At 66.9% G+C, this 55183-nt stretch carries 57 protein-coding genes, 1 tRNA gene and 6 pseudogenes (2 of these 64 only partly in view); 38 read left to right on the forward strand and 26 right to left on the reverse strand.

Annotation, left to right across the window (positions count from 1 at the left end):
• A protein-coding gene (locus tag AC3RJ9_RS11490) for a hypothetical protein (protein WP_101966203.1) crosses the window boundary here: on the forward strand, positions 1 to 396 show its final stretch. It extends 543 nt beyond the left edge of the window; 396 of the gene's 939 nt are visible here — the last part of the coding sequence; its start codon lies beyond the left edge, outside the window; it ends in the stop codon at positions 394 to 396.
• Between the two features lie 235 nt (positions 397 to 631).
• On the forward strand, positions 632 to 871 hold the full coding sequence (locus AC3RJ9_RS11495; protein ID WP_061873209.1) for a hypothetical protein: 240 nt from the start codon (positions 632 to 634) through the stop codon (positions 869 to 871).
• A 147-nt stretch (positions 872 to 1018) separates the two neighbouring features.
• On the opposite strand, the gene AC3RJ9_RS11500 is transcribed toward AC3RJ9_RS11495, so the two are convergent.
• The 6 genes from AC3RJ9_RS11500 to AC3RJ9_RS11525 all read right to left on the reverse strand — a co-directional run bounded on the left by AC3RJ9_RS11500 (position 1019) and on the right by AC3RJ9_RS11525 (position 7148).
• Complete coding sequence (locus AC3RJ9_RS11500; RefSeq protein ID WP_145993080.1) at positions 1019 to 1975, reverse strand: AbiTii domain-containing protein; 957 nt, start codon at positions 1973 to 1975, stop codon at positions 1019 to 1021.
• A gap of 342 nt (positions 1976 to 2317) precedes the next feature.
• Positions 2318 to 2548 (reverse strand): hypothetical protein, encoded by a 231-nt coding sequence (locus tag AC3RJ9_RS11505; RefSeq protein WP_101966201.1) that lies wholly within the window; start codon positions 2546 to 2548, stop codon positions 2318 to 2320.
• Between the two features lie 203 nt (positions 2549 to 2751).
• A complete protein-coding gene (locus AC3RJ9_RS11510; RefSeq protein ID WP_049159949.1) occupies positions 2752 to 3147 on the reverse strand; it encodes a hypothetical protein in 396 nt (131 codons plus the stop codon).
• 33 nt (positions 3148 to 3180) lie between these two features.
• Positions 3181 to 4524 (reverse strand): hypothetical protein, encoded by a 1344-nt coding sequence (locus AC3RJ9_RS11515; protein WP_206495998.1) that lies wholly within the window; start codon positions 4522 to 4524, stop codon positions 3181 to 3183.
• Between the two features lie 103 nt (positions 4525 to 4627).
• On the reverse strand, positions 4628 to 4933 hold the full coding sequence (locus AC3RJ9_RS11520; RefSeq protein WP_101966199.1) for a hypothetical protein: 306 nt from the start codon (positions 4931 to 4933) through the stop codon (positions 4628 to 4630).
• A 1-nt stretch (position 4934) separates the two neighbouring features.
• Entirely contained in the window at positions 4935 to 7148 is a 2214-nt protein-coding gene (locus AC3RJ9_RS11525; protein ID WP_101966198.1) for a type IV secretory system conjugative DNA transfer family protein, read from the reverse strand.
• A gap of 512 nt (positions 7149 to 7660) precedes the next feature.
• Here AC3RJ9_RS11525 and AC3RJ9_RS11530 point away from each other — a divergent pair.
• Positions 7661 to 8194: a GNAT family N-acetyltransferase gene (locus AC3RJ9_RS11530; protein ID WP_101966197.1), complete on the forward strand. Its 534-nt coding sequence runs from the start codon at positions 7661 to 7663 to the stop codon at positions 8192 to 8194.
• Positions 8191 to 8808, forward strand: a complete 618-nt coding sequence (locus AC3RJ9_RS11535; protein WP_257963042.1) for a class I SAM-dependent methyltransferase — start codon at positions 8191 to 8193, stop codon at positions 8806 to 8808. The genes AC3RJ9_RS11530 and AC3RJ9_RS11535 overlap by 4 nt, the downstream gene beginning before the upstream one ends.
• Positions 8809 to 9051: 243 nt before the next feature.
• Here the strand turns inward: AC3RJ9_RS11535 and AC3RJ9_RS11540 are convergent, their stop codons facing one another.
• Positions 9052 to 9573: a DUF4188 domain-containing protein gene (locus AC3RJ9_RS11540; protein WP_257963041.1), complete on the reverse strand. Its 522-nt coding sequence runs from the start codon at positions 9571 to 9573 to the stop codon at positions 9052 to 9054.
• A 187-nt stretch (positions 9574 to 9760) separates the two neighbouring features.
• Positions 9761 to 9955, reverse strand: coding sequence for an integrase core domain-containing protein (locus tag AC3RJ9_RS11545; RefSeq protein ID WP_101966207.1), 195 nt, complete (start codon positions 9953 to 9955; stop codon positions 9761 to 9763).
• 127 nt (positions 9956 to 10082) lie between these two features.
• Between AC3RJ9_RS11545 and AC3RJ9_RS11550 the strand changes: the two genes are divergently transcribed.
• A complete protein-coding gene (locus AC3RJ9_RS11550) occupies positions 10083 to 10811 on the forward strand; it encodes a formylglycine-generating enzyme family protein (protein WP_223246359.1) in 729 nt (242 codons plus the stop codon).
• An 18-nt stretch (positions 10812 to 10829) separates the two neighbouring features.
• Here AC3RJ9_RS11550 and AC3RJ9_RS11555 read toward each other — a convergent pair whose 3' ends face one another.
• Positions 10830 to 11186: a hypothetical protein gene (locus tag AC3RJ9_RS11555; protein WP_061873204.1), complete on the reverse strand. Its 357-nt coding sequence runs from the start codon at positions 11184 to 11186 to the stop codon at positions 10830 to 10832.
• Positions 11187 to 11811: 625 nt separating this feature from the next.
• Here AC3RJ9_RS11555 and AC3RJ9_RS11560 point away from each other — a divergent pair.
• The 21 genes from AC3RJ9_RS11560 to AC3RJ9_RS11660 all read left to right on the forward strand — a co-directional run bounded on the left by AC3RJ9_RS11560 (position 11812) and on the right by AC3RJ9_RS11660 (position 28496).
• Complete coding sequence (locus AC3RJ9_RS11560) at positions 11812 to 12021, forward strand: heavy-metal-associated domain-containing protein (protein ID WP_006213359.1); 210 nt, start codon at positions 11812 to 11814, stop codon at positions 12019 to 12021.
• On the forward strand, positions 12021 to 12962 hold the full coding sequence (locus AC3RJ9_RS11565) for a DUF8832 domain-containing protein (RefSeq protein WP_180951262.1): 942 nt from the start codon (positions 12021 to 12023) through the stop codon (positions 12960 to 12962). Before AC3RJ9_RS11560 ends, AC3RJ9_RS11565 begins: the two co-directional genes overlap by 1 nt.
• 46 nt (positions 12963 to 13008) lie before the next feature.
• Positions 13009 to 15279 (forward strand): heavy metal translocating P-type ATPase, encoded by a 2271-nt coding sequence (locus AC3RJ9_RS11570; protein ID WP_040560307.1) that lies wholly within the window; start codon positions 13009 to 13011, stop codon positions 15277 to 15279.
• A 53-nt stretch (positions 15280 to 15332) separates the two neighbouring features.
• Positions 15333 to 15584, forward strand: a complete 252-nt coding sequence (locus AC3RJ9_RS11575) for a YHS domain-containing protein (RefSeq protein ID WP_006213356.1) — start codon at positions 15333 to 15335, stop codon at positions 15582 to 15584.
• Positions 15585 to 15650: 66 nt separating this feature from the next.
• A complete protein-coding gene (locus tag AC3RJ9_RS11580; RefSeq protein WP_006214162.1) occupies positions 15651 to 16004 on the forward strand; it encodes a metal-sensitive transcriptional regulator in 354 nt (117 codons plus the stop codon).
• Positions 16005 to 16050: 46 nt separating this feature from the next.
• Entirely contained in the window at positions 16051 to 17196 is a 1146-nt protein-coding gene (locus AC3RJ9_RS11585; protein WP_101966194.1) for an FAD-dependent oxidoreductase, read from the forward strand.
• 45 nt (positions 17197 to 17241) lie between these two features.
• A complete protein-coding gene (locus tag AC3RJ9_RS11590; RefSeq protein ID WP_101966206.1) occupies positions 17242 to 18477 on the forward strand; it encodes an MFS transporter in 1236 nt (411 codons plus the stop codon).
• Positions 18474 to 18803: a ferredoxin gene (gene fdxA / locus AC3RJ9_RS11595; RefSeq protein WP_088477532.1), complete on the forward strand. Its 330-nt coding sequence runs from the start codon at positions 18474 to 18476 to the stop codon at positions 18801 to 18803. Before AC3RJ9_RS11590 ends, fdxA begins: the two co-directional genes overlap by 4 nt.
• A gap of 97 nt (positions 18804 to 18900) precedes the next feature.
• Positions 18901 to 19500: a YdhK family protein gene (locus tag AC3RJ9_RS11600; RefSeq protein WP_101966193.1), complete on the forward strand. Its 600-nt coding sequence runs from the start codon at positions 18901 to 18903 to the stop codon at positions 19498 to 19500.
• Between the two features lie 70 nt (positions 19501 to 19570).
• Positions 19571 to 21808, forward strand: a complete 2238-nt coding sequence (locus AC3RJ9_RS11605) for a heavy metal translocating P-type ATPase (RefSeq protein ID WP_101966192.1) — start codon at positions 19571 to 19573, stop codon at positions 21806 to 21808.
• Positions 21809 to 21818: 10 nt separating this feature from the next.
• On the forward strand, positions 21819 to 22124 hold the full coding sequence (locus tag AC3RJ9_RS11610; protein ID WP_006214168.1) for a metal-sensitive transcriptional regulator: 306 nt from the start codon (positions 21819 to 21821) through the stop codon (positions 22122 to 22124).
• Between the two features lie 64 nt (positions 22125 to 22188).
• Positions 22189 to 22866: a DUF8185 domain-containing protein gene (locus AC3RJ9_RS11615; protein WP_225984161.1), complete on the forward strand. Its 678-nt coding sequence runs from the start codon at positions 22189 to 22191 to the stop codon at positions 22864 to 22866.
• Between the two features lie 41 nt (positions 22867 to 22907).
• Positions 22908 to 23273 carry an ArsR/SmtB family transcription factor gene (locus AC3RJ9_RS11620; protein WP_061873197.1) on the forward strand — a complete coding sequence of 122 codons (366 nt, stop codon included), beginning with the start codon at positions 22908 to 22910 and terminating at the stop codon, positions 23271 to 23273.
• 13 nt (positions 23274 to 23286) lie between these two features.
• A complete protein-coding gene (locus tag AC3RJ9_RS11625; protein WP_040560569.1) occupies positions 23287 to 23805 on the forward strand; it encodes a carboxymuconolactone decarboxylase family protein in 519 nt (172 codons plus the stop codon).
• A gap of 15 nt (positions 23806 to 23820) precedes the next feature.
• Positions 23821 to 23894, forward strand: a tRNA-Cys gene (locus AC3RJ9_RS11630).
• Positions 23895 to 23938: 44 nt separating this feature from the next.
• Positions 23939 to 24085, forward strand: coding sequence for a hypothetical protein (locus tag AC3RJ9_RS11635; protein WP_156491183.1), 147 nt, complete (start codon positions 23939 to 23941; stop codon positions 24083 to 24085).
• Positions 24086 to 24407: 322 nt separating this feature from the next.
• Positions 24408 to 24812: a type 2 periplasmic-binding domain-containing protein gene (locus AC3RJ9_RS11640; RefSeq protein WP_206496053.1), complete on the forward strand. Its 405-nt coding sequence runs from the start codon at positions 24408 to 24410 to the stop codon at positions 24810 to 24812.
• A gap of 48 nt (positions 24813 to 24860) precedes the next feature.
• Positions 24861 to 26120 carry an IS21 family transposase gene (gene istA / locus AC3RJ9_RS11645; protein ID WP_135040290.1) on the forward strand — a complete coding sequence of 420 codons (1260 nt, stop codon included), beginning with the start codon at positions 24861 to 24863 and terminating at the stop codon, positions 26118 to 26120.
• Positions 26120 to 26899 carry an IS21-like element helper ATPase IstB gene (gene istB, locus AC3RJ9_RS11650; protein ID WP_146314595.1) on the forward strand — a complete coding sequence of 260 codons (780 nt, stop codon included), beginning with the start codon at positions 26120 to 26122 and terminating at the stop codon, positions 26897 to 26899. The genes istA (AC3RJ9_RS11645) and istB (AC3RJ9_RS11650) overlap by 1 nt, the downstream gene beginning before the upstream one ends.
• A 177-nt stretch (positions 26900 to 27076) precedes the next feature.
• Positions 27077 to 27913, forward strand: a complete 837-nt coding sequence (locus AC3RJ9_RS11655; RefSeq protein ID WP_095347764.1) for an alpha/beta fold hydrolase — start codon at positions 27077 to 27079, stop codon at positions 27911 to 27913.
• Positions 27914 to 28010: 97 nt separating this feature from the next.
• Positions 28011 to 28496 carry a hypothetical protein gene (locus AC3RJ9_RS11660; protein WP_135040288.1) on the forward strand — a complete coding sequence of 162 codons (486 nt, stop codon included), beginning with the start codon at positions 28011 to 28013 and terminating at the stop codon, positions 28494 to 28496.
• 354 nt (positions 28497 to 28850) lie between these two features.
• Here the strand turns inward: AC3RJ9_RS11660 and AC3RJ9_RS11665 are convergent, their stop codons facing one another.
• Both AC3RJ9_RS11665 and AC3RJ9_RS11670 read right to left on the reverse strand, forming a co-directional pair.
• On the reverse strand, positions 28851 to 29018 hold the full coding sequence (locus AC3RJ9_RS11665; protein ID WP_158185006.1) for a hypothetical protein: 168 nt from the start codon (positions 29016 to 29018) through the stop codon (positions 28851 to 28853).
• A gap of 113 nt (positions 29019 to 29131) precedes the next feature.
• Positions 29132 to 29869: an aquaporin gene (locus AC3RJ9_RS11670; protein WP_095347762.1), complete on the reverse strand. Its 738-nt coding sequence runs from the start codon at positions 29867 to 29869 to the stop codon at positions 29132 to 29134.
• 105 nt (positions 29870 to 29974) lie between these two features.
• Here AC3RJ9_RS11670 and istA (AC3RJ9_RS11675) point away from each other — a divergent pair, with 105 nt between their 5' ends.
• From istA (AC3RJ9_RS11675) to AC3RJ9_RS11700, 6 genes and pseudogenes are all read left to right on the forward strand, one after another.
• On the forward strand, positions 29975 to 31234 hold the full coding sequence (gene istA / locus AC3RJ9_RS11675; protein WP_135040290.1) for an IS21 family transposase: 1260 nt from the start codon (positions 29975 to 29977) through the stop codon (positions 31232 to 31234).
• A pseudogene (istB, locus tag AC3RJ9_RS11680) lies at positions 31234 to 32013 on the forward strand (IS21-like element helper ATPase IstB). Before istA (AC3RJ9_RS11675) ends, istB (AC3RJ9_RS11680) begins: the two are co-directional and overlap by 1 nt.
• A 418-nt stretch (positions 32014 to 32431) precedes the next feature.
• Entirely contained in the window at positions 32432 to 32821 is a 390-nt protein-coding gene (locus AC3RJ9_RS11685; protein WP_040560570.1) for an ArsR/SmtB family transcription factor, read from the forward strand.
• A gap of 2 nt (positions 32822 to 32823) precedes the next feature.
• Entirely contained in the window at positions 32824 to 33765 is a 942-nt protein-coding gene (locus AC3RJ9_RS11690) for a cation diffusion facilitator family transporter (protein WP_101966191.1), read from the forward strand.
• 946 nt (positions 33766 to 34711) lie between these two features.
• A complete protein-coding gene (locus tag AC3RJ9_RS11695; protein WP_180951269.1) occupies positions 34712 to 35548 on the forward strand; it encodes an alpha/beta hydrolase family protein in 837 nt (278 codons plus the stop codon).
• Between the two features lie 21 nt (positions 35549 to 35569).
• Positions 35570 to 36043 (forward strand): MerR family transcriptional regulator, encoded by a 474-nt coding sequence (locus AC3RJ9_RS11700; RefSeq protein WP_206496054.1) that lies wholly within the window; start codon positions 35570 to 35572, stop codon positions 36041 to 36043.
• On the opposite strand, the gene AC3RJ9_RS11705 is transcribed toward AC3RJ9_RS11700, so the two are convergent.
• The 4 genes and pseudogenes from AC3RJ9_RS11705 to AC3RJ9_RS11720 all read right to left on the reverse strand — a co-directional run.
• A protein-coding gene (locus tag AC3RJ9_RS11705) for an IS3 family transposase (protein ID WP_136941138.1) occupies positions 35950 to 37124 on the reverse strand; the annotation gives its coding sequence in 2 pieces (ribosomal slippage) (positions 35950 to 36837 and positions 36840 to 37124; 1173 coding nt in all). The two genes, AC3RJ9_RS11700 and AC3RJ9_RS11705, sit on opposite strands and share 94 nt — an antisense overlap.
• Before the next feature lie 150 nt (positions 37125 to 37274).
• Positions 37275 to 37592 (reverse strand): annotated as a pseudogene (locus tag AC3RJ9_RS11710) (transposase); the annotation flags it as partial.
• A 1-nt stretch (position 37593) separates the two neighbouring features.
• The gene (locus tag AC3RJ9_RS11715; RefSeq protein ID WP_442864345.1) at positions 37594 to 38943 is read right to left on the reverse strand and encodes an IS30 family transposase; all 1350 of its coding nucleotides are present in this window, start codon (positions 38941 to 38943) and stop codon (positions 37594 to 37596) included.
• Positions 38944 to 39080: 137 nt separating this feature from the next.
• Positions 39081 to 39731 (reverse strand): annotated as a pseudogene (locus AC3RJ9_RS11720) (IS3 family transposase); the annotation flags it as partial.
• Positions 39732 to 39777: 46 nt separating this feature from the next.
• Here AC3RJ9_RS11720 and AC3RJ9_RS11725 point away from each other — a divergent pair.
• Positions 39778 to 41121: an IS256-like element ISMlu11 family transposase gene (locus AC3RJ9_RS11725; RefSeq protein ID WP_012750929.1), complete on the forward strand. Its 1344-nt coding sequence runs from the start codon at positions 39778 to 39780 to the stop codon at positions 41119 to 41121.
• A gap of 9 nt (positions 41122 to 41130) precedes the next feature.
• Here AC3RJ9_RS11725 and AC3RJ9_RS11730 read toward each other — a convergent pair whose 3' ends face one another.
• Together AC3RJ9_RS11730 and AC3RJ9_RS11735 are read right to left on the reverse strand one after the other, a co-directional pair.
• Positions 41131 to 41460, reverse strand: coding sequence for a transposase (locus tag AC3RJ9_RS11730; RefSeq protein WP_206495883.1), 330 nt, complete (start codon positions 41458 to 41460; stop codon positions 41131 to 41133).
• Between the two features lie 286 nt (positions 41461 to 41746).
• Positions 41747 to 42520 (reverse strand): class I SAM-dependent methyltransferase, encoded by a 774-nt coding sequence (locus tag AC3RJ9_RS11735; protein WP_031943889.1) that lies wholly within the window; start codon positions 42518 to 42520, stop codon positions 41747 to 41749.
• A gap of 176 nt (positions 42521 to 42696) precedes the next feature.
• Between AC3RJ9_RS11735 and AC3RJ9_RS11740 the strand changes: the two genes are divergently transcribed.
• Positions 42697 to 43554 carry a DUF4062 domain-containing protein gene (locus AC3RJ9_RS11740; protein WP_036316260.1) on the forward strand — a complete coding sequence of 286 codons (858 nt, stop codon included), beginning with the start codon at positions 42697 to 42699 and terminating at the stop codon, positions 43552 to 43554.
• Positions 43555 to 43616: 62 nt separating this feature from the next.
• Here the strand turns inward: AC3RJ9_RS11740 and AC3RJ9_RS11745 are convergent.
• The 4 genes and pseudogenes from AC3RJ9_RS11745 to AC3RJ9_RS11760 all read right to left on the reverse strand — a co-directional run.
• Positions 43617 to 44265: pseudogene (locus tag AC3RJ9_RS11745) on the reverse strand (IS5 family transposase); the annotation flags it as partial.
• Between the two features lie 45 nt (positions 44266 to 44310).
• Entirely contained in the window at positions 44311 to 45564 is a 1254-nt protein-coding gene (locus AC3RJ9_RS11750; RefSeq protein ID WP_095694973.1) for an IS256 family transposase, read from the reverse strand.
• 119 nt (positions 45565 to 45683) lie between these two features.
• Positions 45684 to 45941: pseudogene (locus tag AC3RJ9_RS11755) on the reverse strand (transposase); the annotation flags it as partial.
• A gap of 554 nt (positions 45942 to 46495) precedes the next feature.
• The gene (locus tag AC3RJ9_RS11760; RefSeq protein ID WP_145993087.1) at positions 46496 to 46828 is read right to left on the reverse strand and encodes a hypothetical protein; all 333 of its coding nucleotides are present in this window, start codon (positions 46826 to 46828) and stop codon (positions 46496 to 46498) included.
• Positions 46829 to 47060: 232 nt separating this feature from the next.
• Between AC3RJ9_RS11760 and AC3RJ9_RS11765 the strand changes: the two genes are divergently transcribed.
• Together AC3RJ9_RS11765 and AC3RJ9_RS11770 are read left to right on the forward strand one after the other, a co-directional pair.
• Positions 47061 to 47483 carry a hypothetical protein gene (locus tag AC3RJ9_RS11765; RefSeq protein WP_036316258.1) on the forward strand — a complete coding sequence of 141 codons (423 nt, stop codon included), beginning with the start codon at positions 47061 to 47063 and terminating at the stop codon, positions 47481 to 47483.
• 226 nt (positions 47484 to 47709) lie between these two features.
• Positions 47710 to 48884, forward strand: a protein-coding gene (locus tag AC3RJ9_RS11770) for an IS3 family transposase (protein ID WP_136941138.1) whose coding sequence is annotated in 2 segments (ribosomal slippage) — positions 47710 to 47994 and positions 47997 to 48884 — 1173 coding nt in all. Because the reading frame shifts where the segments join, the coding sequence is not laid out codon by codon here.
• Positions 48885 to 48992: 108 nt separating this feature from the next.
• Here AC3RJ9_RS11770 and AC3RJ9_RS11775 read toward each other — a convergent pair.
• Entirely contained in the window at positions 48993 to 49358 is a 366-nt protein-coding gene (locus AC3RJ9_RS11775) for an HNH endonuclease (RefSeq protein ID WP_080695891.1), read from the reverse strand.
• Between the two features lie 52 nt (positions 49359 to 49410).
• Here AC3RJ9_RS11775 and AC3RJ9_RS11780 point away from each other — a divergent pair, with 52 nt between their 5' ends.
• Entirely contained in the window at positions 49411 to 49749 is a 339-nt protein-coding gene (locus AC3RJ9_RS11780; RefSeq protein WP_031943884.1) for a histone-like nucleoid-structuring protein Lsr2, read from the forward strand.
• Positions 49750 to 50052: 303 nt separating this feature from the next.
• Positions 50053 to 50964: pseudogene (locus AC3RJ9_RS11785) on the forward strand (IS5 family transposase).
• A 59-nt stretch (positions 50965 to 51023) separates the two neighbouring features.
• On the opposite strand, the gene AC3RJ9_RS11790 reads toward AC3RJ9_RS11785, so the two are convergent.
• The 4 genes from AC3RJ9_RS11790 to AC3RJ9_RS11805 all read right to left on the reverse strand — a co-directional run.
• Positions 51024 to 51890, reverse strand: a complete 867-nt coding sequence (locus AC3RJ9_RS11790) for an alpha/beta fold hydrolase (protein ID WP_206495795.1) — start codon at positions 51888 to 51890, stop codon at positions 51024 to 51026.
• 734 nt (positions 51891 to 52624) lie between these two features.
• A complete protein-coding gene (locus AC3RJ9_RS11795) occupies positions 52625 to 53410 on the reverse strand; it encodes a hypothetical protein (protein WP_101966125.1) in 786 nt (261 codons plus the stop codon).
• On the reverse strand, positions 53407 to 55173 hold the full coding sequence (locus tag AC3RJ9_RS11800; RefSeq protein ID WP_101966126.1) for a peptidoglycan DD-metalloendopeptidase family protein: 1767 nt from the start codon (positions 55171 to 55173) through the stop codon (positions 53407 to 53409). The genes AC3RJ9_RS11795 and AC3RJ9_RS11800 overlap by 4 nt, the downstream gene beginning before the upstream one ends.
• On the reverse strand, positions 55170 to 55183 hold the 3' end of the coding sequence (locus tag AC3RJ9_RS11805) for a hypothetical protein (protein WP_145993073.1). Its footprint extends 1933 nt past the window's final position; 14 of the gene's 1947 nt are visible here — the last part of the coding sequence; its start codon lies off the right edge, out of view; the stop codon is at positions 55170 to 55172. The genes AC3RJ9_RS11800 and AC3RJ9_RS11805 overlap by 4 nt, the downstream gene beginning before the upstream one ends.

Below are 55183 nucleotides of genomic sequence, written 5' to 3' on the forward strand. Positions count from 1 at the left end.
TTCGCTCTGGCCAACTTCCCGGCCTGGGATCGCATCGTGGAAGCCGGCAAGATCGACAAGGAGAAGGGCTCCATGGCGAGACTCCTCTTCCTCACGTTTGGGATCCTCGCCCCTTTCGCATTGCTGGTTCGGAGCCTCGGTGCTCTTGGAGAGAACCCGGTTCGGACTCCGGGGGAACTTGAGAAGGTCGTGCTTCTCCTCGTCTTCGGCGCAGTCATCGTCGTGCGTGCCTCAATCAGCCAGGCCCCGGCTGCGGAAGCGACCACGAACCCCACCGCCACAGTTGCCGACCAGGACCCCGCGCCGCAGAGCAAGCGCACGCGGGTGACGATGCGGGACACCGCATTGGCGGGGCTCGTGGTTGGTGCGTTCATCCGGGAACGCCTCCGGCGGTGAGCCGCCCGCCGGCCCCCGGGACGCCACCGCACTCACGCTCCATGTCGCCAACTCGAGTCGCGTTTCCCCGCGGCCGAGCTCAGCCGGCGCCGCGGTTGGCTGCTGCAGCTGGCTCTCGGCGACACGTCCCCGCCCTGCCCGCGCTCGCGGGTTGGACACCACCCCATCGTGAGTGTATGGTTTGACACAGCGGGAGGCATTCGGCCACCTGCACCCCTACCGGAGGAGGCAGCTCATGGAGCAGCAGACCACCACCCCCACCTACGCCGACGGCTACAAGGCCGGGTACCAGGACGCCAAGGCCTTCTACACCCGCCGCGACAACCACGCGCGCACCGTAGCCCGCCACTGGCGCGCCGTCGCCGACCACCCCAAGGGCGCCCGCTCCATCGAGGTGCTGACCATGCTCTTCCCCGAGCTGGTCCGCACCCTGGACGCCATGGCCGCTCACGAGCTGGATCACCCCCAGCCCTGAGCCGCCACCTCCCCCGACGGGCGCGGACCGCACGGTCCGCGCCCGTCGGCGTCCCCGGCCCGCTCTCGCGGATCGGGGGCCTGAGATCCTGGCGCACGCCGGCGGGGCGACGTCGCCCGCCCTCGGCGGCACGCGGCCCCCGGGCCCTCAGCCGAAGACGCCGCCGAAGGCCATGGCGGTGGCGCTCTCCACCACCCCCGTGACGGCGGACCCCAGGGCCGCGCTCCCCACGTTGGCGGCGAGACGACGCAGGCGACCGGCTCCCTCAGCCACAGGGCCGACGGCGGGCTGGTCTTCCTGGAGCGCCTGCTGGAGTTCGTCGATGGCCTCGGTCAGCTCCTCCTCCCCCTCCTTCTCCGCCATCACACGCAGGTCTGCAAGCGCGCGAGAGAGGTCTTCGACCGTGCCCTGAGCATGGGCGCCCTCGCCGACAGCCACAGGGCCAGACGGCGCGTGGAGGTGGGTGATGTACTGCGCGCCCAGGCGGTCGCTCAGGGCAGCATCGACCGCGGCGCGGCTGGGCAACTCACCGAGGGGGGTGTCGGCGGTGAGGTCGGCGACGAGCTCGACCAGGCTGGTGCGGATCCCGTCAACGATGCCGGCGAGCGTCGCGCCCGGCACGGAGTAGGCCAACTCATGGGCCTCCTGACCGAAGGGCAGGGTGCTGTTGAGGATCTGCAGGGCTGCGCTCAGCCTTCCGCTGCCGAACTGGACAGCCTCCTGGGTGGCCATTTGCTCAAGCTCTGCCAGCGGGGACCGCAGGGTCAGCTGTTCAGGGACGATCTCCCGAGCCTCGGCAGGCAAGTTGAGCCAAGACCACGACTGCCCACTCACCACGTTGTACCCGCTGACGTAGGAGATGGTCATCCCCGCGTGGATACTCCGGTACGCGGGCACCTCGGCCCCGTCGGGGTAGCCCTTGAGCTCGAACCGGGCCCACTCCCGCAGCCCCTGCGAGCCGGTCTCCGCGCCGAGCAGCAGGCACTTGCGCAGGAGGCCGGACAACGGCTCCGCCTCGTCGATGACGAGTTCTCGGAGGTCGGTGAGCAGTGAACTGGCCATGGTGTCCTTCCGCGGATCCGGTGGGGTGCTGATCGTATCCATCCCCCGGCTGAACAGGCCTCGCTCTCCCCCGCCCCGCGCGGCTCCGCGCCGGCCCCGCAGCCGTGCCGGGGACATGCCCCCGGACCTCCAGCTCCCGCAGCCGCGGCAGCCCGGCCGGCCGTGCTGAAGCAGCCGGCCGCCCATCTCCACGACACGTCCCCGCCCGCGAGCGCGGCCAGCGCCTCTGGCGCCGACGCTGCGACCATGGGTGGCCCTGGCGGTGTTGCCCCCGTGTGCGCGACCCCCGGCTCCGCAGGTGTCTTGCCGGCCCGGGGCTGGAGCGTTGGCGCATGAGACGACGGCGGCCCCCCTCCAGTGAGGGGGGCCGCCGTGGCGGGGAGGTCAGCAGAGGTTTGCCTGGCAGTCGGGGCAGATCTGGGAGATGATCCGCTCCCGCTCCACCTTGGTGCGGTGGGGCAGGACCTCGTGGACGGGCTGGCCGGCGTCCAGGGCGTCCGCCTCGTCCTGGGTGATGGAGACGTAGTCGGCCTTGCCGCAGAGGGAGCAGAGGCAGTCGATGTCGGCGCTGTCCGGGCCGTAGACGTTGTAGATGCGGTGGGCGATGCGTCCCATGGGGCGCTCCTTCGGTGAGGGGTGCAGGCCCCCTGATGCGGCCCGCTACGTGTCTAACCATACACGTCCCCCGCCTACCGCACAAGCGTCTTTCGCGGTCGGTTCAGCAGCAGCTCATGCTGCATCTCCGCGACACGTCCCCGTCCGGCCCGCGGGCCCAAGCTGCGACCGCGAGCTCATCCGCACGCGATCGCCGAGGCCGGTCATGCCGGCTCGGCCGCGGCCTCCTTGGCTGCGGAGCTGCCCGCGATGAGCTGCGCGATGAGCTCGGCGTCACCGGGGGAGCTGGCGGCCGGCGCCTGCGGCTGCTCCAGCAGCTGCTCGACCCAGTCCGGCGTCTGGTCATGACGCTGGGCGAGCACGTAGGGCCCGCGGAGCAGGGCAGGCAGGTTGTAGGCCCACACGACCGGGTCCTGGGCGTAGGTGGCGCGCCGGCGCTCGCCGCGGCCGAGGTCGTCGACGGTGGGGGTGGGCAGCTCGAGGTCGAGGTGCCCCTCGGGGTCATGGATCTGGACGTCCTCCCCGTCAACGTGCACGTATCCGACGTGCCGCTGGAGGCCGGAGGGGCCGTCCAGGTGGTGGATGGTGATGGTGAACATCAGATCTCCTTATGTTGATCTTGTATCAGTTTATCAGCGCTCGTAGAGATTCGACAGGCTCAGGATCCGGCCCTTGCTCTGCATCAGGCGTGCCCGCCGGCGCACCTCGTGGAAGCGGCCTTCCTCGATCGTGCCGCGCAGGCCCAGGCCGTCTTCGGAGTCCAGGAAGCGGGCCAGGATGGCCTTCTCCTCCCGAGTGGTCGCGCGGGCCTGCGGGTGCTGGGAGCGCGCGGCGACGAACATCGAGGCGTTCACGCCGCCGACGCCGTCGGTGAAGGCGAATCCGTTGTCGATCGCCGAGAGGCCGCGGCGATCCATCAGGACGTTGCTGCCGTGGCGGTCGACCTGCCCGATCAGGCAGTCGAAGAAGGCCAGATCACTGGCCTGATCGGAGTGGTGCGCCGCCATTTGCATCACGTTCGCCTCTGCCCGCATCGGCCCCCCGGGGACTCCATAGGAGATGGAGCCCCACTGGCCGTCGTACTTGACCAGGGCCACCGGAGGCACCAAAGCCGCGTACTTCGGGCCCAGCGCCTGGGCGAACTGCGAGGCCGCGGCCTCATGGGTGGGCTGGAGCCGGCCGTCGTGGCCATAGGCCTCGGCGGTGTCCATGTCCAGCTCGTCGTAGGGCTTGAAGTAGCCGCACGCGCCGTCGTCCCACACCAGACGCTTGATGTCGTTGACGCCCCTGCCCGCGACCGGCGCGCCCTCACGCGCCGAGTCCATCCGCATCAGCTGCCGCTCTTCGGCGGTGCGCCCCTGCCGCTCCACCAGCAACGCCACGCGCGCAGCCTCTTCCTCGCCGCACTGGTACTCCCACTCCGACCACTCAGGTCCGCGAGCGCCCGTCGAGGCTGAGCCGGGAGCCGGGGTCGGGGTGCGGTGGTCGCGGCCAGCGCCTGCGCCTGCGCCGCCGCCCGCACCGGCGACCGCGACGCCGCCGCCGGCTCCGCCGCCACCGGCCACTCCGGCGCCGCCAGCGCCCCCACCGCCGCCGACGCCTCCTGCTCCGCCGGCAGCTGCGGCGGCCGACGCTCCCCCGCGGGCCGGGGCACGGCGGGCTGGGGCCTTGGGGTCGTTGCGCAGCTCGGTCTTGGCCGCCTCCCATCCCTTCTTGGCCGGGCCCGCGGCGCGGGCGAAGACGCTTTCCGGAGCGCCGGCCTGACCGGCCCACTCCTTGATCTCGTTGACGGGCTTGCGCTGCCTCTTCAGCTCGGCCAGCTCGTCAGCCTTGCCCTCGGCCTTGGCCCACCGGGCGATCTGCTGTCCGATCGCCCGGTTCTCCCGTCGACGCTTCAGCGCGGCCTCCCGTGCCGTTGCGTTCGGGGGGCATCGACGTCCGTGGGGACACCCCGCCTCGCCCTGAGCCCTGCACATGCCAACCTCCTGGTCCGATCCATCCGCCCTGCACGGGCGCCTTCACTGACCACAAGGCCGGGCTCTCCGCGACATGTCCCTAGCTGCTGACGAGTCCGTCAGGTCAGTCGTCCAGGCCGCGGGCCCGGCGTCTGGCGGACCGATAGGCGGCGATCATGACGATGGCCACTAGCACGGCGGCGGCCCCCAAGACGAGGGGGAGGCTGACGCCGACGCCGGTGTCTGCGAGCTCGAAGGCGGCCTGGTCTGCGGGGACGAGCAGGCCGATCTCCAGCAGGCTCTGGCGCACGGAGTTCATGGCGCTGGCGGCCCAGGCGGTGAAGGCGCCGGTGCCCAGGAAGAACATGCCGGCCAGGGTGATCCAGATGATGTCGGTGCCGTCGCTGGTGCCGTTGGTGTTCGCGCTCATCTCAGTTCTCCTCGTGTTCGATGTGGCGGGTGGGCAGCATCTCGGTGGCGGCCACGGAGATGCCGCCGGCCTCCCCGGTGTCGCGCTCGATGTACTCCAGGTAGATCCCGGCCTCGTCCTCCTGGGGGTCCTCGGCGAGCACCGCCCAGGTCTCGGCGTCGGGGTCGATCTGGATCAGGTCGCCGGCCTGCAACTCCTCGGCCGGAGACTCGACGGGCTCGCCGTAGCCCTCGAAGAGGTCCTGTTCGTCGTCGGGCACGTAGGGCATGTGCTTGCGCTCGGCGATCACGGGGCGGCTGGGGTCGGCCAGCACAGCCGGAGAGGGGCGCCCGGTCGGGCGTTCCTCGACCGCGGCAGTGGCGGGAGCAGTGTTCAGGGACTGCAAGGCCGCGAGCGCGCCGGCCGGGACGGCCGACCGGGCGGCGGGCGCGGTGGCCGGCTGCACCTGGGGCTGGTCGGGGGCCTCGTAGACGCGGGCGTCCATGTAGTCGGCGTAGCTGGTGGGGTTCTCGTTGCCGTCCAGGTCCACCGTGACCGGCTCGAGGATCTCCACCAGCATCTTCTTGTGCACGACTTCGCGGGGGCGCACCGTGGCGACGCGCTGGGGGTCGTAGTCGTCGGATCCCGGGTCGGGGTTGGGGGCGTAGATGGTCTGGATCATGACGGGCACGCCGGCGGAGTTCAGGGCCATGCCGCGGCCCTTGATGTGCCGGGGGATGGTGGTGCCGACCACGTAGGAGTCCCACATCATCTTGGCGCCGTCGGGGCTGAGGCGGGACATGGCCACGCGCATGCCGAGGTTGTCGCGGAACTCACCGGAGATGAAGCGGGTGTCCGCGCGCTGGAGGCCGATGAGCATGTGGATCTTCGCCGAGCGGCCCAGGCGGCCGATGTTGCCCAGGCGCTTGAGCACCGCGGACTTGGAGGATCCGCCCTTGGGCTTGACCTCGGCCCACCAGTCGTCGGCGGCCTCGAGCAGCGTGGTGGCCTCGTCGACGATCAGGGCCACGGGCTCGAAGTCGGCGGAGGTCGCCTTGCCGGCCTCGATCAGCGCGTAGCGCTCGTTCATCAGGTCGTGGGCGTCCTCGATCAGCTTCACCTGGTGCTCGATGCGCGAGGCCAGCCGTTCCACGTTCGGCCAGTCCCGCAGGCCGATGAACTCGATCCGCTTGCCGTCGATCACCCAGACCTTCCAGCCGGCCTGGGTCAGGCGCTGGACGACGTTCTGCTCCACGACGGTCTTGCCCGAGCCGGTGGTGCCGACCACCACCATGTGGGGCTGCTTGCGGGGGTGCCAGGAGAGCTGCTCGCCGTCCTCGTCCACACCCAGGGGGATCTGGAAATCTCGGTAGTCGGCGTGGGTGCGCACCAGCGGGGAGTGCTCCGGCGGGGGCAGGACCAGGGAGGGCATCGGCTCGCGGGCGGAGAACACGACGGTGTCCTCGACCAGGTTCCACTCCGGGACCCAGTCTCCGGGCACGCGGGTGGCCAGGACCCGCTCCACGCGCAGCCGCTTGGAGGCCATGGCCATGTTGCTGCCCTGCTCGTGGGCGACCTCGATGCGGGTCGCGTCGCCGTCGTCGTTGAGCTCGACCTTCACGCGGGCGGACTCGCCCAGCAGGTCCCGCACCACCCGGGATGCGCGGTCCACGGTCGGGTCGGTCTTCTCCACCTGCTCGGCCCCCACGGCACCGAGCACCACGCGTCGCTTGCGCGGCAGGTGGGCCTCCACCTTGTACTTGGCCCCGAGGCTGACCGAGGCGACCTCGGCCAGGGACTTCAGCCACTCCGGGTCCGGCACCACCCTCGCGTGGTAGGTCAGCTGCACCTGCTGGGGCAGGCCGATGAACCCCCCACGCCAGCGGGAGAGCTTCACCGCGGCCCGGGACGGCCGCGGGCGGATCATCATCACCGGGCAGATCTGCTCGGTGAAGTGGTCGGCGATCTCCGCCCGCTGCCGCGCCCGCTCGGCCACCACCAGGGATGCCGTCGAGACGCCGGCACCACCGCCGGCCACCGCGTAGGCCAGGGCCGGGTCCGTGGCGGCGAACATGCCGGCGGCCAGCGCGCCGGCGGCGACCAGTCCCGATCCGATCCCGAAGAACTTCGCCGGCTGCGGCTGAGGGGCCAGCGCCCTGAGCCCCTCGTCGACCTCCTGATGCGCGCCGGCCTGCGCCGTGCCCACACCCATCTGCGGCTCCATGTCCACGCTCATCTGCGGCCTCACCCTCTGGCCCCGAGGACGGGGCCGACGACTCTCGTTCACTGCCCATAAGGCCCGACCGCGCCGCCGATGTCCCTTCCCCCGCCTCGCCGACGCACCCCACCCTCTGCGCCTCCCGGTACCCCCTGCCGTAAAAACTCAATCATGTGGAAGGCAGATCACCCCGGTACCCCCTTCCATGGACTTGACACGTCGGGTAGCCTCCTCAGCGAGACGGAGTCGAGAGGAGGAGGCTAACCCGAGCGAATCAGCCCATTCCAGAGGGCAATATCTCGCTTTTCTTTCTTCCCCGTCCTTCAGGATTTCCCGATGGGTGGAGGCGCTCGACTCCCGCTCTTCCCGCGGGCTTCCCGCTCGCGTTATGGCACCTGTCGAGATGCAGCGAAGATTTCAGAAACGCGCCAATTTGATTCATACGCCGATCAGGCCCTGAAGGGTTGACACCGGCTCCTCCTGCCCATCGCCTGACCAGCGCACGGGATCACGGTCGCTACGCTCGATCCATGCCCGTCCGTCTGCGCCCTGCCGTCCTCGACGACGCCGAGGCCCTCGCCGCCCTGGCACGGAGCCAACGCGAGCACCTTGCCCCGTGGGAGCCAGAACGCCCCGCCCGATGGTTCACCGAGGCCGGCCAGCGCGAGGCCCTTGAACAGGCGGAGCACGACCGTGCAGCGGACCGCTCCTACGCGTTCCTCATCACCGACGCGGCGGGCTCGATCTTCGGCCGTCTCACCCTGGCCAGCGTGGTCCGCGGGGCCGGGCAGTTCTGCTCGATCGGCTACTGGGTCGCGCTTGAGGCGACGGGCCGCGGCGTGGCGGCCGCCGCGGTCGGGCAGGCCCTGCAGATCGCCTTCGGCGAGCTCGGACTGCACCGCGTGCAGGCCGAGATCCTCCCCCATAACCACGCCTCCCGCCGCGTGCTGGAACACCACGGGTTCCAGCGGTACGGCCTGGCCCCGCAGTACCTGCGGATCGCCGGCCGCTGGCAGGACCACGAGCTCTGGCAGCTCCTCGCGCCGGCGGAGGGGCAGCAGTGACCCCTGACGACGCCGCCCGGGAAGGACTTCTCACCAACCGGGCCGCCTATGGCGCCCGCGCGGCCGAGTACACCAAGCAGCTCGGCACCATGGACGCCGTGGCCGAGGACGACAGGCTCCTGGTCGAAGCCTGGGCCGACCGGGTGGATGGGGTTCTGGCCGACGTCGGCTGTGGGCCGGCCCACTGGACCGCGCACCTGGCCTCGCTGGACCATGAGGTGACGGGCATCGAGCCGGTCGAAGAGTTCGTCACCCACGCACACCGAACCCACCCGGAGGTACGCGTGAAGCCGGGCTCGTTCCAGACCCTGCCCGTAGCCGCCTTCGACGGGATCCTGGGCTGGTACTCAATCATCCACACGCCGCCGGTGGAGATGCCTCTCCTCCTGGAGCGCGCACACCAGGCACTGCGCCCTGGCGGGTCACTGCCGCTGGGCTTCTTCGCGTCAGACCAGGTAGAGGCCTTCGATCACGCCGTCACCACGGCGTGGTACTGGCCGGTCGACGAGCTCGCGGGCGTGATGACCGCGGCGGGGTTCACCGTGGTCGACCGCGGCACACGGCAGGACCCGGGGGCCCGCCGGCACGGGTGGATCGAGGCTGTCGGGGACTGAGTCGTCTGGCGCTCTCCGCCCCAAATTTTCCAAGGAACCGTCCTTCACGAGTCGCGTGCGATCTTCACCGCGTCTGGACTGTCAGCCACCACTCCCCCTCGAGCGCCGCAAACGGCCGTTTGTGGCAGTCCGATGCTCCGCCACCACCCACGGGCACCTGCCCCCGGCTGAAACCGGGCAGAAACGTTCACGGGGCCGCTCTCGACAGCCCCCGGGACGCTCGGCGACAGACGGGGTCGAGGATCACGAGGCCGGAGTGAGACGGTCGCCCCCGTCCAGCCGCTCCCTGGCGGTGCGGCCCCGCCGCTCGACGGGGACGGTCCCCGTAGCGGCCCCCAGCCCCACGCAGGCACCCCCCACGTAGACCGTCTCCACCCCACCCGGACGCACGGCGTAGGTCTCATGCCAGATGCCGACCGCGTCCGGGTGCCGCCGGGACGCCCGGTTGAAGGCCCGCCAAGCCGGCAGATGCTCCTGATCCGCGTCGTGGGCGTAGGCGTAGAGGCCCTCCACACTGCGCCAGTACTGGACCACCCAGGGGCCCCTGGCGCCCAGCAGCGTGCTGGCCCCCAGGAAGCCGAGATCCGTCCCCCGCCCTGCGGTGGCGGCGTCCTTGGCGCGATGCAGCTCGGCAAGCATGCGCGGCATGGCGGCCGCCACGGGTGCCCACAGGTCGGGGCGGTGCGGCTTGCGGATCGTCATGCCGATGTGGAAGACGACGAGGCCCTGCGAGGTGTCCAAGGCGTGGGTGGTGGGCATGGTCATGGTGCCTCCTGGGTTCACGACGCCTGGCTGGCGGTACGCGGTGGCGGGGGCCGGGGAGCGCCCTGCCATTGATGGATAGTGCCACTATCCAATATGAGGCTGCGCAGTATCCAGGGCTAGGTGTTCCACTTCATGAGGTTGTTTACAGGAGGTCGAACAGGGTGGGCTCGTGCCCGAGGCCCTCGATCTAAGGAACGTCGAGCACCTTCGGCTGAGGCTGGACCCGGTACGACGTGATCGGAACCCGGCTGGCCGGTGGCTTGTTGCCCAGGCTGCTGTGCGGACGGTCATGGTTGTAGGTGTTCAGGAATGCCGCCAGCGCGGCGGTGCGCTCACCGTCGCTGGCGTAGGCGCGTACGTAGAGCCACTCTTCTGTCGAGATGCAGCGAAGATTTCACAAACGCGCAAATATGTTTCATACGACCACGAGCCACTTAGGTATTGACAGTTGAACCCTGTCCGGGTGCAGCTCGTGGTTCTCCAGTCAGCCCGTGTGCGACGCTGACGCCATGAACCAGCCCTCCATGGCCACCCTGTCTTCGGGAAAAATCACCCTGCGTGACGCCCGTCGCGGGACCACACGGGATGTGGAACTGGAGCCCTTCGAGATGGCCGTGCACCCCCTCCGTGACCGGAGCACCGGACGCCCGCTCACGCCTCTGACATGGTTCGAGACCATCAACCTCTGCAACGAGCTATCCAATGCTGAAGAGCTGCAGCCGGCCTACACGCATGCTGGGGACGGACGCTCCGTCACCTGGAACACGAGCGCTGACGGGTACCGATTGCCCACCGAGGCCGAGTGGGAGTACGCCTGCCGCGCCGGAACGACCTCGCCCACCTACGGGCCGCTTGAAGACATCGCCTGGACCAGCCTCGACCACCTTGAGGGCCCCCAGCCCGTCGGCATGAAGAAAGCCAACCCGCACGGTCTGCACGACATGCTCGGCAACATCTGGGAATGGTGCTGGGACTACGCCGATCCCGCCCGCTACGGCGACTACCGCAGTCTGCGCGGGGGTGGCTGGGCGGATGAACCCTGGAGCGTGCGCGCCTCAGTGCGCCGGGGCAGCGCCCCGGACGCCGTCCTGGAGGACGTGGGACTCCGCCTGGCCCGGGGTCTGGTCGGCAGCCCGGGACAAGCTCAGGGCTGGTCCCATGAGGCAGACAGGCAACGAGCCGCCATCTGCGGGCCGCTTCCCGTGGGGTGGACACCCTTGCGGGAGATCTTCGCCTGAGAAGGGAACCGCCCAGCCTCATTCGGCGGAACGGAGCCGATCCGTCGGCAACGACAACATCACCGTCGCGGTGAGATCCGGCGCCTTGGCCACCGCCCTGTCATCGAGCCGCGGCGCCACTGTGACGGCCTCTCGTGAGAACTCCTGGATGCCCACGGGCACCCATGCGTCACCCTCGGTGCGAAGCAGCCACTGTTCGCCCAACGCCTGCAAACCGACGGTGTCAAGCAGTTCTTCGGCCTCGGTCGACTCCATGGGTTCACCGCATCGCCGACGCAGGAGGTCGTAGGGGATGAAGAGGCCTTCGTCGGTCATCTCGATGTACCCGACGTGCTCGCGGTCATCAGCGCGGAGGTGATCTAAAACAGTGGTCACGGTGACAGCCTAGAGTTGTCGACTCGATACCCCAGCCTGCTCCCCGCCCCAGCACGGCAGGGGCGTCCGGCCAGGCTCCCTCACACACCGGATCCCGCCCCCTCTCCGAACGGTTCACGGCGAGTCGCGTGCAGTCTTTGCTGCATCTCGACAACCCCGAGGGTGACGACGTCCTCCACGGGATCGGCCCGGCCACTGACTGTCCCCGTGCTGCTGCGCCCGCGCGCCTTCACCAGGGTCACCGTCAGAGACCCCTGCCTGGGGTCTCCGGCACCGCGCTTCCCGAGCGTTGACCCCACTCACTGACGGGTCTGGGCGCGAGTCGGTTTCGTACCAGTCTTCGCTGCCTTCGTCGATGCGGCAAGGCAGTCCACGGTTCTGATGAGCCGAGGGGTCACTACTCTCCGACGCGCAGCGCCAGAACCCAGCGGATCGCCCCGCAGCATCGGTGCACCACAAGGCACACCTCGGACGCTCCAACCATTGTTTGCAGCACTTGCGCAATGCAGCTCACACGATCGCCTCCCTCCTTGCGGAATACCTGACATGGGTATACGTTTGACTAGTACACGTACCCGGTAGGGGTACTCCCGACGTACAACCCGACATACAAGGAGGACACCTGATGGCTTCGAACGATTACCAGGTGACGGGCATGACCTGCGGCCACTGCGAGATGTCGATCCGCGAGGAGGTCAGCGAGATCCCCGGCGTCCAGGACATCCAAGTCAGCGCGCAGACCGGCAAGCTCAACGTCACCGCCGAGGGCGAGATCGACGACGCCAAGGTCCTCGCGGCGGTCGAGGAGGCCGGCTACTCGGCGGTGCGCGTCTGATGAAGGCCGGAGGACGGCTCGCGCTCTACGGGGCCGGGTTGGTGGTGGCGTTCGGCGGGGCCTTCGGCCTCGCCGGCGCCGTCATTCCCGATAGCTTCGCAGCAGCATGGGCAGAAGGAAGCGGCGTGAACGCACACGGTGAAGGGCACGGCGACGCTGCGCAGGAAACCGCGGAGCCCGCTCTGAACGGGGTCTCCGCAAGCGCGGACGGCTTCGTGCTCTCTCCGGTCCAGGCCCCCACGGCCGCAGGCGAGGATGGAGACCTGAGCTTCCAGATCCTCGACGAGTCCGGCGAACCGGTGACCGAATACACCACCGCGCACGAGAAGGACCTGCACCTGATCGCCGTGCGCACCGACGGCGCCGGCTTCCAGCACGTGCACCCCGAACTCGACACGAGCACAGGCACCTGGTCGGTGCCGTGGACCTGGGACGAGGCGGGCACCTACCGCGTGTACGCCGACTTCACACCCGCGGGCGAGGAAGCCGAAGGCATCACTCTCACCCGCGCAATCGAGGTCGCGGGCGACTTCACCCCTGTCGAGACCGAGGCGCAGCCCACCGACGAGGTCGACGGATACACCGTCTCCCTCAACGGCGACCTCACTGCGGGCACCTCAAGCGAGCTCACCATCTCGGTCGAGCGTGACGGTCAGCCGGTGACCACGCTGGAGCCTTACCTGGGCGCGTTCGGCCACCTGGTGGCGCTGCGCGAGGGTGACCTCGCCTACCTGCACGTCCACGCCGAGGGCGACCAGCCCCAGGCCGGGGACACGGCCGGACCCGAGATCCGATTCGCAGCGGAGGCCCCGACCGCCGACCGTTACCTGCTCTACCTGGACTTCCAGGTCGACGGGCAGGTGCACACCGCCGAGTTCGTGATCGACGCCGAGCACGGTGACGGCACGAAGACAGACGATTCGCATTCCGACGGCCACTGACCCGCAGGGCCCGGCGTCGCACGAGAGCTGAGAAAGAAGGAAGAGGATGAGCACATCAGCGCCCCCAACGGGTGGGCCGGACATCGAGTTGGAGATCGGCGGGATGACCTGCGCCTCCTGCGCGAACCGGATCGAGAAGAAGCTGAACAAGCTCGATGGCGTCGCGGCCACCGTCAACTACGCCACTGAGAAGGCTAAGGTCACCGTGCCTGCCGGCTACGATCCGTCACTGCTGGTCGCCGAGGTCGAGAAGACCGGGTACACGGCCGCACTGCCCAAGCCCAAGGACACTACGGCGAACATGTCGGAGACCGAGGCCGGGGAGGAGGAAGACAGTGAGCTCACCTCGCTGCGGCATCGGCTGATCGGCGCGATCGTGCTCACTGTTCCCGTGATCGCGATGGCGATGATCCCCGCGCTGCAGTTCACGTATTGGCAGTGGGCCTCACTCGCCCTGGCCGCACCGGTGATCATCTGGGGAGCTTGGCCGTTCCACAAGGCGGCGTGGACGAACCTCAAGCACGGTGCGGCGACGATGGACACGCTCATCTCGATGGGTACCTCCGTCGCGCTGCTGTGGTCGCTCTATGCGCTCTTCCTCGGCACTGCCGGCACTCCCGGCATGACGCACCCCTTCGAGTTCACGATCGCTCCGTCGGATGGCGCGGCGAACATTTATCTCGAAGTCGGCGCGGGCGTGACGATGTTCATCCTCGCCGGCCGCTACTTCGAGAAGCGATCCAAGCGCCAGGCCGGGGCCGCGCTGCGCGCCCTCCTGGAGTTGGGCGCGAAGGAAGTCGCCGTACTCCGCGACGGCGTAGAGGTGAAGATCCCCACCTCTGAGCTGGCGGTCGGCGACGAGTTCATCGTCCGTCCAGGCGAGAAGATCGCCACCGACGGTCTCGTGACCTCCGGCTCCTCCGCGGTGGACGCCTCGATGCTCACCGGCGAGTCCGTGCCGGTCGAGGTCCGCGAGGGCGACTCGGTCACCGGTGCCACCGTCAACGCCGGCGGCCGCCTGGTCGTGCGGGCGACTCGTGTGGGTTCGGACACACAGCTCGCACAGATGGCGAAGCTCGTCGAGGACGCGCAGACCGGCAAGGCCGAGGTGCAGCGTCTGGCCGATCGTATCTCCGGCATCTTCGTGCCGATCGTCATCGTCGTCGCGTTCATCACCCTCGGCGCCTGGCTGGGAGGCGGGTTCCCCGTCGCCGCCGCGTTCACCGCAGCGGTCGCTGTGCTCGTCATCGCCTGCCCCTGCGCGCTGGGTCTGGCGACCCCGACCGCGTTGCTCGTCGGCACCGGGCGCGGTGCGCAGATGGGCGTCCTCATCAAGGGCCCGGAGGTGCTGGAGTCCACTCGCAAGGTCGACACCGTCGTGCTCGATAAGACCGGCACCGTCACCAGCGGCAAGATGACTCTGACCGACGTGATCACTGAGCCCGGTGTGGATCGTACGGAGCTGCTGCGTTTCGCCGGTGCACTGGAAGACTCTTCGGAGCATCCGATTGCGCAGGCGATCGCCAAGGGCGCGACCCAGGAAGTCGGCCAGCTGCCTACTCCAGAGGACTTCGCCAATGTCGAGGGCAAGGGCGTGCAGGGCATCGTCGAGGGGACCCCGGTCGTCGTCGGCCGCGAGTCTCTGCTGGCGGACTGGTCGCAGAAGCTCTCTCCGGAGGTCGCACAGGCGAAGGCCCAGGCCGAGGGCGAGGGCAAGACGGTCGTCGCGATCGGCTGGGACGGTGCTGCGCGCGGCATCCTCGTCGTCGCCGACACCGTCAAGCCCACGAGCGCCGAGGCGATCCGCGGGCTCAAGGAGATCGGCCTGACCCCGGTGCTGCTCACCGGTGACAACGAGGCCGTGGCCCGCCAGATCGCGTCCGAGGTCGGCATCGACGAGGTCATCGCCGAAGTGCTACCCAAGGACAAGGTCGACGTCGTCACTCGCCTCCAGGAAGAGGGCAAGATCGTCGCGATGGTCGGCGACGGCGTCAACGACGCCCCCGCGCTCGCGCAGGCTGATCTGGGCCTGGCGATGGGCACCGGCACGGACGTCGCGATCGAGGCCTCCGACATCACGCTCGTGCGCGGTGACCTGCGGGCCGCCGTCGACGCGATCCGCCTGTCCAGGAAGACCCTGTCGACGATCAAGACCAACCTGTTCTGGGCATTCGCCTACAACACCGCCGCGATCCCGGTCGCTGCGCTCGGCATGCTCAACCCCATGCTCGCAGGTGCGGCGATGGCGTTCTCCAGCGTCTTCGTCGTCGGCAACAGCCTCCGCCTGCGCGGGTTCACGAGCGTCGCCTCGAAGTGACGTACGAGAACCCACCCATCCACACGAATCCAATAACGAAGGAACACCAGAGAATGAGCAGCTGCTGCAGCACGAACGAGACCAACCCGGCCGTGGAGAACGGTGGACGCGAGAACCTTCTTGGCGGGGGCGCCGATGACATGACCACCTGCCCGGTCATGGTCGGCACCCCGGTCAGCAAGAAGACCGCCGAGGCCGCCGGCCTCTACCGCGACTTCGAGGATGAGCGCTACTACTTCTGCTGCGCTGGCTGTGGGCCCGCGTTCGATTCGGACCCAGCCAAGTACGCCGCCAACATGGCGTAATCCACCAGCGTGCGGGGTGCCGCGGCACCGCTGCGGCACCCCGCCACCTGATCGGAGCGAACCGACATGACCACTACGACTCCCACCACCGAAACCCACCTCGACACCTGCCCCGCAGGAGGCGACGGCGACGCGTCCGTCCACGGATACATCAGCGATAAGACGAAGTACCGCAATCGCCTGCGCCGCCTCGAAGGCCAAATCCGCGGCATCGATCGGATGGTCGACGAGGACCGCTACTGCATCGACATCCTCACCCAGATCTCCGCAGTCACCAGGGCACTCGAAAACGTCGCCCTCGGCCTGCTCGACGATCACCTCAAGCATTGCGTCCTCGACGCCGCACTCGCCGGCGGACCAGTCAGCGAGCAGAGGCTCGGCGAGGCGTCCGAGGCCATCGCCCGCCTCGTGCGCTCCTGACGCCGGCGCATCAGTTCGATCACGACCAGCATCCAGGAGTTCTTCTATGACCCCACAGCACGTCCTCATCCTCGGATCGGGAGCAGCCGGGGCCGCAGCCGCCCGCACTCTCGCCTCACGCGACGATGTCCGGGTGACGCTGGTGACCCGCACCGGGGAGACGCCCTATACGCGGATGCTCATCAAGGGAATCGCGTTCGGTCAGACACCGCCGGAGATGATCAAGCTCCCGCTGCCTCAGATCGAGGTCATCGCCGACACCGTGCTCAAAGTCGATACCTCGGCGAAGCAGGCCCAGCTGACCTCCGGCGCACAAGTCTCCTACGACGCGCTCATCGTCGCGACCGGGAGCATGCCCCGCTCCCTGCCCGCTGACGTGTTCGGCGGCGACGACGCCGGACAAGGGCGGGTCACCGCTCTTCACTCCGTGGAGGATGCCCTGGGCATCCGAAAGCTGCTGACCGGACTGGGGCGACCCGCGCGGGTAGCGATCTACGGCGGTGGAATCATCGCAGCCGAGACAGCCTCGTCTCTGCAAGCCGACGGACACATGGTCACGCTGGTCTCCCGCAGTTCAGTTCCCGGCGTCGGAGCGTTTGGGGCGCCCGTGGCTGAGCGCCTCGCCGCCGACCATGCCGCCAAGGTGCAGGCCCGATTCGGTCGCACTCTCCAGCATGTCGACGAAACAGAATCCGGTGTCACCATCACCCTCAACGACGGAAATCCCGTCGTGGCTGACTTCCTTCTCCTCGCGCTCGGCACGACGCCCGCAGCCCCGTCACCGTGGACGAACGGTATCGACGTCGACGATCACCTCCGCGCCGCGGCAGACCACGTCTACGCAGCCGGAGGCGTGGCCACGCACCACGACGAGGCACTGGACGCCTGGCGCATCGACCATTGGGAAGACGCCGCCGCACAGGGTGCGCATGCCGCGCAGGCCGCATTGCACGACCTCGGCATTAGCGACGATCCGGGCGCCTACCTGCCACGCAGCCCTTACATGGCAATGGTCTACGGTCAGATGATCTCCGGAGTCGGGTACACAGCCGGCGCAGACGCCCACCTGGAAGCCGGTGAGGAGTTCATCGTCCGCCACGAGACCGACGGCATCGTCGTCGGCGTCACTGGCATCGACGCAGTCGGCACCGTCTACCAGTGGGGGCAGCAGCTCCACGGCGTGCGGGCATAGGCAATGGCGGGAGACTGTATTAGGCAGATCCCACGGCGGGGCTTCGTGCTCTCGCTGGCAGCGACCATTCTCATGATGGCCGCTGCCAGCGCGCCGTCCTTGTTCTACCCCCAGATCGCCGAACGGCTCGGACTCATCCCCGTCGCCACCACACTCGTGTTCGCGGTCTACACCTTCACCCTCCTGGCCGCGCTGCTCTACCTCGGACCACTCTCCGACCACGTCGGCCGACGTCCGGTCGTGGCCGCCGGTTCTTTGGCGCTGGCGCTGAGCGTGGCCATGTTCTGGTTCGCCGGTAGCCTCGCGGCGCTCCTGGTCGCCCGAGCCTTGCAAGGGCTCGCAGCGGGGCTGCTGATCCCGGCGCTGTCGGCGATGATGATCGACTTCGAGTCCCCGTCACATCGGAACATCGCAGCCCTGTGGAACACGATCGGCCCGATGATTGGCCTTGGGGCCGGGGCTCTCGGTGCTGCACTTCTCCTCGATCTCACCTCCGAACCGACAACTGCCGTCTTCGGGTCGCTCGTGCTTGCCTTCCTCATCGTGGCAACGGTCGTGTGGAGCACACCGGAACTGGCCCCGAAGACCCAGATACGACGTGGCGACCTCCGTCCGCGGTTCACCGTGCCACCGCACCTACGCCGCATGTTCACCGCCGGAGTGCCCGTGATCATCGCCGGGTGGGCGACCAACGGGCTTTTCCTCGCGCTCGGAGCCGACCTCGTCGGCAGTGAGCTTGGGGGCTCCACGCACACCCAAGCTGGGATCGTCCTCTTCGCACTGGCGATCTCCGGAGTCACCGCCTCCTCCGTCCTACAGCGGCGTTCCGCCCGCACCATCAGCCTGTATGCGACCAGTGCCCTGGCGTTCGGCACCGCAGTGAGCATCGGCGCCCTCGCACTCGGTTCCTACCCAGCCTATGTCGCCTCGGTCGCGATCGTCGGTTCCGGGTTCGGCACAGCGTTCCTCGGGGTACTGCGCACACTCATGCCCCACACGGCATCGTCGGAACGCGCCGCCGTGATGGCTGTGATCTACACAGTTGCCTACCTGGCATTCGGCGTGCCCACCATCGTCGCCGGATTGCTCGTGCCGGTGCTCACCCTGTCGGGGACGATGACGATCCTCGGTGCGATCATCATCGCCCTCAGCCTCGTCGCCACCGTCCTGCGCCTGCGCATCCCGCACCCGGCCGCAGGCCCGGCAGAGACTGACGACTTCCCCGAGCCTCCCACCGGCTCTCACCGCCGATCCGCACCCGACCGAGAGGAGCAGCCATGACCTACGTGATCGCGCTTCCCTGCGTGGACGTCAAGGACCGCGCCTGCATCGACGAATGTCCTGTCGACTGCATCTACGAGGGCGAACGCTCGCTCTACATCCACCCCGACGAATGCGTCGACTGCGGAGCCTGCGAACCGGTCTGCCCCGTCGAGGCCATCTACTACGAAGACGACCTGCCCGACGAATGGTCTGACTACTCCAAGGCCAACGTCGAGTTCTTCGACGAGTTGGGTTCTCCCGGAGGAGCCGCGAAGACCGGACCGACGGGCTTCGACCATCCCCTCATCGCCGCATTGCCCATCCAACACGAGCAGACCCTCTGAGAAGGGGCTTCCGATTGATCCATACCGACACAACACACAAGCCTTGACTAGTACCCCCTAGGGGTATAGGGTAGGCATATTGATGAAAGGAAATGACATGCAGAGGAGACTGCGAACAGGACTGGCAGCGGGAGCCCTCGGAGTGGCGCTCGTGCTCGCCGGTTGCGCCAGCGGAGCAGACGACAACCAGCAGACCGACCCCTCGGCTACTGAGGAGCATCAGGGCCACGGCGGCAACAACGCAGAAAGCGGTGATGAAGAGATGGAGCACCCGATGGACGGCGGACCGGCACCCGAGGGTATCGCCGAAGCCAGTGAGCCCACCTACCCTGTCGGTACCGAGGTGCAGCTCACGGCCGACCACATGGAAGGCATGGAAGGGGCTACAGCAACGATTTCCGGCGCATTCGACACGTACACGTACTCCGTGAACTACACGCCCGCAGGTGGCGGCGACCCCGTCACTGATCACAAGTGGGTCGTGCAGGAAGAAATTGAGGATGCCGGCGACGCGCGCCTGGCCGACGGCACAGAGGTGACTCTGCTCGCCGAGCACATGGAAGGCATGGAAGGCGTAAAGGCCACCATCGCTTCGTCCACCGATGAGACGGTCTACATGGTCGACTACGAGACGGACGGCATGAAGATGACGAACCACAAGTGGGTCGTCGAGAGCGAGATCCAACCAGCGTCCTGAGCCGACGTTCGCTTGCCCGGCCACCGGGTGAGCGGCAATCGGCCTGGCTCGATGACGGAGGAGAGGAATCATGACGGACCCGAACTCACAACAGCACCACGGCCACGAAACCGATACACCCGCCCACGGCGAGCATCACCACGGGTCTGTGTCCGCGCACGCCTCGGCGGATGCGCACGGCACGCGCGAGGGTCAGCACACCGGGCATCAGGGCCACGCCATGGACCACGGGCAGCACTCAGGCCACACGGGCCTCGACGAGCACGGCGGCCACGATGAGCATGCCCAGCACGGTGGGCACGGAGATCACAGCGGCCATGGCGGGCACGGGGACCACGTTGGCCAGTTCCGCCGACTGTTTTGGATCAACCTCGTCATCGCCATCCCCGCGGTCGCCCTCTCACCGATGTTCGCCATGCTGCTGGGCTACGAGGTCCCCGGCTGGGCGGGCTGGGTCGCCGCGGCACTGGGCACCGTCATGTACGTCTGGGGCGGCAGGCCCTTCCTCACCGGTGCCGTCAGCGAGTTGAAGTCCCGCAAGCCCGGGATGATGCTGCTCATCGCTCTGGCGATCACGGTGGCCTTCTTCGCCTCCTGGGCCGCCACGCTCGGGCTCGTCCATCACGAGCTCGAATTCTGGTGGGAACTGGCGCTGCTGATCGTAATCATGCTGCTGGGCCATTGGATCGAGATGCGCTCCCTGGCCCAGACCACCTCGGCGCTCGACTCGTTGGCGGCACTGCTGCCAGACGAGGCCGAGCGCGTCGAGGGCGAGAACGTCGTCAAGGTGGCCCCAGCCGACCTCGACGTGGGCGACGTGGTCCTCGTGCGCCCCGGCGGCAGCGTCCCGGCCGACGGAACCATCGTCGACGGCCGCGCCGACATGGACGAGTCCATGATCACCGGCGAGTCCCGCCCGGTCTCTCGCGGCGAGGGCCAGACCGTCACCGCCGGCACCGTCGCCACCGACTCCGGCCTGCGGGTGGAGATCACCGCCACCGGTGACGACACCGCCCTGGCCGGCATCAACCGGCTCGTCGCCGAGGCGCAGAACTCATCCTCCCGCGCCCAGCGGATCGCCGACAAGGCCGCGGCCTGGCTGTTCTGGTTCGCTCTTGGCGCGGCGCTGGTCACTGCGGTCGTCTGGACGCTCATCGGCATGCCCGACGAGGCCGTCGTGCGCACCATCACCGTGCTCGTCATCGCCTGCCCCCACGCCCTCGGCCTGGCGATCCCGCTGGTCGTCTCCATCGCCACCGAGCGAGCCGCCCGCGGCGGCGTCCTAGTGAAGGACCGCCTGGCGCTGGAGTCCATGCGGCAGGTCGACGCGGTCCTGTTCGACAAGACCGGCACGCTGACCAAGGGCGAGCCCACCGTCACCGGCGTCGAGCCGACCGGCGAACTCGACGCCGACCAGGTCCTCGCCCTCGCTGCCTCGGCCGAGGCCGACAGCGAGCACCCGCTCGCCAAGGCCATCGTCACCGCCGCCAAGGACAAGGGCCTTGCCCTCCAGCAGGCCAGCGGCTTCTCATCCTCGCCCGCCGTCGGCGTCACCGCGACCGTCTCCGGCCAGAAGGTCCGCGTCGGCGGGCCCCGGCTGCTCGAGGAGACCGGTCAGCACGAGGTCGGCACGGCCGAGGCATGGCGCTCCGAGGGCGCGATCATTCTGCACGTTCTCCGCGGCGGCCAGGTGGTCGGCGGGCTGAGGCTCGCCGACGAGGTCCGGCCAGAATCCCGCGACGCCGTCGACGCCCTCCACGCCCTCGGTGTCGAGGTCGTCATGATCACCGGCGATGCCGAGGCGGTCGCGAACGAGGTCGGACGGGAGCTCGGCATCGACCGCGTCTTCGCCGGCGTGCGCCCGGAGGACAAGTCCGCGAAGGTCTCCCAGCTGCAGGAAGAGGGCAAGAGGGTCGCGATGGTCGGCGACGGCGTCAACGACGCCCCGGCTCTGGCGCAGGCCGATGTCGGCATCGCGATCGGCGCGGGCACCGATGTCGCCATCGCCTCGGCCGGGGTGATCCTGGCCAGTTCCGACCCACGCAGCGTGCTCTCGATCATCCAGCTGTCGCGACGCGCATACGGCAAGATGAAGCAGAACCTGTGGTGGGCCGCCGGCTACAACCTTCTTTCGGTGCCGTTGGCGGCCGGTATCCTGGCACCGGTGGGATTCGTCCTGCCAATGTCGATCGGCGCGATCCTGATGTCAGCCTCCACCGTGGTTGTCGCGCTCAACGCCCAGCTGCTGCGGCGCATCGACCTCACACCCGAAGCCAGCACGCGTTCCGTCCTGGAGCGCCAGAAGTAAGGACATGCCCATGTCTGTCGATACCGATTCCCACCAGCACGGCTACATCAGCGACAAGGAGCGCTATCTCGGCCGCATGAAGCGCATCGAAGGACAGGCGCGTGGGATCGCGAAGATGATCGATGAGGAGAAGTACTGCATCGACATCCTCACCCAGGTCTCCGCTCTGACCCGTGCCCTCCAGGGGGTTGCGACTGGTCTGCTCGACGACCATCTCAAGCACTGCGTGCTTGATGCCGCCAAGCTCAGCGACGAGGCGGCCGTCGAGAAGATCCAGGAAGCCACCGACGCCATCAACCGGCTCGTTCGCTCCTGAACCCGGACCCCGATCACCGCGTTCCAGGACACGGCGGGCACAAACCCTCAGGATGCCAGCGCGCTTGATCCTTGCCGACGCGCCGTCCGCCCGCGACGCGCTCACCTTCGCTAAGCGGGCCGCGCAGGCCGGTGCCCATGGCGTGCGCTTGCAGGCCGCGGCCGGGCTGCTGCGCATGAGCGCAGCCGCGCTAACGCCCCGTGGTCCGCTCGACCGCACTCCTACGATCCTCGTCCTTCGCACGCTCCGCTCCGACCCTCAGCTGCAGTGCGACGTCACCGTGGAAACGTTGACCGCGACCGCCGTCCCTCTTACCCTGGCGTTGCCGGAAACCGCGCTGGCACCCGCCTGGACCAGCGTCGAACCCCCGCAACACGGGTGGAGACTTATTGCGGATGTGTCCAGCCTGACGCTGATGCGCAGCGCCCGTGCCGGCATCGAGGCCGTCGCCCAAGCACTTCCCGACAAACCCGGCGACGATGTCGTCCGCAAGATCCGGGGCACGGTTTGGGGCACCCCGGACACGGCACTCGCATCGCTGCCACAAGGCGTTGCGTTCGCCGCCTACGTCTTCGGGTTCCTCAGCCGAGGAAACGGGGCCACGATCTCAACCGCCGGCCGTTGGACGCGGTTGACCCTCCCGACTGGACACGTGCTCCTGCGCGGACCCGTCGCCTCTGGCCTCACCCCGATCCGCCGCACCCGGCCACGCGTTTCCGAGTCCGTCACATCGATTGAATAACCCTTGATACCCTATAGGGGTATGGGGTAGTATTGATGACTATGAAAAAGGTTGAGCACGTGCACGCCACGTATGACACACCGCATCTGAATGCGGCGGTCGGAGTCTTCGCGTTGCTGGCGAATCCGGTGAGTGTGAAGATGATCCTCGCCATTCGCGACATCGAGGTCTCTGCCAATCACCTGGCGGACATCGTCGACCTTCCCGTCGACCAGACCTCCCACGAGCTTCACCGCCTGGAGTCGGCCGGGATCGTGAGTCGGCAGCGACGCGAGTCCGGCGACTTCTACCTATTGAACGGTGTGCATGCCGGGGCGCTGGCTGAGGCTGCGATCTTCCATGCCGAACATCAGCAGCAGGAACGCACTCGTGCGGGTTCTCCCACCTCGAACTCGCGACCGAACTGACAGAGGAGGCATCATGCCCCGTTTTTCCCGATTGACCCCTGAGACCGCAGTGGGGGCCTCACGAGACTTGCTCGGCGATCTCGTCGAGCGGCACGGCCAGGTCGGAGACATGGTCTCGACGATGGCGCACTCCCCGGCGGTGCTCGGCGGCTATCTGCAGCTGAGCAAAGCCATGCGTCGCGCCAAGCTCGACCGTAAGGTCAGCGAGCTCGTTTCGATCGCCGTGCAGTCGAAGCAGGGATGCGGAATGTGCCTGGCCTCGCACATCAGCGCGGCACGATCGCTCGGGGTCAGCGATGACGAGATCGCACTCGCCCAGCAGGGTACGGCGATGACCGGCCCGGTCGCGGCGATGATCGCGCTCGGCCTCCAGGTCTACCGTGAGCCTACGTCGATCACCGACGAGCAGATTGACGAGCTTCGGGGATACGGGTACAGCGACCGTGAGATCTCTGATGTCGTCGGGGTCGTGTCGCTGAACATTCTCACCGGCGCCTTCAACCTGGTTGCTGGCCTCACGCCGGGCGACTGACTTCGCCGGCGACTTGGTGCCTTGGCCGAGAGGATAGGCAGCGGTCTGCAAAACCGTTTACACGGGTTCGAATCCCGTAGGCACCTCCACTTCCCGCTGAGCCCAATAGGACACACGTCGTTGGAGGCGAGTGATGGAGAGCCAGCACATCTTCAACGGTGACATGACACGCGCCGCGCGCATCCTCGTGAAGGTGAGCGCCCAATATATCGCCCGTGAAGCCAACGTGACCAAGGAAGAGTTGCGCGACTTCGAGAAGGGGCGACACGACTTGTCGTAGAAGAAGCAGGAGCGTGTGCGGGCCGCCCTCGAAGAATTGGGGCAGAGTTTCTGCCTGACGGACCCAACGGCGGCTACGGCATCCGTCTGAAGTTCGGCCGTTCCAGGATCTACTCACTTGAACGTTGCGAGGGCGAGGGCGGGCCGCGGCTCACAACAGAGTCTGATCGTCGGACCCAGGCCCATGTGCCCTTCTCGGAACCGGATTCAAACCTACCTTTTCACCTGGAAGATCGCACCACGGCCTCACTGCGCATCCTGGTGCCGTTGCGCCTGGGCCGGCTTTGGCCGTCACACCTTGCCTCTGTTCCAGGAATGGAAGCGTGGGCACGCTGAGCTCATCGAATACAGTCGCCCGACGGACCCGATCTGGGCCCTGCGCGACGGGGGCGATCGATGCCGCACTCATCCGCTCTTCTTCACCCAAACGTGCCATTGGTCCGGGTTTGGAGCGGTTACCGCTGTTCACCGAACGCCTGGTTGCATCGGTGACGAGTACCGACTCGCGTGCCCGGCAGGAGTCGGTGACCCTAGCCGATCTCGCTGACGGGCCGGTGGCGGTCTGCGCGACCGCTCCGACGGCCACCGGGGAGCTGTGGAGTACGACTGCTCGCATGCCGCGCACGATCTCGGTGGCGAACACGGACGAGTGGTTAACCCGCATCGCTGTCGGCGACGCCATCGGCATCACTGCAGAGGCGACAATGTCGACGACGCGTGAATACTGACCCCTGAGCGTCGGGGAATTTTGACCCCTTCCGGGCATCCTTTGGAGGGTGATCAATTTGGAACAGTGGGCAGAGATCAGGCGGTTGCATCGGGCGGAGGGCGTGTCGATCAAGGAGATCGTGCGTCGGCTCGGTGTGGCGCGAAATACGGTGCGGTCGGCGTTGGCGTCAGAGACGCCGCCGTCGTATCAGCGGGCAGGGAAAGGGTCACTCGTTGACGCTGCGGAGCCCGAGATCCGCAAGCTCTTGGTGGTGGATGCGAGGATGCCGGCGACGGTGATCGCGGAGCGGATCGGGTGGGAACACTCGATCACGATTCTGAAGGATCGGATCCGGACGATTCGTCCGGAGTATGCCGGGGTCGATCCCGCGGATCGTCTGATTCATCTTCCTGGCGAGAGCGCGCAGATGGATCTGTGGTTCCCGGAGCCGCGGATCCCTGTCGGGCATGGGCAAGCGTTGATGCTGCCGGTGCTCGTGATGACGTTGACGTTCTCCCGGTTCCTGTCCGCGGTGATGCTCCCGTCCCGGCAGGCGGGCGATCTGGTCGCGGGGATGTGGCAGCTGATCTCTCGTGTCGGGCGGGTCTCGAAGACGCTCGTCTGGGATCGTGAGGCCGCGATCGGGGGGAAGGGGACTGTCACGCAGGCCGCGGCCGCGTTCGCGGGAACGTTGGCGACGAGGATCGTGCTCGCCCCTCCGCGGGATCCGGAGTTCAAGGGCATGACCGAACGCAACAACCAGTACATGGAGACATCGTTCCTGCCCGGGCGGTCGTTCGCGTCACCGGACAGTTTCAACAGCCAACTCGCGGAGTGGCTCCCGCGGGCGAACTCCCGCACGATCCGCTCGCTGGGCGGGCGACCTATCGACGTGGTGGAGCGGGATCTGCAGGCGATGACCGTGTTGCCGCCGCTGCCGCCGGTGACGGGGCTGCGAAACCGGGTCCGATTGGCGCGGGACTACTACGTCCGCATCGATGCCAACGACTACTCCGTTGACCCTCGCGTGATTGGGCGGCTGGTGGATGTGACGGCCACGCTGACACGAGTGATCGTGATCTGCGATGGCCGCACCGTCGCTGACCACGAACGCTGTTGGGCGAAACACGCGACCGTCATCGACCCTGTCCACGTCGAGATCGCGAGGGGGCTGCGCTCCACGTTCAGCGCCGCGAAACGCGACCGAGAACGACTGCACCATCGCGGGCAGCCAGCGGCCAGCGTGGTGTTTCGGGAACTGCCCGACTACGACGAGTTGTTCGGCGTCGATTTCCCTGTCGATCCTCGAACCGGTGAGGTCCTCTGATGCCCGAAACGGAGATCGCGGCGACGATGGGATACCTGACCCGGGCGTTGAAGACCCCCACGATCGGCCGGGTCTGGGAGACCCTCGGCGATCAAGCCCGCACCGAGGGCTGGTCCCACGAGGAATACCTCACCGCGGTCCTGCAACGCCAGGTCGCGGACCGGGAAGCGAACGGAACGACACTGCGAATCGCGGGCGCTCACTTCCCCGCGGTGAAGACCCTGGACGACTTCAACGCCGACCATCAGCCCTCGCTGCGTCGCGATGTCCTCGCTCACCTCGCGACGACAACGTTCATCCCGAAAGCGGAGAACGTGATCCTGCTCGGCCCACCCGGTGTCGGCAAAACACACCTCGCGATCGGCCTCGGCATCAAAGCCGCGCACGCTGGATACCCGGTGTTGTTCGATACCGCGACCGGCTGGGCTGGCCGACTCCAGGCCGCGCACGCAGCCGGCCGGCTCGAGCATGAGCTGAAACGACTCCGCCGCTACCGGATGCTGATCATCGACGAGGTCGGCTACCTGCCATTCGACGCGGACGCCGCGAACCTGTTCTTCCAACTCATCGCGTCCCGCTACGAGCAAGGCTCGATCGTGCTCACCAGCAACATGCCCTTCGGCAGATGGGGTGAGATCTTCTCCGACGACATCGTCGCGGCCGCGATGATCGACCGACTCGTTCACCACGCGGAAGTCCTCACCCTCGGCGGGGACTCCTACCGCACCAGGGCACGCCGCGAGCTCCTCAAGACCCCCGCACAACCCGCGGGCAAGTAACAACACATCAATTCGAGGGGGTCAAAATTCAACGACGATAAGGGGTCAATATTCGGCCGACGTTGACATCGCGGGCGCCCGAAAGTTACCGTGAATGCAGTCGCCACATCGTCGAGGCGCAAACTACCCACCAGTCGCGCGGGCTTGCTCGTTCGACGACATGACAAAGGACTCATCATGGGATACATCACCACCGAAGACGGCGCAGAGATCTACTTCAAGGACTGGGGCGACAAGAACGCCCAGCCCATCGTGTTCCACCACGGCTGGCCGCTGTCGTCCGACGACTGGGACGCACAGATGCTCTACTTCCTCTCGAAGGGCTACCGCGTCGTCGCCAGCGACCGCCGCGGCCACGGACGTTCGTCGCAGATCAGCACCGGCCACGACATGGACCACTACGCCAGCGACGTGAACGCCGTCGTCGAGCACCTCGACCTGCAGAACGCCATCCACATCGGCCACTCCACCGGCGGCGGCCAGGTCGCTCGCTACGTCGCCAAGTACGGTCAGCCCCAGGGTCGTGTCGCCAAGGCCGTGCTCGTCTCCTCGGTTCCTCCCATCATGCTGAAGTCCGACAGCAACCCCGAGGGCACGCCCATCGAGGTCCTCGACGGTTTCCGTTCCGCTCTCGCCGCCAACCGTGCCGAGTTCTTCCAGGCCGTGGCGTCGGGTCCGTTCTACGGCTTCAACCGCGACGGTGTCGAGGTGTCCGAGCCGGTCGTCGCGAACTGGTGGCGTCAGGGCATGACGGGCAGCGCGCTCGCTCACTACGAGGGCATCAAGGCCTTCTCCGAGACCGACCAGACCGAAGACCTCAAGGCCATCACGGTCCCCGTTCTCGTCATGCAGGGCGACGACGACCAGGTCGTTCCCTACAAGGCCGCCGCGCTCCTGCAGCACGAGCTCCTCCAGAACTCTGAGCTGAAGCTGTACGCCGGCTACCCGCACGGCATGCTGACCACGCACGCCGAGGTCATCAACCCTGACCTCCTCGCCTTCATCCAGAAGTAAGAAGCGGCGCAGTAGAAGAGGTGCACCCGGGATCCGGGTGCACCTCTTCTGCATTCTTGGAAGGAAGAATGCGGCGTCCTGACGATACTGTTCGTCTGTGGACAACGCCTTCGCGACCTGGATCCAGGTCATCGCGTCTCTGCTGTCGGTGATCCTTGCTCTGGTCGGATTGGTCATCGCACGCGACGCCAGCCGCGAGGCTCGCTCCAATCGTGACTTCCAGCTCGACCGGTCTGTCGGAGACGAGTTCGCCATCGCCGTGTCGGCGTTGTCGCTCGCCGGCCGCGAAGACGGGCTGGCGCGGTCGGACTTCGCCCGTCAGTACGGTGACGCGGTGCGATTGTGGAGTGACCGCGTGACGTCTCCTCGCGCGCAACGTCAGCGGGGCGAGGTCGAGGCGTTCCTCCGGAAGCTGGGTCACACCGCGGAGCAGTTGCTACCCGCACTGCCGACCGGGCATGGAACCGATTGCGCGCACGGAGTACGAATTCACCCTCGCTCGCGCGCAACGCGTCACGAGGGAATGGGCATACCCGGAGCAACGCCGCAACGTCATCGTCGGGGTTTTGGAAGACCATGTTGACGAGCTCGCGGAGCCGCGCTCCAGCCCGGACGTGCAGGTGCAACGATGGTTGCTCGTCTCGGACCCGTCCGACAACAAGGTCACGCAGCGGGCACGGTCGGTTCGGGTGGGATGGCTGATGTTTGTCGACGACGTCCGCCGCCGCCGTCTGGGACGAACCATTCGGGAATGGTTCGTCCATCAGCGATTCGCGCGACGGGAGATGCGCGCGTACAGGGCTGGCGTACGTGCCGCTCGTGGGCCGGTGCCTCCGTCGGTGAACGAGGATGCGCCGACAGCCTGACGATTCCGCCTGAAGTCCCAGCCACCTCACGGTCTGGCGCTCCCGGATCTCACTACGCTCGACAGCACCACTCAATCTGGGGAGCACTCATGGGAAGTCCTGTTTACGGTCTCGGCTTCAACCGCGGCGTTGCCGTTGGGATCGAACGTGGCATAGAGATCGGCCTGAAGATGGCTGCCGACGCGGCCGTGCAGCGCCGGCTCCAGATCGCGACCGGCGCTTTGAGGGTCGTCCAGCATGCAACACCTGCCGTCCTCCGCGCCGTGAGTACATACCGCGCGACGAAGGTCGTCGACGCGGCCGCATAAGCGTCACGCCGTCCCGGATCTCCGGGATGGAACACGCACCGCACTCAGATGTAGGAGCTTCTCCTCGCTCGCGGCGCGAGGTGGCGGACCGCTGTCACGACGAGGCCGACCAGCGCCGCGCCGAGGGTTGGCGCGACGAGCGAGAGCCACAACTGCTCGAGCGCGACAGGGCCCCCGTAGACGGCGGTCGCTATCGAGCGGGCCGGGTTGAAAGAGCCGTTCGAGATCGGGATCGCGACGAGCGCCGCCACCGTCAGCGTGAACCCGATGGCCAGCGGCGCGAGCGTCGCGTCCGTGCGACGAGTGGAGACGGCGAGGACGACCGCCATGAGCACGGCCGTGGTGACCGCCTCGATGAGGAACGCCGCCTCCCAGGAGGCCCCGCTTGGTGAGAGCGGTCCCCAGCCGGTGGACGCGAATCCGCTCTTTCGAGCGTCTGACAGGAATTCCGTGCTGGTGCCCGCCGCAACGAGAACAAGTGCGGTGGACGCGAGTAGCCCACCCACGAACTGCGACGCGATGTAGGCCGGGACGCGGCGCCACGAGAAGAATCCGGCGGTCGCCAATCCGAGCGTGACGGCAGGGTTGAAGTGGCCGCCCGACACGGGGCCCCAGGCGATGGCGCCGACGAGCACGCTGAGCCCGAGCGCGAAGGCGACGCCGAGGAATCCGATGTTCACCGCGACATCCGACTTCGAAAAGGATGCGGAGAAGGTCGCCGCTCCGATGACTCCGAACACGAGGACGAACGTGCCCGCAGCCTCCGCGGCGACGGCCGACAGAAGCGGAGCGACGGGTGGCTTTCCGAGCGGGTGCTGTCGACGACGCGTGAATACTGACCCCTGAGCGTCGGGGAATTTTGACCCCTTCCGGGCATCCTTTGGAGGGTGATCAATTTGGAACAGTGGGCAGAGATCAGGCGGTTGCATCGGGCGGAGGGCGTGTCGATCAAGGAGATCGTGCGTCGGCTCGGTGTGGCGCGAAATACGGTGCGGTCGGCGTTGGCGTCAGAGACGCCGCCGTCGTATCAGCGGGCAGGGAAAGGGTCACTCGTTGACGCTGCGGAGCCCGAGATCCGCAAGCTCTTGGTGGTGGATGCGAGGATGCCGGCGACGGTGATCGCGGAGCGGATCGGGTGGGAACACTCGATCACGATTCTGAAGGATCGGATCCGGACGATTCGTCCGGAGTATGCCGGGGTCGATCCCGCGGATCGTCTGATTCATCTTCCTGGCGAGAGCGCGCAGATGGATCTGTGGTTCCCGGAGCCGCGGATCCCTGTCGGGCATGGGCAAGCGTTGATGCTGCCGGTGCTCGTGATGACGTTGACGTTCTCCCGGTTCCTGTCCGCGGTGATGCTCCCGTCCCGGCAGGCGGGCGATCTGGTCGCGGGGATGTGGCAGCTGATCTCTCGTGTCGGGCGGGTCTCGAAGACGCTCGTCTGGGATCGTGAGGCCGCGATCGGGGGGAAGGGGACTGTCACGCAGGCCGCGGCCGCGTTCGCGGGAACGTTGGCGACGAGGATCGTGCTCGCCCCTCCGCGGGATCCGGAGTTCAAGGGCATGACCGAACGCAACAACCAGTACATGGAGACATCGTTCCTGCCCGGGCGGTCGTTCGCGTCACCGGACAGTTTCAACAGCCAACTCGCGGAGTGGCTCCCGCGGGCGAACTCCCGCACGATCCGCTCGCTGGGCGGGCGACCTATCGACGTGGTGGAGCGGGATCTGCAGGCGATGACCGTGTTGCCGCCGCTGCCGCCGGTGACGGGGCTGCGAAACCGGGTCCGATTGGCGCGGGACTACTACGTCCGCATCGATGCCAACGACTACTCCGTTGACCCTCGCGTGATTGGGCGGCTGGTGGATGTGACGGCCACGCTGACACGAGTGATCGTGATCTGCGATGGCCGCACCGTCGCTGACCACGAACGCTGTTGGGCGAAACACGCGACCGTCATCGACCCTGTCCACGTCGAGATCGCGAGGGGGCTGCGCTCCACGTTCAGCGCCGCGAAACGCGACCGAGAACGACTGCACCATCGCGGGCAGCCAGCGGCCAGCGTGGTGTTTCGGGAACTGCCCGACTACGACGAGTTGTTCGGCGTCGATTTCCCTGTCGATCCTCGAACCGGTGAGGTCCTCTGATGCCCGAAACGGAGATCGCGGCGACGATGGGATACCTGACCCGGGCGTTGAAGACCCCCACGATCGGCCGGGTCTGGGAGACCCTCGGCGATCAAGCCCGCACCGAGGGCTGGTCCCACGAGGAATACCTCACCGCGGTCCTGTAACGCCAGGTCGCGGACCGGGAAGCGAACGGAACGACACTGCGAATCGCGGGCGCTCACTTCCCCGCGGTGAAGACCCTGGACGACTTCAACGCCGACCATCAGCCCTCGCTGCGTCGCGATGTCCTCGCTCACCTCGCGACGACAACGTTCATCCCGAAAGCGGAGAACGTGATCCTGCTCGGCCCACCCGGTGTCGGCAAAACACACCTCGCGATCGGCCTCGGCATCAAAGCCGCGCACGCTGGATACCCGGTGTTGTTCGATACCGCGACCGGCTGGGCTGGCCGACTCCAGGCCGCGCACGCAGCCGGCCGGCTCGAGCATGAGCTGAAACGACTCCGCCGCTACCGGATGCTGATCATCGACGAGGTCGGCTACCTGCCATTCGACGCGGACGCCGCGAACCTGTTCTTCCAACTCATCGCGTCCCGCTACGAGCAAGGCTCGATCGTGCTCACCAGCAACATGCCCTTCGGCAGATGGGGTGAGATCTTCTCCGACGACATCGTCGCGGCCGCGATGATCGACCGACTCGTTCACCACGCGGAAGTCCTCACCCTCGGCGGGGACTCCTACCGCACCAGGGCACGCCGCGAGCTCCTCAAGACCCCCGCACAACCCGCGGGCAAGTAACAACACATCAATTCGAGGGGGTCAAAATTCAACGACGATAAGGGGTCAATATTCGGCCGACGTTGACAGACAACGCACAATCACCGCGCGCCGGAGGTGGTCTATCTGCCCATCGAGGATGCCCCACGGGTGACCGTGGCGCTGACCTGGCCAGGGCAGAGGAGGAGCCACCCGCAGGTAGGGGTCTTCGCCACCTGCGCACAGGACTACTTCACCCGACTCATCGACATCGGCTCCCCACCCCGCCTGCTCTCCACCGGGGCCGATGGTCAGCTGACGTAGCTCCCCACTGCAGCTATGCGACCGACCATCCCCCAGGTAGCCCATCCTCGGGTGCGACGGGACCCCTGAGTTTCATTCCGTGTCGGAGCAACAGATCACACTCGACAATATCGCTCTAGCGCGATATGATCGCCCTATGACGATGATTCAAGAGGAGGGGGCAACCCTCGACGAAGTGGCGACAGTAGCGTACGCCCACCTGTTCCAGGCATTTGCGGAGCCGACGAGGTTAGCGATCGTGCAGCACCTCGCCTCCGGGGAGCACCGGGTCCGGGACCTGGTCGAGCACATGGGCCTGGCCCAGTCCACGGTGAGCAAGCATGTCGGCTTCCTCGTCGAGTGCGGCCTGGCGACGATGCGCCCGGAAGGGCGCTCCACTTGGTACTCGCTGGCACAGTCCGAGCTCCTGCGTACCCTCATCGCCGCTGCCGAACGCCTCCTCGATGCCACCGGCACGCAGGCCCTGCTCTGCACGCACCTGCGACTCCCACATACCCACCACGCGACAGATACGGACAAGAAGTAGACATGGGCGCAGGACACAATCACGGCCCCGCCGCCAGCGAGACCGGTCACCCCGGAGATTTCCGCAAGAAACTCTGGATCGCATTCTCGATCACCGCGACGATCGTCGTCGCCCAGGCCATCGGCTCGATCATCACCGGCAGCCTCGCACTGCTGACCGACACCGCCCATGCCATTACCGATGCCTCCGGGCTGCTGGTCGCACTGATCGCCGCGACGCTGATGCTCAAGCCCGCCAACTCCAAGCGCACCTGGGGGTTCCGGCGTATCGAAGTGATCGCAGCCCTCGGACAGTCGGCACTGCTGCTGGCGGTGGGCACCTACGCCGCCATCGAAGGCATCCGGCGACTGTTCGAGCCGCCGGAGGTGCCCGCAAGCGAACTGCTGATATTCGGCATCATCGGCCTGGTCGCGAACATCATCGCCATCACCATCCTCGCCTCCAGCCGCGGCTCGAACTTCAACATGCGTGCCGCGTTCCTCGAAGTTCTCAATGATGCCCTCGGGTCGCTCGGAGTGATCATCGCGGCGATCGTCATCGCCACGACCGGGTTCATGCAGGCCGATGCCATCGCCGGACTGCTTATCGCCGCATTGATCGTGCCTCGCGCGTTCAAGCTCATGCGCGAGACCACTGGCGTCCTTATGGAGTTCACTCCCAAGGGCCTCGACCTCGACAAGGTGCGTTCGCACATCCTCGAACTTGACCATGTCAAAGATGTCCATGACCTGCACGCCTCCACTGTGGCGACCGGCCTGCCGATCCTGACCGCCCACGTCGTCGTCGAGGACGAGTGTTTCACCGACGGTCGTGCCGCGCAGACGCTCCACGAGATCAAAGATTGCGTCGCAGGACACTTCGAGGTCTCCATCCATCACTCGACCTTCCAGATCGAGACCGAGCACATTGCCGAACATGAACCGGAAATCAGCAAGCACGACTGAACGCAGTGCCCCTCCCGGGCTCGTTCCGGGCGGGGGCGCTTCCGCGTCACGCAGGTAGGCACTACCCCTATGGGGTAGTAAGGCCAATTGGCACCACGGGCAGACACGGGAAGGAATCCCATGAAAAACTTCAGGCCATTCCCGAAGTACGGCGGAACGAAAACCGCTGCAATCACCGTCGTGGTCGGTGCTTTCCTGCTCACCGGATGCACGGCCGCCAACGACTCATCCTCAGCCTCCCGGCACTAACGATCAGCTGTCACCAGTTCCTGCTTCACGCCCGCCAGCTGTTTCTCAACTGCTGACCTTTGCCTCGCAGCACGCTTCAGCACAGATTCGCAAGGCTGCACGCGAGAGCATCCCCGACTGATAGCCCGCCGTCGACCACGAGAGGTGACTCCTCTGCACCCGGTGCCTGAGGCGGAAGTCGAGCGGCAGGTGGCACGGCCTCAGAATCGCCTTCCCGGCATGAGCGCACTGTCAGGCGCGCGCCTGGGACATGTCCGCGACGCAGCGGTCAGGGTGGTCGGCTAGATGTACTGACCCTGGGCGTTGATGACTCTCTCGGCGGCCGAGGGGTACATTTCACAGACCCCGCTGAAGGTTTTGCTCCGAGAAGGGTTCACCGCGTGTCGTGTGAAATCTTCGCTGCATCTCTACAGCACCTGAACGGCACTGCTGTCGAGATGCAGCGAAGTTTGCACAAACGCGCGAATATGCTGCATACCCGCAATGGAGCAGTGGAGCTTGACGAACGGGTTCGTGATCGCCCCATGTCGAGATGTAGCGAAGATTGCACAAACGCTCGAATATGCTGCATACCGGTTTGGGGGCCTGAGGTCTTGACACAGTCGGTGTCATCGGACAGGGGTTCATGCTCTGCTCGCCACCCGAGCACTCCACTGGGGATCTTGACGTGCGCGCACCACGGGACTGCCATGGGTTCATGGAGAGCCCGCTGACCCCTCACCCAATCGGCGCCACGCTGTTGCCCCGTCTTCCCGGCGCGGTCCCGGTGCTGCTGGAGTTCGAGGACGTGCAGCTGGGCGGGTACGCCTGGTGGCGTGACCGGCAGGCGCCAGCAATCCTGTTGCTGCACGGGTGGGGTGAGGACGCTTCGACCATGGCCCCGGTCGCACACCAGGTGCTCGAGCGTGGACGGCACGCGGTGAGCATCTCCCTGCGCGGCTGGCACGGTTCCACCGGCGTCGACGACTACGGGCTCAGCGCCTCCCTCGACATCTCACGAGTCCTGGCCTGGATCCGCAGGCAGCCGGACGTGGCAGGCATCGTACTGGTGGGGTTCTCCATGGGAGGGCTGATGGCAGCCCTGGCCGCGGCGGATCAGCCTGCCGGGGCCCTCGACGGCGTAGTGCTGGTCAACGCCCCAGCTGAACTGCGCTCCTTCGCGCGGGACACGGCTTTCGGCGGGGCCCGTCGGTATCTGGAAAAGACCCTGCAGCCGCGGCAGTGGCAGGACTCTTCCCCGCTGAATCACGCGGATCGGCTGAGCCATCCGCTGCTGGTCGTGGTCGGAACAGAAGACACCATGACGCCACCTGATCAGGGGCGCAGACTCGCCGATGCCGCCCCGGCAAGCGCACTGTTCGAGGTCGCCGGGATGGGTCACCACCCAACGCACGGGGAGTGGGCACAGATCTTGGAAGCGGCAGATACGCAGTTCGACTTAGGGCGTGTTGCTAAAGGATGGTCGCTAGCTGTACTGACCGGAGACGTTGGTAGAACGACGTTCTCTGGGAACATTGACCTTGACACTGTGTGATGCGGTCTGGTGGGGGTCGACATGTTGAGTATCGGAGAGATCGCGCATAGCACGGGTGTCTCGCGTCGCATGCTGCGGCACTGGGAAGGCGAGGGGTTGCTGACCCCAGCTACTACCGACCCAGTGACCGGATATCGGCGCTACCAGGACAGCCAGCTGGGGCGCGTGCGAGCCATTATGGAACTGCGCGCGCTCGGGTTCGGCTTGGCCGAGATCGGGCAGTTGCTCGATCCGCGGATCGAGCAGTCCACTCTGGAAGTGCTCCTCACTCACCAGGTAGACGCCCTGCAGCGGCAGATCACCGAGGCTTCAACACGTCTGGTCCACGTTCAGCACCGGCTGGACATCATCCAGAGCAAGTCCATGGAGGGGACTGGTGCACGTGTAGGTGACAGTCGTCTTCACGCCGGGTCTGCGGGCGTGTGGTCCATGATCAACTCGTACTCGACCGGCGTCAATCGGCCCAGGCGCACCTGCCGGCGGCGGCGGTGGTAGGCCCGCTCGATCCAGGTGATGATCCCGGCCCGCAGATCGTCCCGGGTGTCCCAGTCGCGTCGGTCCAGCACGTTCTTCTGCAGCAGCGCGAAGAAGGACTCCATAGCCGCGTTGTCCCCGGCAGCACCGACCTGACCCATGGACCCGATCAGCCCGTGGGCGGTCAGGGCGTCCTGGAATAGGGCCGAGCGGAATTGCGAGCCGCGGTCCGAGTGGACGATGCACCCGGCCACCACGTCGGTGCCTCCGCGGCGGGCCACGGCCTGCTCGAGGGCGTTCACGGCCAGGGATGCCTGCATGCGCCCGGCCATGGAGTACCCCACGATCCTGCCGGCGTAGAGATCCTTGATCGCGCAGAGGTAGAGCTTGCCCTCACCGGTGGGGTGTTCGGTGATGTCGGTCAACCACAGCCGGTTGGGCTCCTCGGCAGAGAAGTCCCGGCGGACGTGGTCATCGTGCACGGGTGGGCCTGGGCGGGTCCCGTTCTTGCCGCGCTTGGCCCCGAACGCGCAGTGCCACCCGTTCTGGTGGCAGAGCCGCCAGGCGGTACGGGCCGCCATCGGAGCGCCAGCATTCTCGGCCTCGTCCCGCAGCAGCCGGTACCCGAACTCCGGATCGTTCTGGTGGGCGTCGTGGAGGGCGTTGGCCCGGTGAGCGGCCTCCACCTCCGCGGTGGTGACAGGGTTCTGAAGCCAGCGATAGTAGGGCTGGCGGGCGAGCTTGAGGACCCGCAAGGACACCGCGACCGGGATCTGGTCGGCGGCGAGCTCGGACACGAGCGGGTACATCATTTTTTCGGCAGGTTCGCCTGGGAGAGGTAGGCCGCGGCGCGGCGTAGGACTTCGTTCTCCTGCTCGAGGAGCCGGATCCTGCGGCGGGCTGCGCGGAGTTCTTCGGCCTCCGTGGCGGTGGTGCCGGGCTTGTTGCCGGCTTCGATCTCGGCTTGGCGCATCCAGTTCGTCAGACAGGAGAAGCTGATCCCGAAGTCCTTCGCGATCTGCTTCAAGTGGGTGCCGGGCTCACGGTTCTGGGCGACGCGGACGACGTCGTCGCGGAACTCTTGGGGGTAGGGGGCGGGCATGGTGCACATCCTTCCCTGCGGTGTGGGAACACCACAGATCGTATGTCACCTACACGCGCATCAGTCCCGAGATCATCATGAATCTGTCCATCACCGCATTGCCCAGCCTAAATATCTGGGGGCTGAAGCGTCCCGGGTTTCGTGCCGCTCCTATGTGGGTGCCAGCTCCCGGTTGAGGGCGGCGTAGTAGGCAGTCTCGTACTCGGCCGGGGTGGTCATAGCCAGGGACGAGTGGAGCCTTCGATTGTTGTACCACTCGACCCATCCGGCGGTGGCGTACTCGACGTCGGCGATGGTCTTGTACGGGCCGTTGTGGAAGATCGTGGTGGTGATGCACTCGGTCTTGTACAAGCCGATGACGCATTCCATGAGCGCGTTGTCATACGCATCGGCGACGGTCCCGATGGACGCGGCGATGCCCTCGGCGGCCAGGTGCTCGGCGAAGCGAAGGCTCGTGTACTGCCTGGGTTCAACCGGTCGTTGCAACACCGGGTTGTTGGAGCGAGTGTAACTGCTCCTGGAATACTTCGGCGGGGGTCTTCCAGTCGAGGCTCTTGCGGGGTCGGTTGTTTAGTGCGAGGGCGACTGCTTCGAGGTCTTCAGCGGACCATCGTGAGAGGTCGGTGCCCTTCGGGAAGTATTGCCGCAGCAACCCGTTGGTGTTCTCGTTCGTCGGCCTCTGCCAGGGCGAGTGGGGGTCGGCGAAGAACACCTTCGTGCCCGTCTCGAGCGCGAACTGGGCGTGCGCGGAGAGTTCTTTGCCGCGGTCCCAGGTGAGCGTCTTGCGGAGCTGTTCGGGGAGCTTCATCATCGACGCGATGAGCGCGGCGTTCATCGCGACTGCGCCGTAGCCGCCCAACGCGGGCCCGTTCTTGATCGGCGGCGCCTCGCCCCACCCGTCCAGCCTCGGCAGGTGCACCAGCAGGGTCGACCGGCTCTTGCGTTCGACGAGAGTGCCGATCGCGGACCGGCCCGTGCCGATGATCAAGTCGCCCTCCCAATGCCCGGGCACGGCGCGGTCCGCGGCTGCTGCGGGCCGTTCGGAGAACACGACATCGGCGGTGACGTGACCTTGCGGGCGGTTCTGTGCTCGAGCCCGCGGCTGCCGGAGGGCGCGGCCGGTGCGCAGGCACGTGACGAGCTCGCGTTTGAGCGCACCACGGCCCTCAATGAACAGCGACTGGTAGATCGCCTCGTGGCTGATGCGCATGGATTCATCATCCGGGAAGTCGACCTTCAGCCGGTGCGAGATCTGCTCCGGGCTCCACGCGGTCGCCCACCGCCGGTCCTGCCGGTGAGGTTTGTTCAGCCCCTTCCATGCCGGCGGTTCCGGCCCCACGACGATGCTGCCGTCAGGCCGACGGACGTTTCCGGCGAGGCGCTCCTGGACGTACTCACGCAACCGGTCGTTGGTCGCGAGCTTCGCCGTCTTCGGGCGCTTCGCTGTCTGCTGAGCCTTCCATTGCGCTACCAACGCCCGGTACTCCTGCTTCCCGCTGCGCGTGGCCGCGTTGCGGCGCAGTTCGCGGGAGATCGTTCCCGGGTCGCGGCCGATCCTGCGCGCGATCTCACGCACGCCGACCTGCTTGGCGCGCAGGAGCGCGATCTCCTCACGCTCCTCGAAGGACAGGTAACGGCCGCTGGGCTCGGCAAGTGAGATCGGTGGCATGCCGCCAGCGTGGCGAAACCAACGGGACCCGACCGGCACAGACACGCCCACCTTCAGAGCCGCTTCGGCTGAGGTGATGCCCGTCGCGATCAGACGCCAGAACTGCCGCTGCACCGCCCGCGAGGGCTCAGGCCGCCCGGGCGAACGCATCGGCGGACGCAACGCCCGATCCGCACGCCATTGCCGACGCGCACCCTCGGGCACATCGCTCGTCTTCGCGGCCCAGTCCCTCGTCGCCACAGCTGAACACCTCCACGGTCAAGGTGTTGCGACGACCAGTTGAATTCACCCTGCGACCCGGCATCGCTGTGCGCGATCAGCTCGCCGGGCTGCACAGGGTGCCCGTGCCGGTCACGGTCCCACAACGCGATCCGCAGCGGGGTCAGGACCAGCGGGGTCGTCTTGGCCGTCGCGGCATGCCAGGCGAGGATTCTCTGCGAGTAGCAGTCCAGCACGAACGCGACGTATACGAAGCCCTCCCACGTGCGCACATAGGTGAAGTCCGCGACCCACTTCGTGTTCGGCGCGGCCGCGGTGAAGTCTCGATTGAGCAGGTCACCGGCACGGCAGCCGTCCTTGGCCGGGACGGTGGTGCGCACTGGCCTGCCTCGACGCACACCGTTCATCCCCGCAACCCGCATGAGCCGGTCCACACGACCGGCGCCGACCTGGTGACCTTCTCGACGCAGCCACGCGGTCATCTTCCGACGCCCGTACAGCCCTTCCGGGGTGCCGACAAGGTCGTGCAGGACGTTGAGCAGGACCGCGTCGGACGTGTCACGAGCCGACGCGCTGCGGCGGCGCCACGCCCGGTAGGTGCGTGCGGCGATCTGACAGCCCTCCTGACGGAGCACCCTGCAGATCGACTCGACCGCATGCCCCTTGGCGCGCATCTGATCGATGAATCCCATGATCATCGGTTGCGGGGGGCGTGTCAGATGGTCTGTGTAAGCCGTACCGAGAGGAACGGTAAGAATCATGACCATGATCGACGAGAAGAACCCAGGCGAGCCCTCGGGCCAGGACCTGGTCGAGCAGCTGAAAGCCTCAGGGCAGCTTGATGCCCTGTTCGCGCAGATCGACGCGGGCGGCGTCGAGCTCACCGGTGACGGCGGGTTCGTGCCCGCGCTGGTCAAGGCCGCGCTCGAGCGGGGCCTGCAGGCCGAGCTGACCAGCCATCTGGGCTACGAGAAGGGCTCGAGCGAGGCGCCGAAGCACGCCAACTCCCGCAACGGGACCACCCCGAAGACCGTGGAGTCCGAGGTCGGGCCGATCGAGCTGGACGTCCCGCGAGACCGGGGCGGGTCGTTCACCCCGCGCCTGGTGCCCAAGGGCCAGCGGCGCCTCGGGGGCCTGGATGACATGATCATCAGCCTCTATGCCGGCGGAATGACGATCCGGGACATCCAGCACCACCTGGCCTCCACGATCGGCACGGACCTGTCGCACGAGACGATCTCCAACATCACCGACGCCGTGAGCGAAGAGGTCCTGGCGTGGCAGTCGCGGCCGCTGGAGGAGTTCTATCCGGTGATCTATCTCGACGCAATCCGGATCAAGATCCGAGAGAACAGCCAGGTCCTCAACCGTGCCGCCTACATCGCCGTCGGCGTGGACCTCGAGGGCATCAAGCACGTGCTGGGGATCTGGGTCCAGGACACCGAGGGCTCGGCGTTCTGGGCCCACGTCTGCGCCGATCTCGCCAACCGGGGCGTGCAGGACGTGCTGATCGTGTGCTGCGACGGGCTCAAGGGCCTGCCGGAGGCGATCGAGGCGACGTGGCCGGACTCGATGGTCCAGACCTGCGTGGTTCACCTGATCCGGGCCGCGATGCGGTTCGTGGCCTACCAGGACCGCAAGAAGGTCGCCGCCGCGCTGAAGCCGATCTACACCGCCCCCAACGAAGAGACCGCGAGGAAGGCGCTGGCCGAGTTCGAGGCCTCCGAGCTCGGCACGAAGTACCCGTCTGCAGCCGCGACCTGGGCGAACTCCTGGGAGCGGTTCATCCCGTTCCTGCAGTTCCCACCCATGCTCCGCAAGGTCATCTACACGACCAACAGCATCGAGTCGCTGAACTTCCAGCTACGGAAGGTGACCAAGAACCGCGGCCACTTCCCCTCGACCGAGGCGGCGGTGAAGCTGCTCTGGCTGGCGATCTGCAACATCGAAGACAAACGCGCCGCCGAACGCGCTCGGGACCGGGGCAAACCCGCCGGCCAGCGCAAAGCCCAGGGCCGGCTCGTCGAAGGCCAGGCCGTCACGAACTGGAAGCAGGCCCTCGCCCAGCTCGCCGCGGCCTACCCCGACCGGATCAACCCCTACCTGTGACCACCCCGCTTACACAGACAAGTTGACACGCCCGTTGCGGGGGTCGAGCTCCCCCGCGAAGAAAATCGAGGCCTTGCGCAGGATCTCGTTGTCCTCCCGCAATCGCTTGACCTCGCCGCGCAGGCGCTTGAGCTCGGCCAGGTCATCGCTGGTCGGCCCGTCCTTGAGGCCGGCGTCGACGCGGTGCTGACAGACCCAGCGGCGCAAGGTCTCGCGCCCCACGTCGACCTTCGGCGACACCAAAGCCACGGCCTTCGTGACTGACCCGGCTTCCTCGACACGGTCCAGGACCATCCGCACCGCGCGGTCCTTCACCTCGGGATCGAACTTCTTCGGCATGAACAACATCCTCTCGAACTCGAAAGGAAGCGGCATCACACCCGGGACGCTTCATTCGGGCCACCGTGGAGTCACGGCAGACCCAAGGCAACCACAGGGCACTGTAATGATGTCGAGGGGTTGCCTGCACCGCACCAACGGTCACCGATGCTGCATAGCCACCATTGCGGCGCGTCTGCTTATCGGATCTCACCCCGGTGGCAGGCGTTGCGCGTGGTCGCGCGCTCATGCCGAGTTACGGGCGGCGCAGAGCCCTATGCGGCGTCACCCAAGGGACTGAGGATTGCTATGCCTTCTGCCCTGCCCACACGGTCCATCGGTCTGTTTCGGTGAGGTTGGTCTCGGGCAGTTCTTGACGGAGTCGGTCGACCAGCTCAGCGAGTTGGTCTTCGTCCAGATCGTGCAGGATGCTGCGCCCGACCCGGTTCCGGATCTCTTCGAGGTACTCCTCGCGCTCCTCGTAGTGCCGGCGTGTCTCGTGCAGGCTGAACACGTCCGTGGCGTTGAAGCCGGCCCCTGTCATGGCACCAAGAACGACCTGGGTTTCGGGGCGACGCCCCTGTTCGACCCGCAGCAGTTGGGGGTGAACCTCGAAGAAGTAGCCGCGCGGGTTGGTGCGGCTCCCGGGCTCAGCCACGTCCTCCATCGTCCTGTCCTGGACGATCAGCCAGCCGCCCGTCCGGAGGATCCGCGCGGCCTCGCGCATGAAACCAGCAAGGTCGTCGAGGTGGTGGACCAGTGCGCGCGCGAAGACCAGGTCGCAGGAGGCGTCCGGGAGGCCGGTCGCATCGGCGGTCCCGATGCGGAAACTTATGCGAGGGTCGTCCCCGACCGCGTCCCGCGCCGACTCGAGGATCGACTCGCTCCAGTCCAGTGCCACCACACTGGAAGCGCCCAGGCGAGCCCATTGCTGGGAGTAGATGCCGCCCCCACAGCCGACATCAACGACGTCGAGCCCCTCAGGGTTCACCAACGCCGTCATCGCGGTGGTCCAACTAGAATGAGCCTCGCGGCCGACGTAGGTGCGGGCGTTGCGCTTGGCATGGAAGTCGATCGGCATGGAGAGCTCCTAAATGTCCCGATATCAAGATATCGGGCTGGCAGCCGTGGTATGGGCGACTCGCTAGGTGTACTTACCGGAGACGTCCATCGTGTTGCCCCGCAGCAGGTGAGCATTGGCATACGACTCCGTGCGACCTGAGGTGAAGTCCGGCTCACGGAGCTATTGTGGCTGTCATGGCGTACACGGCGACCGTTCTTCGCATTCTGATCGCGTCTCCCTCCGACACGGGAGAGGCCAGAGACGCCGTAGAAAAGGCGGTTCATGAGTGGAACCAGGCCAATGCGCAGAACAAGCAGGTTGTCCTCCAGCCATGGCGGTGGGAGACGTCTTCGGTGCCCCAGCTCGGAGGGCACCCGCAGTCCTTCATCAACATGCAGGGTGTTGAGGGGTCGGACATCGTCATCGCACTGTTCGGTGGCCGCCTTGGCTCCCCCACCCCGGAGGCTGTGTCTGGAACTGTCGAGGAGATCGAGCGCGCCGAAGCCCTCGGAAAACCAGTGCACCCCTACTTCTCAACCGCGCCCCTGCCCCATGATGTCGACACGAAACAACTGGAGGGCCTGCGAGAGTTCAAGGCTGAACTCCAGAAGCGTGGGCTCCTTGGAGAGTTCAACACCACCACACAACTGGAACATGAGGTACGGAAGGCAATCGAGTATGACATCGCCCAAATGAAGCTGGCGCCGCTCGCGTCGACTTCCACGACGGCTGGCGTGCGGTTCATCGTGCAGCCACACCAGGAGCGTGAGCACAACGGGTTTTCCCGAAGCGGCCGTCCTCAGTATCGGACTCGTCGCTGGCTCGAGATCACCAATGTGGGAGAACTCGATGCCGAAGAGGTCACGTTTGAACCCGCCATCGAAGACTCGCGAATGTACCTGGCCACGGACGGTACGCCCACCGTCATTCACGCGGGGCAGTCTCGTCGCCTCGGTGTCGAGTTTGCGATGGGTGGTGGTTCTCCAGATGTGCTGCGCGTCCGGTGGCTTGAGGGCGGCGAAGCGCGGGAGAAGGACTTCCACGTCGGCTGATGTTGAGCCGTGATCCAGCTGTTCTCAGGGGGGACTTCGATCAACGTCTCCGGTCAGTACAACTAGGGCGTGTCTGACAATGCCTCCGACCACGCGAGCACAGCATTCAGGACCACAGCGGCCCTGTAGATGATCGCGTACTTGTCATACCGGGTCGCCAGACCCCGCCACTGCTTCAGGTGAGCGTACTGACGCTCGATGACGTTGCGGCCCTTGTAGGCGTCCGCGTCGAGGCCGACGGGGCGCCCGCCGCGGGCACCGCGCCGTCTGCGGTGGCCCTGCTGGTCGGCCGGTTCGGGGATGACCGCTTTGATCCCACGGGCGCGTAGGTGGGTGCGGATCGCCCGGGAGGAGTACGCCTTATCGCCCAGCACGGCCTCGGGGCGGGTCCGGGGCCGCCCTACTGGCCGGGTCACGCGCAGCTGCTCCAGAAGAGGAAGCAGCATCGGGGAGTCCCCTGCCTGGCCGGGGGTGATCAGGCTGACCAGCGGCAGCCCGGTCCCATCGACGAGCTGATGGATCTTCGTGCTCAGCCCGCCACGGGAGCGCCCGATGCCGTGATCGGCCGGCTCCTCACGCGGATTCTTGTAGTTCGATCCATCCCCCTGTGTGGCGGGTGATGTTCGTCGCGTGCTGGTGGGCGCGGGCGATCGTGGAGTCCACCGAGACCGACCAATCGATCAGGCCTTCGGCGTCAGCGGCGGCGGTCAGGTCAAGCCCCTCGTGATGGTGTAGCGGTCTGATCCTTCATGGGGGTCAGGCGCTGAGGCCGAGGGTGAGTTCGGTGTCGGGGTCCACCTCGTCTCCGGTGTTGGTCACGGTGGTGAGCCTGCAGCGGGCCAGGACTTCGAGACCGAGGTAGCGTCGACCCTCGGCCCATTCATCGGTCTGCTCGGCCAGCACCGCACCCACTAGCCTGACGATGGCCGCCCGGTTGGGGAAGATGCCCACCGCGTCGGTGCGACGGCGGATCTCCCGGTTGAGCCGCTCGGCCGGGTTGTTCGACCAGACCTGCGTCCAGACGTCCTTCGGGAACGTGGTGAAGGCCAGGATGTCCGCCCGGGCGGCGTCGAGGTGCTCAGCCACGGTGGGCAGCTTCTCGCTCACGTAGTCCAGGAGCCGGTCGAACTGCGCGTGCACGCTGGCCGCATCGGGCTGGTCATAGACCGAGTGCAGCATGGCTTTCACGGCCGGCCACATGTTCTTCGGGGTAATGCCCATCAGGTTCGCCGCGTAATGGGTGCGGCAGCGCTGCCACGTCGCTCCGGGCAGGTTCGCCGCGATGGCGTCCTTGAGTCCGGTGTGGGCGTCAGAAGTGACCAACCGGACCCCGGCCAGGCCGCGGGCGACCAGGTCGGCGAAGAACTCGTTCCACGCCGCCCCGGTCTCCGAGGTGGCGACCCGCAGGCCCAGGACCTCGCGGTGGCCGTCAGCGTTGACCCCGGTGGCCAGCAGCACCACGGCGTTGACCACGCGCCCGCCCTCGCGGACCTTCATGCTCAGCGCATCGGCGGCCACGAACGTGAACGGGCCGGCCACCCCGAGCGGGCGGTGGCGGAAGGCCTCGACCTGCTCGTCGAGCTCGGTGGCCATCCGGGAGACTTGGGACTTGGACAGGGCGTTGACGCCCAGAGTCTTGACCAGCTTGTCCATCCGTCGGGTCGAGACCCCGGCGAGGTAGCAGTCAGCGACCACGGTGATCAGCGCCGACTCCGCTCTCTTCCTGCGTTCAAGTAGCCAGTCCGGGAAGTACGTGCCCGATCTGAGCTTGGGGATGGCCACGTCCAGGGTGCCGACCCGGGTGTCCAGGTCCCGGTGGCGGTACCCGTTCCGCTGAGCAGTGCGCGAGGAGCTGGGCTTGCCCCATTCGGCACCGACCACCGCGTCGGCATCCGCGGACAGCAAGGTGTTGATCATGGTCTGCAGCAGATGGCGCATCATGTCCGGGGACGCTTCAGACAGGGCTTCTCCGAGCAGGCCGGCAGGGTCGAGAATATGAGGAGCGGTCATCGTGATGACTCCATTCGAGGATTCTGTGGAAGGTTGACTCGACGGATCACACGGTGGCCGCGTCCACGTCTGAGACGACACGCCCGACCACCGGGCGCTACACCACTATGCGGGACTCAACTGGCGGTCAGCGTGGACAGCACCGTGTCCCAGGTGCCTTTTTCGGCCAAGCGCCGATGCCAGGTCCACACGGTCTGCCAGGGCCCGTAGACCTCGGGCAGATCCCTCCAAGCGATTCCGCACCTGTATCGGTAGATGATCGCCTCCACCATGGTGCGGGCGTCGGCGAACGGCCTGCCGGCGCGGCCGGTCCGGGTCGGGAGTATCGGGGCGATCAACTCCCATTGGGCGTCGGAGAGCATCTGGAACCGGGACATGTCCCCAGGGTCTCAGCTGACTCGTGCATCTATTCTCAGACACGCCCTAGGACACCCTGCCGCCGGACGTGGCGGATGGCGATCCAGTAGCAACTCTTAGACATGCAGAGTGTTCGGAGTGGGCGTGGATGCGCTCGTGCGACCCGCAGGAAGTACCGCGGCTCCAGTCTGGAGGCGCCTTCTACGCACCCAGGCGAATTCGCACGGCCCCGTCCTGGATGCCCTTCTTCACTCATCTCCAGCTCGGCCTACTTTGCAGAGACGAACGTGTGGCGCGTGTTTGTGAACTCTTGGCCGCGCGTCGTGTGAAATCTTCGCTGCATCTCTACAAGGGGTACAGGCTCCGATCAACGTCTCCAGTCAGTACATCTAGCGGCCCAACGAAGAACCCCCGGTCACAGACCGGGGGTGGCGTGGCTACCAGGTATCAGCGCCGCCACACCCGGACCGTGTCCGTCGTCAGCAGAGGGGCGTCGTCGAAGCGGCCTACACTCACACCCCGACGACCGCGCCCGCGACCGTCTAACCACGGAACGAAACCCAGGACGCTTCACTTAGGCTGTGCGGGTCTCCCGTCGTCGTCGTGCCGCCTCAAGAGGCGTGACGGTCTCGGACTCCGGGGCGGTGATGTCCTCTATCTGAGAGAGGACGGATTGCAGTTGCTTGACGATGGCCGCGCGGTCTCGCGGCAGGGTCTCCGGGTTGTCGATGTCCGCCGCCAGTGCGTCCCGGAGAGCAACGAGGGCGGTGCGGCGGTCCCCGGAGGAGACGGCTTCGGAGACGGTAGATTTTTCGGGCATGGCGACTCCTAGCGAAAGCGAGAATGTGATGGATGCTTCGGTGTTGCAGAATTTGTTTTCAGGGGCTAGTGCGTGCGCCGCTGTCATTGCAATAATTGTTTCGATACGGGCGACCAAGCATTCAAAAAGATCAGCTGATGCCGCTGAGGAGTCTGCACTCCGGGCCGCTGATTCTGTGGAGGAAGCGAAACGCTCCAATGCTCTCAGCGCCGAGTCTCTTGAGTGGACGCGCCTACGTCCCACGGTTGATTCACTTGACACGATCTCTCGGGCACTGTCTCTGCTTCGGGCCCCTGTCAGTGAAGGCGGCTACTCTCCCGTGACCGCCGATGAAAACATCCCGCACCTGGACTCCATGCGGGCGGAGTCGCAGATCCTTCTACGGGCCGCTGAGCGTGGTTCGGAAGAGGAGCAGATGTTGTCCCGCATCTCAGAGGCGGTGCCTCTCATGCGTAAACTCTGCGTAGCAGTCAGCAAGACGGATCGGCCCGCGCCGGAGTCTGGCGAATTGGAGTGGGAGATCCTCGGCCATACGGGGAGAGAGTTTCGTACCCTGGTAGGTGAGTTGACGCGCATGACGTTCGACGCCCGTGACTTGATGACCGGCACACCCTTGAGGCCCGATGCGGTCACGGGTGACCACGCTAGGGGGCAATGGGCGGAAGACATCAAGGCATTTCACCAGCACAGCGTCCAGGCGCAGGAGTGGGCCCTACGCGACTGGGGATTCGGGGTCTTTTAGCGGTCAATTTTCTCCTGGGGAGATATTTCCGAACACCCTGGGCATTTCCTGGGAGTTCGGGGGAGGGGTTGACCCCCTACGGCCTAAAAAGGCCCCCCAGAAGCCCTGAGAGCCTCTCTGAGCGTGAGATGTACCTCTAAGACGTTAGAGGCGCTTACGGGACTGATGCGCGTGTAGGTGACATACGATCTGTGGTGTTCCCACACCGCAGGGAAGGATGTGCACCATGCCCGCCCCCTACCCCCAAGAGTTCCGCGACGACGTCGTCCGCGTCGCCCAGAACCGTGAGCCCGGCACCCACTTGAAGCAGATCGCGAAGGACTTCGGGATCAGCTTCTCCTGTCTGACGAACTGGATGCGCCAAGCCGAGATCGAAGCCGGCAACAAGCCCGGCACCACCGCCACGGAGGCCGAAGAACTCCGCGCAGCCCGCCGCAGGATCCGGCTCCTCGAGCAGGAGAACGAAGTCCTACGCCGCGCCGCGGCCTACCTCTCCCAGGCGAACCTGCCGAAAAAATGATGTACCCGCTCGTGTCCGAGCTCGCCGCCGACCAGATCCCGGTCGCGGTGTCCTTGCGGGTCCTCAAGCTCGCCCGCCAGCCCTACTATCGCTGGCTTCAGAACCCTGTCACCACCGCGGAGGTGGAGGCCGCTCACCGGGCCAACGCCCTCCACGACGCCCACCAGAACGATCCGGAGTTCGGGTACCGGCTGCTGCGGGACGAGGCCGAGAATGCTGGCGCTCCGATGGCGGCCCGTACCGCCTGGCGGCTCTGCCACCAGAACGGGTGGCACTGCGCGTTCGGGGCCAAGCGCGGCAAGAACGGGACCCGCCCAGGCCCACCCGTGCACGATGACCACGTCCGCCGGGACTTCTCTGCCGAGGAGCCCAACCGGCTGTGGTTGACCGACATCACCGAACACCCCACCGGTGAGGGCAAGCTCTACCTCTGCGCGATCAAGGATCTCTACGCCGGCAGGATCGTGGGGTACTCCATGGCCGGGCGCATGCAGGCATCCCTGGCCGTGAACGCCCTCGAGCAGGCCGTGGCCCGCCGCGGAGGCACCGACGTGGTGGCCGGGTGCATCGTCCACTCGGACCGCGGCTCGCAATTCCGCTCGGCCCTATTCCAGGACGCCCTGACCGCCCACGGGCTGATCGGGTCCATGGGTCAGGTCGGTGCTGCCGGGGACAACGCGGCTATGGAGTCCTTCTTCGCGCTGCTGCAGAAGAACGTGCTGGACCGACGCGACTGGGACACCCGGGACGATCTGCGGGCCGGGATCATCACCTGGATCGAGCGGGCCTACCACCGCCGCCGCCGGCAGGTGCGCCTGGGCCGATTGACGCCGGTCGAGTACGAGTTGATCATGGACCACACGCCCGCAGACCCGGCGTGAAGACGACTGTCACCTACACGTGCACCAGTCCCTACAGAGGCTTCTAGGGCTTCTGAGGTTCACCCAACGCGCTCTTCATGTGCCTCACGCCTGATCGGATGGCATCGCTCACCACACACGCGATTGCGGCGTGTGCCGAACCTCATCAATGTCCTTCGTGCCGCGCCGCATGTTGCACGCGAGATGGGTCAAGATGAGGTTCTCGGGATCGTCCGTTCCTCCCTGAGAGACCGGGATCAGGTGATCCACACTCGGCCCATGAGGATCAGTGCCAGGTACAGACGTATCCACCGCAGAGCCGCAGATGTAGCAATGACTCTGGTCTTTGAGGATGCGCGCCCGCTTAGCCTTCCAAGCGCCGTCGAACGTCCGACGTTGTGCCCGTCTCATGGACCCATCAGGGCCTATCTCCATACTCGGCATGTCGCCTCCTTCAATCGGTCTGTTACCTAGACAGACCGCCAGGACGCCCATTTAGTGATAGCCTCCCCCTAAAGCAATCCTGCCCCCTACTAAGGAGCCCCCATTGGCTGAGATCAAGACCCTCGTCGACGATCTGGACAAGATCACCCCGGCTACGCCTGTGACGTTCTACGTCCGGGATCAGGCATACATGATCGATCTGGGCGATGAGAACGCGGACCGTCTGGAGAAGATCGTCGCCGACTATGAGGAGGCGCTCTCAGAGTTCACCAAGAAGGCCCGTCGTCTGGGCCGCGTGTCTACCGGCTCCTCCTCAGGCACGAAGGGCGAAACCGCCGCTATCCGCGCCTGGGCCAAGGAGAACGGCTACGACGTGAAGGACCGTGGCCGGATTCACGCCGACGTGGTGAGCGCCTACCGGAGCGCCAGTAAGCGCCGCTGACCCCCTCCCCACCTCTTGCCTGCCCCTGAGGCGGAGACGAAAAAGACCCCCACCCATTGCGGGTAGGGGTCTTTTCGTACCTAGGGTCAGGCGTCGGCTTGGACGTGCTCGATTGCGTGACGTAGATGCTCGTCAGTCACTGCGGCGGGATTCTCGCCGGGGCGTGGAGCGGGCTTGTAGGTGAGAGCCGCGTACTCGTAGACACTGCCTACCGTGCCCCCAGAGTCGTTGACCGGAGCGGCGGCAAGTTGGTCTAGGGCGTGTCTGAGAATGGATCCACGGGTCAGCTGAGACCCTGGGGGCATGTCCCGGTTCCAGGTCCTCTCCGATGCCCAATGGGAGCTGATCGCCCCGATGCTCCCAGCCCGGACCGGCCGCGCCGGCAGGCCTTCGCCGATGCCCGCACCATGGTCGAGGCGATCATCTACCGGTACCGGTGCGGAATCGCTTGGAGGGATCTGCCCGAGGTCTACGGGCCCTGGCAGACCGTGTGGACCTGGCATCGGCGCATGGCCGAAAAAGGCACGTGGGACACGGTGTTGGCCACGCTGACCGCCGCAGCTGACGCCGAAGGTCTGATCGACTGGTCGGTCTCGGTGGACTCCACGATCGCCCGCGCCCACCAGCACGCCACGAACATCACCCGCCACACAGGGGGCTGGGTCGAACTACAAGAATCCGCGTGAAGAGAAGAATCCGCGTGAAGAGCCGACCGATCACGGCATCGGGCGCTCCCGGGGCGGGTTGAGCACGAAGATCCATCAGCTTGTGGACGGGACCAGGCTGCCGCTGGTCAGCCTGATCACCCCCGGCCAAGCAGGAGACTCCCCGATGCTGCTGCCCCTACTGGGGCAACTGCGTGTGGCACGGCCTGCAGGCCGGCCTCGCACCCGCCCGGAGGCCGTGCTGGGCGACAAGGCGGACTCCTCGAAGGCGATCCGCACCCACCTACGCGCCCGCCGGATCAAAGCGGTCATCCCCGAGCCGGCGGACCAGCAGGGCCACCGCAGACGCCGCGGCTCAGCCGGCGGCCGACCCGTGGGCCTGGACTCGCGGACTTACAAGGGCCGCAATGTCATCGAGCGCCAGTACGCGCACCTGAAGCAATGGCGGGGACTGGCGACCCGGTACGACAAGTACGCGATCGTCTACCGGTCCGCTGCGGTGCTGAATGCTGTGATCGCATGGTCCAAACAATTGTCAGACATGCCCTAGGCCCCGGGGCAACGGGTGTCGCTTCGTCCGGGCGGAGGTCTTCGGGATCGGCTCGCGGTTCAGGTACTGAGGAAGGCTGTCAGCTCTGCGGTGAGCTGCGCGGGGTTGTCCTCGGCCATGTGGTGCCCGCTGTCGATCCGTGCCGTTCGAAGCTCCCCGGAAACCCACGGGCGCCAGATCGCGGCCGGGTCGCCGTAAAGCGTCTCCATGTCGTCGTGGATCGACCACGCGACCAGTGTTGGGCATCCGATCGTGCGGCCGGCGGCGCGGTCGGCCTCGTCGGCGGCGCGGTCGACGTGCAGCCCGGCACGGTAATCCTCGAGCATGGCACGCACGGTCTCGGGGTCGGTGATCGCGGCGACCATGTCGTCGTAGTTCTCCTGCCCTATACGCGCGGCTTCGGGGCGGTACCAGGCGAGCGGGTCGGCGCAGATCACGCGTTCCGCGTGCTCGGTGGCGAAGAAGAACCAGTGCCACCACTCCTCCGCGAAGCGGGCGTCGGCCCGTTCGAGGGCCTCGAGTATCGGGACGCAGTCGAACACGGCGAGGCGCTCGACGCGGTCGGCGTGGTCGAGGGCGGTGCGGTAGGCGACGTAGCTGCCGCGGTCATGCCCCACGACCGAGAACGACTGGTGCCCCAGGGAGGTCATGAGCTGCGCGATGTCCTGCGCCATCGCCCGGTCCGAATACTGCCTGTGCTCGGGGTCGGGGACGGGGCCCGTCGACTGTCCGTATCCCCGGAGGTCGGGGCAGACGACGGTGAAACCCGCTGCCGCGAGACGCGGTGCAACGTGATGCCACGTGGTGTGCGTCCGAGGATGGCCGTGGAGGAGGACGACCGCTGGCCCCGTTCCGCCGATCCGGACGCGAAGCGAGACGTTGTCGGAGACGTCGATCCGGGCGAGCGCGAAGCCGTCGAAGAACATGTGGCCATCCTTCCGAATCCAGGCGCGCTTTGCGCCGACAGGCATGTGATGCCTGATTAGCGTCTCCTTCGGGTACACCCAGTGCGACACATGTGTCACAAAAGGGCCTCTTCGGGCCCTAGTGAGAACCGTGAACCTACGGTCACGTAACTGTCACCTGACCGTGCAGCAGTCCCATACGGACTGTACAGGTGTGCCGCACGCCGTCGGACACTACATTGCACACGTGAGGTCGCAGAGGAGGACTTGTGCAGTCTTCCTCGCGTGTCCTGTGCAATCTTCCCTGCATCTCGACAACTGCTGCGGTGCCGTCTCCGGCGCACCTCCCGCCCCCGTGTGGTCCATGCACATCGCCTCGCCACTGCTGCTCATCCCCCGAACGGAGCCGCCCCTGATCCAGGCCCAGAGGGGTCTCTGGGGCGTGGATCAGGGGCGGCTCGCTGGCCTGGATCTGGCGGGCCTACCTCGAGGTTCCCGTGGATCTGTGGCCGGGCAGTGGCGGCAGATTCCCCTCCCCCTGGCCCTCGTGCGGCTTGGTTTCCGCCGGGCCCCTGGCTGCCTGCTCCCGGTCTGCTCGCCCGCGCACGGCTGCGCTCTGGCTCCCGTCTACCTTCGGTGCTCCTTGGATGCTCGCCGGTCGCTGGTGCTCGTATGGCACGGCTTCCCGCTGGGGAGCTCGCGTGAAGATGTCGCAGCCGCTGGTCTACGTGTCGTAGGGCCCGGCCGGGGGCGTCTCAGAGGCCGCCGTGCGGGGTCATGTCGATCTGTGCAACAACCCGGTTCTGGGTGGTGTCCACGACGACGGTCATGGGGCGCTCGGTCCGCGGCGCGGTGACCCAGGGGTCCTCGCCGGTGGTCTCGGTGGCCACCATGAGCGCGACGTCGACGCGCTCGCCCTGAACGGTCTGCGCGCGCGACTCGAGCACCTGCACCGACGTGTTGGCCTTGGCCTGTACGAAGCGGTGCTGGGCGTCGGATTCCCAATCCCGATCGACGTCGAGCGTCTTCAGCAGCTCAGGGCTCACCGTGGGCGCCAGCGCCTCCCGCCACTGCTGCCGGCTGGTCTGCCACGTGCGCGCGTTCATGGCCTGCGCAAACCTGCTGGCCACGTCCTCGGCACGCTTGCGGGCGTCGGGGTCCAGGCCCTGGACGGCTCGCTCCTGGGCGGCCTTCTCCACCTCGATCTGGGAGCTGCGTGCCGCGCTGACCGATGACGGTCTGACCTGGGCGTTTCCAGATTTCGACGGCCCCGTGGAGGGGGTCGTTTCCCGATTCGTTTCCTGACTCGCAGCGCTGGCCGGGGCGGTGCTGGCCGACGGCTGAGGCCAGGCCCCGGCCGTGGAGTTCGCGGCCGCCGTGGGGGTGGGGGCCGGCGCCTCCGGCGTCTGCTCGCCGGGGGTGCCGGTGAGCAGCCACGCGCCGGCGCCTGCCGCGCCGAGAGCGCCGACCAGGAAGGGCCAGGCCCGCCCCGTGCGGGGCTGGGGGTCCTGGGGGTGGCGGGTGGTGTCCGTGCGGCTCACTTCTTCTCCTGGATCACGTCGAAGTAGACGGTGTCGGTGCCGGTCTGGGTGACCGGGTGCTTGCGGGTGCCGGCGGACTCGTTGATCGCGGAGATCATCATGCCGTCGCCGACGTAGATGCCCACGTGCTCCCACCGCCCGCGGGTGGGGTCCCACTTCTGGGCGACGATGTCGCCGGGCTGCGGGGTCTCGGTGCGCTTGCCCACGGTCCACGGGGCCTGGCGGGGCATGTCGATCCCGTTGTCCTGGTAGACGCGTGAGACCAGCCCGGTGGCATCCCAGGATCGGAAGTCCGCGGCGCCGTAGGTGTAGGTGCCGCCGATGCCGGCTTCAGAGCGGGAGACGATCTTCGAGCGCGAGAAGTCGGCTGGGATCCCCAGGCGCTTGGTGTCCTCGTCCAGGGCGTGGTTGCCCTCGGGGGCGGTGCTGGAGGTGGCGCTGGCCGCGGCCTCAGCCCCGCCGGCGCCCTGGCACATCATGGGGGTGGTGCCGGTGACCTGGCCCAGGATCTGGTTCGCCGCGTTCTCCCACTTGTTGTACTCGTCGGGGTGGCGCGAGTTCTGTACGGCCTGGGCAGCCGGCCCGGGGGCCATGCCCTCCCAACCGGGGATGTCCAGCAGGCCCGGGGGCATGCCCTTGTTCGGGCCGGTTGGGCCGCCGAAGAACGCTCGTGCGGCGTACTCGGGGTTCATCAGCTCCGGCACGCTTCCCCAGCCGGCCACGGTGCGCTGCTGGAAGACGTTGACCGAGTCCTTGTTGGTGCCGGTCTTCTGGTGCGGGAAGTTCATGGACTCCGGCAGGGTCGGGTTCGCCATGTTCTGGAGCATGGTCTCCTGGAGCCCGGTCATCAGCGCCACCTGGATCCCCTTGTCCGAGATGTTGAGCTCGCGCGCCACCCCGATGATCAGGGCCGCGTTCTCCACCTGCTCCGGGGAGAGCGTCCACTCGCTGCCCTCGGGCAAGGTGATCCGCACCGGCCCGTTGACCTTGGGGGGCTGCCCGTCCGAGGCGGCGGCGCCCGCGGGCGAGGATCCGCTGGCCAGCTTGGCCGAGGGAGCCGAACTTGAGGAGGCTGCCGCCGAGCTCGAGGACGCCGCCCCCGCGGCACCGCCGCCGGCCGGAGAGGTCAGCCGGGGCATCTGGCCCTTCTCCAGGATCAGGCCGCGCTCGGCCAGCCAGGTCTGCGGGTTGGACCGCTCGCCGTTGACGTAGAGCATCAGGTGCAGGTGAACGCCCGTGGCCACGCCGGTCTCGCCGGCTCCGGCCAGGTGGTCCCCGGCCTTCACCTGCTGGCCGGGCTTGACCACGGTGGTGCCGTTGGCGATGTGGACATAGCGCCACTCGATCCCGTTGCCCGAGTCGATCTTGAGGATGTTGCCGCCCTCTTCACCCTCCATGTTGGTGCCGATGACCGTGCCGCCCATGACGGCGTTGATGGGGGTGCCCTCGGGGATGCCGCCGATGTCCACGCCACCGTGGAAAAGCAAGGGCGCCTCGCTCGTGTAGCCCGGGGGGATGTACCCGGGCCCGAAGGGGTTCGGGCGCGGCCCGTAGTCGGAGGTGACCCGGCCCATCAGCGGGATGGCCAGGGACCCGTCCGCGGCGGTCAGGCCCCCCACGACACAGGAGAGAGAGGACTGCTGCATCTTCAGCTTCTGCTGGGCGCCGCCGATCATCAGGATGATCAGCAGGATCAGCACCACCACGAAGGCGACGACGGCCACCACGGCGCCGGCCCCGATGAAGACGGCGCGGCGCTTCATGCGTGCTGCC

Source organism: Micrococcus sp. 63XJN7_6_ISO-PGPR-S23-444 (assembly GCF_058072765.1).

Bases quoted from the DNA above. Each gene is read 5' to 3' on its own strand.
- AC3RJ9_RS11495 (WP_061873209.1), top strand. From the start codon at position 632: ATGGAGCAGCAGACCACCACCCCCACCTACGCCGACGGCTACAAGGCC.
- AC3RJ9_RS11500 (WP_145993080.1), bottom strand. From the start codon at position 1,975: ATGGATACGATCAGCACCCCACCGGATCCGCGGAAGGACACCATGGCC.
- AC3RJ9_RS11505 (WP_101966201.1), bottom strand. From the start codon at position 2,548: ATGGGACGCATCGCCCACCGCATCTACAACGTCTACGGCCCGGACAGC.
- AC3RJ9_RS11510 (WP_049159949.1), bottom strand. From the start codon at position 3,147: ATGTTCACCATCACCATCCACCACCTGGACGGCCCCTCCGGCCTCCAG.
- AC3RJ9_RS11515 (WP_206495998.1), bottom strand. From the start codon at position 4,524: ATGTGCAGGGCTCAGGGCGAGGCGGGGTGTCCCCACGGACGTCGATGC.
- AC3RJ9_RS11520 (WP_101966199.1), bottom strand. From the start codon at position 4,933: ATGAGCGCGAACACCAACGGCACCAGCGACGGCACCGACATCATCTGG.
- AC3RJ9_RS11525 (WP_101966198.1), bottom strand. From the start codon at position 7,148: ATGAGCGTGGACATGGAGCCGCAGATGGGTGTGGGCACGGCGCAGGCC.
- AC3RJ9_RS11530 (WP_101966197.1), top strand. From the start codon at position 7,661: ATGCCCGTCCGTCTGCGCCCTGCCGTCCTCGACGACGCCGAGGCCCTC.
- AC3RJ9_RS11540 (WP_257963041.1), bottom strand. From the start codon at position 9,573: ATGACCATGCCCACCACCCACGCCTTGGACACCTCGCAGGGCCTCGTC.
- AC3RJ9_RS11550 (WP_223246359.1), top strand. From the start codon at position 10,083: ATGAACCAGCCCTCCATGGCCACCCTGTCTTCGGGAAAAATCACCCTG.
- AC3RJ9_RS11560 (WP_006213359.1), top strand. From the start codon at position 11,812: ATGGCTTCGAACGATTACCAGGTGACGGGCATGACCTGCGGCCACTGC.
- AC3RJ9_RS11565 (WP_180951262.1), top strand. From the start codon at position 12,021: ATGAAGGCCGGAGGACGGCTCGCGCTCTACGGGGCCGGGTTGGTGGTG.
- AC3RJ9_RS11570 (WP_040560307.1), top strand. From the start codon at position 13,009: ATGAGCACATCAGCGCCCCCAACGGGTGGGCCGGACATCGAGTTGGAG.
- AC3RJ9_RS11575 (WP_006213356.1), top strand. From the start codon at position 15,333: ATGAGCAGCTGCTGCAGCACGAACGAGACCAACCCGGCCGTGGAGAAC.
- AC3RJ9_RS11580 (WP_006214162.1), top strand. From the start codon at position 15,651: ATGACCACTACGACTCCCACCACCGAAACCCACCTCGACACCTGCCCC.
- AC3RJ9_RS11585 (WP_101966194.1), top strand. From the start codon at position 16,051: ATGACCCCACAGCACGTCCTCATCCTCGGATCGGGAGCAGCCGGGGCC.
- fdxA (WP_088477532.1), top strand. From the start codon at position 18,474: ATGACCTACGTGATCGCGCTTCCCTGCGTGGACGTCAAGGACCGCGCC.
- AC3RJ9_RS11600 (WP_101966193.1), top strand. From the start codon at position 18,901: ATGCAGAGGAGACTGCGAACAGGACTGGCAGCGGGAGCCCTCGGAGTG.
- AC3RJ9_RS11605 (WP_101966192.1), top strand. From the start codon at position 19,571: ATGACGGACCCGAACTCACAACAGCACCACGGCCACGAAACCGATACA.
- AC3RJ9_RS11610 (WP_006214168.1), top strand. From the start codon at position 21,819: ATGTCTGTCGATACCGATTCCCACCAGCACGGCTACATCAGCGACAAG.
- AC3RJ9_RS11620 (WP_061873197.1), top strand. From the start codon at position 22,908: ATGAAAAAGGTTGAGCACGTGCACGCCACGTATGACACACCGCATCTG.
- AC3RJ9_RS11625 (WP_040560569.1), top strand. From the start codon at position 23,287: ATGCCCCGTTTTTCCCGATTGACCCCTGAGACCGCAGTGGGGGCCTCA.
- AC3RJ9_RS11635 (WP_156491183.1), top strand. From the start codon at position 23,939: ATGGAGAGCCAGCACATCTTCAACGGTGACATGACACGCGCCGCGCGC.
- istB (WP_146314595.1), top strand. From the start codon at position 26,120: ATGCCCGAAACGGAGATCGCGGCGACGATGGGATACCTGACCCGGGCG.
- AC3RJ9_RS11655 (WP_095347764.1), top strand. From the start codon at position 27,077: ATGGGATACATCACCACCGAAGACGGCGCAGAGATCTACTTCAAGGAC.
- AC3RJ9_RS11665 (WP_158185006.1), bottom strand. From the start codon at position 29,018: ATGCTGGACGACCCTCAAAGCGCCGGTCGCGATCTGGAGCCGGCGCTG.
- AC3RJ9_RS11685 (WP_040560570.1), top strand. From the start codon at position 32,432: ATGACGATGATTCAAGAGGAGGGGGCAACCCTCGACGAAGTGGCGACA.
- AC3RJ9_RS11690 (WP_101966191.1), top strand. From the start codon at position 32,824: ATGGGCGCAGGACACAATCACGGCCCCGCCGCCAGCGAGACCGGTCAC.
- AC3RJ9_RS11695 (WP_180951269.1), top strand. From the start codon at position 34,712: ATGGAGAGCCCGCTGACCCCTCACCCAATCGGCGCCACGCTGTTGCCC.
- AC3RJ9_RS11700 (WP_206496054.1), top strand. From the start codon at position 35,570: ATGTTGAGTATCGGAGAGATCGCGCATAGCACGGGTGTCTCGCGTCGC.
- AC3RJ9_RS11715 (WP_442864345.1), bottom strand. From the start codon at position 38,943: ATGCGTTCGCCCGGGCGGCCTGAGCCCTCGCGGGCGGTGCAGCGGCAG.
- AC3RJ9_RS11725 (WP_012750929.1), top strand. From the start codon at position 39,778: ATGATCGACGAGAAGAACCCAGGCGAGCCCTCGGGCCAGGACCTGGTC.
- AC3RJ9_RS11730 (WP_206495883.1), bottom strand. From the start codon at position 41,460: ATGCCGAAGAAGTTCGATCCCGAGGTGAAGGACCGCGCGGTGCGGATG.
- AC3RJ9_RS11735 (WP_031943889.1), bottom strand. From the start codon at position 42,520: ATGCCGATCGACTTCCATGCCAAGCGCAACGCCCGCACCTACGTCGGC.
- AC3RJ9_RS11740 (WP_036316260.1), top strand. From the start codon at position 42,697: ATGGCGTACACGGCGACCGTTCTTCGCATTCTGATCGCGTCTCCCTCC.
- AC3RJ9_RS11750 (WP_095694973.1), bottom strand. From the start codon at position 45,564: ATGACCGCTCCTCATATTCTCGACCCTGCCGGCCTGCTCGGAGAAGCC.
- AC3RJ9_RS11760 (WP_145993087.1), bottom strand. From the start codon at position 46,828: ATGACAGCGGCGCACGCACTAGCCCCTGAAAACAAATTCTGCAACACC.
- AC3RJ9_RS11775 (WP_080695891.1), bottom strand. From the start codon at position 49,358: ATGGGCGTCCTGGCGGTCTGTCTAGGTAACAGACCGATTGAAGGAGGC.
- AC3RJ9_RS11790 (WP_206495795.1), bottom strand. From the start codon at position 51,890: ATGTTCTTCGACGGCTTCGCGCTCGCCCGGATCGACGTCTCCGACAAC.
- AC3RJ9_RS11800 (WP_101966126.1), bottom strand. From the start codon at position 55,173: ATGAAGCGCCGCGCCGTCTTCATCGGGGCCGGCGCCGTGGTGGCCGTC.